Consider the following 57,140-nt stretch of genomic DNA (forward strand, 5'->3'; position numbering starts at 1 on the left):
AACACGTGTCATTCATTACACCGCTAAAATTCCGAATGATACGGTCAGCGTACGTTCCGATATGGATCAAGCGTGGAGAGACAAAATCAGCCAAGCCTTTATAGATATCGCCAAAGACCCTGCGGGCGGCGAAATCATTAAAGAAATATACACGCATGTAGGCTATGAAAAGGGCGACGATAAAAACTTCGATTCTGTACGTGAATATGCCGAAGCCGTCGGCCAAGCGATTAAGTAATAGGAGCAAACACGTAATTGTAATGAAGCAACAGCTACGAAACAGGCATTACGAATGACAGGGCAGCACCGTCCATGTATTCATGGCGGTGTTGTTTTCATTCCACCCCATCGGGGGGAGAAAGTTGGGAGCATATGATCGAATTCCGCAATGTATCGAAAACATACTCAAACGGCACCAAAGGGTTGAACAATATTAATCTGACGATTAAAGAGGGCGAAATGGTCGTCATTGTTGGCTTGTCCGGTGCGGGCAAGTCCACTCTGCTGCGTTCTATTAATCGACTGCATGATATTACCTCCGGCGACATTGTCGTGGGCGGCAGGTCTGTCACGTCTGCCGGAAGCAGCGAGCTGCGCCGCATTCGCCGTGATATCGGCATGATTTTTCAAAGCTTCAATCTGGTTAAGCGGTCCACCGTGCTCCGCAATGTACTTTCCGGCCGCGTCGGCTATCATTCGACGCTTCGGACCATTCTCGGCCTCTTTCCGAAGGAGGATGTTGAGCTGGCACTAACAGCGCTGGGACGCGTGAACATCCGCGAAAAGGCCTACAGCCGGGCCGATGAGCTGTCCGGCGGACAGCAGCAGCGCGTATCCATCGCCCGCGCTCTGGCCCAGGAGGCCAAGATTATTCTGGCGGATGAGCCTGTCGCATCGCTTGATCCGCTGACTACCCGCCAGGTCATGGACGACCTCCAGCGGATCAACCGCGAAATGCAGATTACAACCATCGTCAATCTGCATTTCATTGATCTGGCGCGCGAATATGCGACGCGGATTATTGGGCTACGCGCCGGGGAGGTCGTCTTTGACGGCACGCCGGAGGAAGCTACGGATGACGCCTTTGCGGAAATCTACGGCCGGGCCATCAAGCATGATGAGCTGCTGGGAGTGGGATCATGAAGCCCGACTCCACTGCCCAGCCGCTCTCTTCGACGCCGCCGTCACCTCAAGGCGGACCGCCGCAGCCATCCAAGCCGCCCGCAGGGCCAGCCCTGCCGGGTCGTTACAAGCGTTACGCCACCTGGATAATCTTTATTGTGGTGCTGGTGGCATGCTCCATTCATACGGATGCCACACCTTACCAGTTGATCGTTGGCTTGCCGGAGATGGGCAAATTGCTGGGCGAAATGTTTCCTCCTGACTGGAGCTACCTGCCCACCATCTGGAAGCCGATGCTGGAAACCATCCAGATTGCCATTGTCGGCACGACACTGGGTGCGTTGCTGGCTATTCCTGTCGCGTTACTGTGCGCCTACAATGTCATGCCGCGCAAGCTGATCTCGCTGCCGATGCGCACAATCCTGAACCTCGTGCGGACCGTTCCCGATCTGCTGTTTGCCTCCATCTTTGTAGCGGTGTTCGGCATCGGGCCGTTCGCAGGGATGCTCGCTCTGCTCTTCTTCTCCTTCGGTATCATAGCGAAGCTGACGTTCGAGGCGATTGAAGCGATTGATCCTGGGCCGCTGGAAGCCATGACTGCCGTTGGCGCGAGTCGCATTCAGGTGATTGCCTTCGGAGTCGTACCGCAGGCATTGCCCTATTTTGTGTCCTACTTGCTGTACACCTTTGAGGTCAATGTACGTGCGGCTTCTGTTCTGGGGCTGGTCGGCGCGGGGGGTATCGGCCTGCTGCTCGACCGTTCACTCGGCCTGTTCCGGTATGACCGGGCAAGCATCATTATTCTACTGACCCTCGTCATCGTTCTGGCGATTGATTATGGAAGTAACCTGCTACGGAGGAAATTATTATGAATGATCCTACGCTTCGCAGACCTGTTGGCTCCCGCCTGCGCCTATGGGCGATAGCTATTCTGCTAATCATTATTTATATTTGGGCTTTCCGTGGGATGCAGTTCGAAGGATTACAGGGAACCGCCAAAAACGTTTCTGTCGCTATATTGGACGGCTTCCTTCATCCTGACTGGTCATTCGTTTACATTCCTGAAGGAGAGGACTTGCTGCGCGGGCTGCTGGATACACTGGTTATCTCCGTTCTCGGAACCTTTGTATCCGCATTTGTCTGTCTCCCGTTTGCCTTCTGGGCATCCAGCAACATGACTCGGTTACGCCCCTTGTCGGGCAGCGGTAAATTTGTACTCAGCGTCATTCGGGTTTTTCCTGAAATGATCGTCGCGATCCTGTTCATCAAGGCCGTTGGACCAGGCTCATTCGCGGGTGTGCTTGCCCTCGGTATTCACTCCATCGGCATGCTGGCCAAGCTTTTTTCAGAAACGATCGAAAGCGTCGATCACGGGCCGCAGGAAGCTTTGATCGCCTGTGGCGCCAACCGTTTGCAGGTGATTTTCTTCGCCGTGCTGCCGCAGGTGATTCCACAGTTCCTTTCGTATTCGCTCTACCGTTTTGAAATTAACATTCGTTCCGCTACCACGCTCGGTCTGGTCGGTGCAGGCGGTATCGGTACTCCGCTGCTGTTTGCGCTCCAAATGCGCAACTGGAACCGCGTAGGTGTCATTTTGCTGGGCATTGTGGTCCTGATCATATTAACGGATCTGATCTCCGGCTGGCTGCGCAAGCGGATTGTATAATCTGTATAGGTGCCAGTCATTCAGATAAATCAAAAAGGGTCCCAAAAAACCATATAAAAATGGCTAACGGGACCCCTCTTATTAAAAAGGAAGATCGTCATCTTCTTTACTTTTATAAACATTTGAATAGGCCAAATCACCATCAAGTCTTAAAGTTACCGTATAATCATTAGAGTTCTTCAAATTCTTCAGATCGAAGCTCAGGATATCTTTAGGAGAATACCCTTCTTTTGAAGAATAATAATGCTTTCCAGACTGGTGTTCAAGTATATCTAAATGATACTCAAACACTCCCTTTACACGGTTACCTTTATTCAAATAAAAAATAATCCTCTCTGTAGATAACACTGCCCTATCGATGTAAGTCCAATGGGAATAAAAAAGCTTACCTGATGTATCTACAGATATTAATTTCTCCCATATTTTCGCGGTTGGAGCATCAAGATGATGTAAAAAGGTCTCTTTTTCAGCATGACTACGACACACAATGCCATAAAGATATTCTAGATCACAATCATCCGGTATTATTAGCTCTGCGTGGCGATGATATTTTATGTAATTTTGGGAATGAGGATCATATGAACCTTCGTGATAAATAGATGCAAAAGGCATCTCTTTGAATTTCTCAATTGTATTGTAAGTTTCAGTACCATGACTCGCTAACGAGCCATATGAAAACTGGGAATCTTCTAACGCTATGAGTGGAAGAGAATGAAAAATGAAGAAAATAGGCATAGGACAATGGGCTCCGCCAAGGAGTCGCTCGTTTATTGGACGGAACCCTTCGTTGTTGAATTGCGTCGGAGTTCTGGGTCTAAAGTAAAATCGAACATACTTTTTCCATTTTGAAACGGTGTTATTTATGACTTCAGGACTAGCATTCTCATTTTCCATATCACCTATCAGAGTTATTCTATCTCGTGAAAGTAATTTACCATAAGATAAAATTTTTGCAGCATTTTTGATATCAGTGAAATGAAACAAATAATTTGGCCACCATTTTCGATTTCCAAGCCAAGATTCATTTTTTAATGAGTCAATTACTTGCTTAAATAAATGAGCATCATTTTTCTGCTGCATCAACTATTTCCTCCGTGTAAGATTGTTTATTATAGCCAAAATGAGGCAACAATCGGATGCCATACCTTAGATCACTTTTATTTTCAAGCCTGTGGGCCATCTCGACGGGCTCAACATACCGTAATCGTGAAAGCAAATTAAAAACAACAGCACTAACGTTGTATAAACTTTCTGGAAGGTTAATCATTGAACAGAAGCCAACCGTTCGCAGTTGTCTCCAAAGATCAAAGAGCTGATCTTGTGTTATATTTAAAGTTTTCTGAGAAGAAATAAAATTCAGACTGATATCCGTATCCTCTATAAGAGTAACTCTATATTCACTATCCCCAACAATTAACTTTAGATCGTCCTCAATCAGACTGTTAATATCATCCCATACCTCGTTAAAACTTAAGAGTGAAGGCTCAGACCATAACCATTTTTGAGTCTCTAATATGGTTGTATGTTCTGTTATACTTGTTCTATCCGCTAAGTGAATAAAAACATCAATAGGAAGAGGTTTAAGATAACTTTCCATTAACGGTTTAACTTCTGTTTCCCAATCCAATCCACCATTGCCACAGCCCAATAAAGGGAATGAAATTGAATATATGCCCTTTTCAGCATAAGTCTCCACAAATTTTTGCAATCCCATTTCAATATATTCAATTTTTGAAGGGGACCTCCAATGCTTCTTTGTCGGAAAATTTAAGATCCATTTGTGTCGTGTTTTATAAACCCAAAGCTTTCCAACATCAAGTAATTTACGCTCACAAAAAGTTTGATATTGTTTAAACATTTCAGGATAAATATCTTTAAATTGTTTTGCAATCCCTTTGCCCATAACTCCAACAGTATTAACTGTATTTACAAGCACTTGGGCCGGACTTTCAAAAATATTTGTTTTAACGTAAGTAATCATAGTAGTGACCCCTTAGAGAATTTCACACGTTTTTTTCAAGTGTTAGTATGTCTTCAATTCTAATATCAAGATATACACAAATCTTCGCAAGCAAATCTAGAGGAAGACGCTCAATTTGATTATGGCACAGACTTCGTACTGTTTCGTACCTATAATCAATATTTTTAGATAATTGTCTGATCGTTATGTCTTTTTCATTTAAAATTGTCAGCAAATTCGATCTTATCTCCATTTATCTCACCTTAGTTTAGTGTACATTGACTCGTTAAAAGAGTCAAATCTAGCAATTCATATTCATCGAATGGCCGCCAGCTCATCCATCGTCCGCCGGATTTCCCCTGCCGTATTGTAAAAATGCGGAGCCACACGGAGCACATCCTTCCGCGCCGAAACGATGATATTTTGGCTTCTCAAACGGCTCTCAATCGCTGGTGCATCAGCTACCTCAACAGCCACAAAACCAGGTAAAGCATCCTCCCCGGAAGGCAAGCGAATGCTTAACCCTTTGCGGCGTCCATACTCCATAGAAAATTCCAACAATTCGCTCATATACGCCTGAATATCCGTAACTCCGATTTCCAGCAGCAGTTTTAAGGCTGCATTGGCGGCAAAGATACTTATGAATGAAGGCAATCCCGTCTCGAAGCGTCGGGCTCCCGCCGCCAAAACCGGGTGCGCAATATCAAACCGGGAAGCGGCCTCCTGTCCGAGCCAGCCGGTAAGTCTGGGCTTGAAGCGGTCTATCCAATCGTTGCTCACATAAAGAAAAGCGACTCCCGGAATCCCCAGCATATATTTGCGGGCTCCCGCCACCAGAATATCCACGTCCATCGCTTTTACATCCATAGGTATGATTCCCGCAGACTGATAGGCATCCACAAACAGCAACGCCTGATTTTGGTGAGCCACATTCGCCATGGATTTAAGATCCTGCTGAAATCCATTGATATAGTTTACATGGGACACCATAACGAGCGCTGTATTTTCGGTAATGTGTTCCTTATACTGCTGCAAAGTAACCTTACCATGGGTGGAGGGGATACAACGAATGTGCTCACGGAATCTGTCCTGCGCTTGCCAGATGTGCCCTACCGTGGGAAAGTCACTGTCCGCGTACACGATTCCTTCTTTGCCCGATACATAAGGAAGTGCAGTTGCCACCCCTGCAATCGCCTCAGAGGCTGAGGACAGCACCGCAATCTCGTCAGGCTGCGCCCCGATCAGTTTGGCAAAATGTCCTCTGGCTTCCTCCAGCCGTGCCATAGACAGGTCGCCGTTATGCCCATGTTGCAGCAAACTTCGATGGTATTCCTCAATGGCGGCTGAAACCGGCCTGGATATGGCTCCTTGGGAGCAGCTCCCTAAATGAATATGTGAAGACAGCACCGGAAATAGCTGACGGTAGGACTGAAACGGATGTTTCATAATTCCCTTCGCTCCTCTTCGGCACAGCTATGTGCCTTGATATGTCATTTTATTATCCATATAAGCCAGCTTAGAACAAGGGCCTCCCTTCCCATCTTATCGTCAAACATCGACAATAGACACGAAGAAAGACCCTGTGGGATCAAGCACATTCCTTTATTTTATTAATGAATCCGTTTGCGCCCAAACCAGCTTTTAAGCACCAAGGTAGCGAGAGCCAGCAGCAGCAGCAGCGAGGCCACCGCAAAGGATGCCGAGAATTGATATTCGTTATACAAAATTTCCACATGGAGCGGCAGTGTGTTTGTCTCTCCACGGATATGTCCCGAGACGACGGACACCGCCCCGAATTCACCCATGGCTCTCGCATTACACAAAATAATACCATACAGAAGGCCCCACTTGATGTTCGGCAGCGTCACCTTCCAGAAAATACGCCAGCCACGTGCGCCCAGCATGACAGCGGCTTCTTCTTCCTGCTGTCCCTGATCCTCCATCATTGGAATAAGTTCTCGCGCCACAAAAGGAAAGGTGATGAACAGCGTCGCCAAAATAATGCCCGGCAAGGCAAAAATAATTTTGATATCATGCTCGTCCAGCCACGGGCCAAGCCAGCCCTGTGCGCCAAATACCAGCACATACATCAATCCACCGACGACAGGAGAGATGGCAAAGGGTAAATCAATCAGGGTGACCAGCAAGCCCTTGCCGCGAAATTGAAATTTTGTAATCAGCCAGGCGGCGGCTACGCCAAATACCGTGTTCAGCGGTACCGTGATTGCTGCCACCAGCAGCGTCAGCCGCAACGCCGACATGGCGTCCGGGTCGCGTAACGCTTCAACATATACGCTCCAGCCCTGCTTGAGCGCTTCGGTAAGCACGACGATCAGCGGCAGTACCAGTACCCACAGCAAAGCCAGAAAAGCGGCACCGATCAGCGCCCATTTCACCCAAGGGGCTTCAGTTGTGACCCTATTGGGCGGTGCAGATGAAGGCACAGGTGCATGGGAAAGCCCCTGTCCGGTTATCGCTTGTGACATGATGTTTCTTCCTCCTTAAACTGCGGATGTACCGCTATCGTGTGAACCAAACGCATACTGTCCTGCGTGATAACGTTAGACGGTACGCCGCCGCGACCAACGCTGAATGCTGTTAATCACCAGCAGCAGCAGGAATGAAATAACCAACAGCAGCAAGGCTACCGCCGTAGCTCCTGCATAGTCATTTTGCTCCAGCTTGGACATAATGAGTAGCGGAGCGATCTCGGTCTTCATCGGCATATTACCGGAAATGAAGACGACTGAGCCGTACTCCCCGATGCCACGGGCAAAGGCGAGCGCAAAGCCCGTCAGCAGCGGCGGCACAAGCTCCGGCACAATAACGCTGCGGAAGGTGCGCCATCTGCTGGCGCCCAGCGTAGCAGCGACCTCCTCCTCGTCCTTGTCCAGCTCCTCCAGCACCGGCTGGACCGTCCGCACGACGAACGGGATGCCGATAAACATCAGCGCGAGCGTAATGCCCGTCTGCGAGTATGCCATCTTCCAGCCAAGCGGTTCGAACAACGAACCGATCCAGCCATTTTGCGCATATAGAGCCGTCAAAGCAACACCCGCAACCGCCGTGGGCAAAGCAAAGGGCAGATCAATCACCGCATCAAAAATCCGTTTTCCCGGAAATTCATAACGCACCAGCACCCAGGCGATCAGCAGGCCAAGGAACAGGTCAATCAACGCCGCAGCAGCAGCACACAAAAAACTTACCTTATAAGAAGCCAATACCCTGACGTCAGTCGCCACATCCCAAAACTTCCCCCACGTCAGTCCAGTTGAGTTCAGCAGCAATGCCGATAAAGGCACCAGCACCACCAGACTGAGATACAGCACACTATATCCCATCGTTAAACCGAATCCGGGAAGTACGCGTTTTCGGGTGACCTGCACTTGACTCATGTTCTGTCCATCCCTCTCTGCAACCTATTAACTTCCAGGCACATAAATTTGGTCAAAGATGCCCTTGTCGCTAAAATGCTTTTGCTGCGCCTCCTTCCATGTTCCGAATACATCCTTCAAGGTCACCAGTTCCAGCTTGGGAAATTGATCCTTGAACTTCTCCTTTACGCTATCCAGCGTTGGACGATAATAGTTCTCGGCGGCAATGGTTTGCCCCTCTTCGCTGTACAAATATTTCAAGTACGCATCCGCTATCTCACGTGTACCTTTTTTATCCACGACCTTATCAACCACCGCTACCGGAGGCTCTGCCAAAATGCTAATCGACGGATACACGATGTCGAATTTATCCGTCCCCAACTCCTTCACGGAAAGCAGCGCTTCATTCTCCCAAGCGATCAACACGTCACCAATTCCGCGCTCTCCAAAGGTTGTTGTCGCTCCACGCGCTCCACTGTCCAATACCGGCACATGTTTGTACAGCTCCTGTACAAATTGCTGGGCTTTGGCTTCATCGTTATTGTTTTTCTTGAGCGCATACGCCCATGCCGCAAGGTAATTCCAGCGGGCTCCACCTGATGTCTTGGGGTTCGGCGTAATAACCTGCACATCGCCGCGAATCAGATCATCCCAGTCCTTAATTCCTTTCGGATTGCCCTTACGCACCAGCAGCACAATGGTTGAAGTGTATGGAGAGCTGTTATGCTCATATTTATCCTGCCATCCTTCTTTAATCAGCCCTTTTTCCTGTAATGCATCAATATCGTAGCCCAGAGCCAGGGTAACTACATCCGCATCCAGCCCATCCTGCACCGAACGGCTTTGCTTGCCAGATCCTCCATGAGATTGCTTAATCGTGACCTTCTGCCCTTTCTCCTTCTCCCAGTGGGCGGCAAACGCCTTGTTATACGCCTCATACAGCTCACGGGTCGGATCATATGAAACATTGAGCAGCTTTACATCCTTGGAACCCGAAGCAGAGCTGCCATTCGCCTGTGTTTCACCCTTGCTTGCTCCACAAGCACTTAACGTCAACATCAAAACCAAAGATAGTCCGAGAATAAGTCCACTTTTCCATTTCCCTTTCATCAAGACACCCCTAATTCTATGTAATTTATAGAAACAAATTCATTTGCGCCTGTTATTTACAGACGTATTCAAAAAAAAGAGCGGAGAATTCCCTGATGCAGCCCTGATAGGTCAAACCTGTCGCGTGGACAGTGTCTGCCTGCTGTTCCTAGAGGTTCTCCGCTACAATAGCGAAATCACACTTTAATTCTTTAATTCCTACCTGTTTAATGAGTTATGTAGATATAATACGAGAGTTTACGAGCGTTGTCAAACCTTTTTTTGGCATGGATGATCTGTGCTTCGCTTGCTTGAGGGGATCAGAGGGGGAAATAGTCAGGAACAACAGGATGTTCCCGACTGCTTACAAGCTATTTTCACACGAGGTACTACTTAATTAGCGACCGTTTCGAGATTGACCGAAAAAACTCCAAAAAGCTTCGGATTATCTGTAGCTCTTCTCAACCACAGCTCGCCCGAGCCAACCATAACTCCCTGATAATTGACAAACAAGTCGTCTGTCTTTTGATTCACCAACGCTTCACGAATTGCGTCTGTAAAAATCTGATCGTACTTGGCAATGAACTCTTTCTTATTCGGAATCGTTAGCGCCTTTTCACTGTCATTGACACGCAGAGGGTAGAAAATGTAATTGGCCACCTTTTCCTTGTCATTGTCGGCAACTGCCTTCTGCAACGCTTTGAACGTGTTCAAAAAAGCCTTAGGGTCCTGAATACCTGCTGCCTCAAAAGGATTGTGGGATGGATTGGCGGATTTTGAGGAGGAAGAAACATCCGATGAAGTAGCCGGGGCCGATGGAGTTGACTTTTCCTCGCCATTTCCGTTGTTTTCCGCACTCTTGCTCTCTCTCGCTACTTTTTCATTTGGGGCTGAACCACTACGATCCGCATCATTTCCATGCTCTATCGCACTTGTATTGCTTCCAGTCTCAATGGTTTCAGCATTCTTATCCTGACCGCAGCCAGCGAGAGCCACGAATGTAAATGTAAGTAAAATGGCTATGAGTGACAGCCTCCGTGACATTTTCTGATTACCGTATTCTTGGGTATTGGGCACAACGGGTCATCCTTTCTGCTTCTGCTTTCTGCTCTGACCTATTCTGTTCATTAAGTCTTTAACCGTTCTATTGTAACATAAGTAGGCTAATGACCGCATGTCGTGCCCATATGGAAGGAGCTTACAGCGTGATATAAGTGAAGGTTTTGACTGATCCTTTGGAGCCATCGTCCGTATTTACGTCCAAAATCAGCTCAGTTGTGGAATCCTTCGTTGCTTCATGTTGTTCCTCCGGCTTTATCAACAACAGGTCATGCCGTTCTCCCGGCTGCAACGTTCGACTGGATAATCCATCTGTCTGACCTGACAAGCCTGACGTACCCGCGCTTCTAAGCTTATATCGTATAGGTTGCTTCCCTGTATTCTTGATGCTGAAATACAGCTTCCGTCCCTCTTCAAACGCAAAGGTTGTTCCTCCCTCTCCCTCAAATTGCATGATCTGGTCATGTACAATGCGTTTCTCTGCGCTTCCTTGCTCACTCTGCGTACTTAACGCAGCAGCCGGGTGCGTCACACTCGCCGTTGATGTAGTATGCGTAGTCGTCGATAAGTTGGCAAAAGCAGCATATCCCACAATTGCCCCTGCAACCCCCATCCAAACCCACTTATCTACCATTTCATTTCCTCCTTCATAGAACTATGCCGAATTCTAAACGATACAAGCCATTCTCCATACCATTTAGTCGTCGCCTGCCTATTCGCTCGTGAGCAATGTTGATGATCCAATCCTCTCCTTCGGTATTCTGGAAACACAAATCCTCACCTAGCATAAAAGTGTCCGCTCGTTCCATAGCATAATCAATCAGCCGTTCATAGGCCGTTCCCCCGACATCGCTGCATAATTCGAACAGGTCTCTCCCCCTGCCTTACCATACAAAAAAAACCGAACTCATATCTATTATGAGTCCGGCTGTCATATTTTTCAAACTTGTATTTTACTCCGTCACCGTTCCGTAGATCAGTACAGGAGCTTCGGCGTGATCCGCAATACGGATGTTCGCGTAGATTTTCTCCAGCACTTGGGCTACATCTTCACGGTTCGCATGGATGGTAACCAGTGAATCGCCCACTTTTACAGCATCGCCGACCTTTTTATTCAGCATCAGGCCAACAGCCAGATCAATCTCGGATTCTTTGGTTGCGCGTCCTGCTCCAAGCAGCATCGCAGCGGTACCGATTTCGTCAGCCACGATTTCAGCCACCACACCATCCTGCTTCGCAGGCACTTCGATGAGATACTGTGCTTGTGGCAAGCGTTCCGGATGATCCACAACCGAAGCGTCACCGCCCTGGTTTGCAATAAACTCTTTAAATTTCTCCAGCGCTTTGCCATTGCGAATGACTTCCTGAAGCTTCTCTTCGGCGTCTTCGAGAGAATTGGCTTTGCCAGCCAAAAATACCATCTGACTGCCCAAGGCCATACACAGCTCTTCCAGATCCTTAGGTCCTTGACCGCGCAGTGTATCAATCGCTTCTTTGACTTCCAGCGAGTTACCAATGGCAAGGCCCAGCGGCTGACTCATATCGGAAATGACAGCCATCGTTTTGCGGCCGACATTGTTACCGATGCTTACCATCGCGTGTGCCAGTTCTTTGGCATCATCAACGGTTTTCATGAACGCGCCTGCACCTGTCTTCACATCGAGTACGATGGCATCGGAACCAGCAGCGATTTTCTTACTCATGATTGAGCTGGCAATCAGCGGAATGGAATTTACGGTTGCTGTAACGTCACGCAAGGCATACAGTTTTTTGTCCGCAGGCGTGAGGTTGCCGCTTTGTCCGATGACCGCGATTTTACTGCGATTGACCAGATCTACGAATTCATCCTTGCTGATTTCTACGTGGAAGCCTGCAATAGCCTCCAGCTTATCAATCGTTCCTCCGGTATGTCCGAGGCCGCGACCTGACATTTTCGCTACTGGAATGTCCAAAGCCGCTACGAGCGGAGCCAGCACCAGCGTTGTCGTATCGCCCACACCGCCAGTGGAGTGCTTATCGACCTTCACGCCTTCAATCGCGGACAGGTCAATCGTATCACCTGAATGAACCATCGCCATCGTCAGATCCGCGCGTTCGCGTTCAGTCATATCTTTGAAGAAAATGGACATCGCTAACGCACTTACCTGATAGTCAGGAATTTCCCCCTGCGTGTAGCCTTGGATAATAAAATTTATTTCTTCGGTGGTCAGTTCTTTTCCATCACGCTTTTTCTCGATCAAGTCTACCATTCTCATATGTCATTTCTCCTCACTGTGCGTATGATCGTTACAGGGATATCGCTGTATCCAGGGCAACTTCCATCATTTCTTTAAAGGTCGTTTGCCGTTCTTCCGCTGTCGTTTCCTCACCCGTCAGCAAATGATCACTTACCGTCAGAATCGTCAGCGCGTTCACACCAAACTTGGCCGCCAGCGTATACAAAGCCGAAGTCTCCATTTCGACACCCAGGACGCCGTATTCCATCAGCTTTTGCACAACTGATTTGTCATCACGATAAAAGCTGTCCGAGCTGAACACGTTGCCGACATGCATCTTCAAGCCCTTGGCAACACCGCGATCATAAGCGCCCTTTAATAAAGGGAAACTGGCAATCGGCGAATAGTCGTAGCCGCCAAAGATATGGCGGTTCATGCCGGAATCCGTGCAGGATGCCTGTGCCAAAATAACGTCACGAACATGCACATGCTCCTTCATCCCGCCACAAGTACCTACGCGAAACAAGTTTTTTACACCGTACTCGCTAATCAGCTCATTGACATAAATACTGATAGATGGCAATCCCATGCCGGTTCCCTGTACAGAAAGGCGTTTGCCCTGATACGTTCCCGTAAATCCGAGCATTCCGCGCACCTCGTTGTAGCAGGTCACGTCTTCCAGATACGTTTCAGCAATAAATTTCGCCCGCAACGGGTCTCCTGGCAGCAAAATCGTTTCTGCAATCTCTCCTGGCTTGGCTCCAATGTGTACACTCATGTTTTTATTCCTCCGTCCCATTTGTCCGAGTTTCTAATCTTGTTTGGGTCCTGATTATTGAAGCTCTGCCAAAAAGCTCGTTCCGTGTTCAGGCAGCTTCACACCAAAGTTATCCGCTACTGTCGCGCCGATATCCGCAAACGTCTTACGTACCGCAAGCTCCTTGCCTCCAGCTGTAAAACGTGGGGAATACGCCAACAGAGGCACATATTCACGTGTATGATCCGTTCCCCGATACGTCGGGTCATTCCCATGGTCTGCGGTGATAATCAGCAGATCCTCATCCGTCATTTTAGCGAATACCTCTGGCAAACGGGCATCATAATCGTCCAAAGCCTGACCATATCCCTGCGGATCACGGCGATGACCGTATACAGCATCAAAGTCGACCAGATTCAAGAAGCTTAACCCGGTAAAATCCTCATCCAGCGTAGCCACCAGTTTATCCATGCCATCCATATTGGACACGGTGCGCACTGCTTTCGTCACACCCTCACCGTCATAAATGTCGGAGATTTTACCCAATGCGATCACATCCAGACCTGCATCCTTCAACTCGTTCATCGTGGTACGACCAAACGGCTTGAGCGCATAATCATGGCGATTGGAGGTGCGGGAGAAGTTCCCGGCCTCTCCTACGAACGGACGCGCAATAATCCGGCCCAGCATGTACGGGTCTTCCAGCGTGATTTTACGACAGAACTCGCAAATCTCATAAAGCTCCTTCAAAGGTACAACTTCCTCATGTGTCGCAATTTGCAGCACCGAATCCGCCGATGTATAGATGATGAGCGCTCCTGTTTTCACATGTTCCTCGCCCAGCTCGTCAATGATTTCCGTTCCGCTGGCAGGCTTGTTGCCAATGACTTTGCGGCCCGTATGCTCCTCAATGCGCTGAATCAGCTCATCTGGAAAGCCATTGGGGAATACGCGGAAAGGAACCGCAATATTCAAGCCCATGATTTCCCAATGTCCGGTCATTGTATCCTTGCCGTTGGACGCTTCCTGCATTTTAGTGTAATACGCGAGCGGCTTCTCAGCGGCTTGCACCCCTTCAATAGAACGAATGTTGGACAGACCAAGCTTACCCATATTCGGCATGTTCAGACCGCCACGTTCACGGGCAATATGACCGAGTGTATCTACATCGTAATCATCAAACTGGGCAGCATCCGGCGCTTCGCCGATCCCCACAGAGTCCATAACAACCAAGTGAATCCGTTTGAATTTAGACATGATGAAATTCCTTTCCTAACTCGCTGTTTTTTTTACAAAAACAACCCTGCAATAATTGCCGACAGCACGCTAACCAGCGTCGCGCCGTACAACAGCTTCAGACCAAAGCGGGCCACCACATTCCCCTGCTTCTCATGCAGACCCTTCACAGCCCCGGAAATGATACCGATGGAAGAGAAGTTTGCAAAAGATACAAGGAACACCGATACGATCCCGACCGTGCGCTCCGACAAGCCCGTTTGCTTGGTCAGATCCAGCATTGCTACAAATTCGTTGGACACGAGCTTGGTGGCCATAATGCTGCCTGCCTGAACCGCTTCGCTCCATGGAATGCCCATGACAAAAGCGAAAGGCGCAAACACATAACCAAGCAATGATTGGAAGCTTATTCCAAGGGCCCAAGAGAAAATTCCGTTAACCATGGCAATCAGCGCCACAAAACCGATCAGCATCGCAGCTACCGTAATAGCAACCTTGAAGCCGTCCATAATATACTCCCCGAGCATTTCGAAGAAGGACTGCTTCTCTTCATCCTGAACCTCCAGCAAATCATCTTCCTTCTCAATCTTGTACGGATTAATAATCGAAGAGATAATAAAACCGCCGAACAGGTTCAATACCAAAGCAGTAACCACATATTTGGGGTTCAACATTTGCATGTAGGCTCCCACAATCGACATGGACACCGTAGACATCGCAGACGCACACAGCGTATACAGTCGATGCTTCGGCAGGAGACCAATTTGCTTTTTAACGGAAATAAACACCTCGGATTGACCCAGAATAGCCGAAGCTACAGCGTTGTAGGATTCCAGTTTACCCATTCCGTTTACTTTGCTCAAGACAAGCCCGATATATTTAATAATAAAAGGCAACACTTTGACATATTGCAAAATCCCAATCAGCGCGGATATGAACACGATCGGCAGCAATACACCGATAAAGAACGGCGCCGCCCCTTCATTCGCAATCCCGCCGAATACAAAGTTAATCCCTTCCATAGCGTACCCAATCAGACTGTTAAACCCTTTTGCAAAACCTTTGACCAGAATTTCACCAATCCCTGTATTCAGCAATACAAAAGCAAGTGCCGCCTGCAATACAACCATAACCACCAGCGGACGATACCTGATTTTACGTTTGTCACTGCTGGCAACGTAAGTAAGTGCAAATACAACAAGCAGTCCCACCAGAGCGATTACATATTTCATTTTAATTTCCCCCTTATTACATTAAGCGCTTACATTACCCATAAAAAGAATGCGCCCCGAAAGAGGCATTCTTTTTTTTATTTCCCCAGATCAGCAGGTCGAAAAGCACCCGGCAGTAGTTGGTCCACCGTCCACTCTTCCGTGTTGCCATGAAGGTTGGTCAGATACACTTTGGTATCTGGTTGAGCAAATTCGGAAATCACCTGACGACAGGCTCCGCATGGAGACACAGGCCCTTCCGTATCTGCTACAATCGCAATGGCATCAATTTTACGGCAGCCTTCGGATACCATTTTAAAAATCGCTGTCCGTTCCGCACAATTGCATAAGCCGTAAGAGGCATTTTCCACATTACATCCTCGATAAACCGTGCCATCGCTTCCGAGAACCGCAGCACCGACCTGAAAATTCGAGTACGGAATATATGCCTGTTTACGCGCCTCAAGCGCTTCCTGAATCAATTGATCCTTCATCGCGAATCCCTCCATGACTTTAAAATGAACTTAGTAGGAAGATGTAGACTGCTGGCCCTCGATGATTGTCACACCGGAACTTGCACCGATACGGCTTGCGCCCGCTTCCACCAATTTCTGTACGTCTTCCAGACTGCGTACGCCGCCGGAAGCCTTAACACCAATCTCAGGTCCTACGGTTTTGCGCATCAAAGCCACATCTTCCGCAGTTGCTCCGCCAGTAGAGAAGCCTGTCGACGTTTTCACGAAATTCGCTCCTGCTTTCACGGACAGCTCAGAAGCCAGTACCTTTTCTTCGTCTGTCAGCAAGCATGCTTCGATAATCACTTTTACCAGTGTACCCGCCGCTGCTTCCACAACACCACGGATATCCTGCTCTACCAATTGCAAATTGCGTTCTTTCAAAGCACCTATGTTGATGACCATGTCAATTTCAGTTGCACCGTTGGCAATAGCATCCTTCGTTTCGAACGCTTTCGTTGCCGTCGTATTCGCTCCCAGCGGGAAACCGATAACGGTGCAAATGTTCACGCCTGTACCAGCCAGTTGCTCTGCGGAGTAAGCTACCCAGGTCGGGTTCACACATACGGAAGCAAACTGATATTTCTTCGCTTCAGCGGTCAATTTTGTAATTTCATCCTTCGTCGCGTCTGCACGCAACAATGTATGGTCGATTAATCCTGCAATGTTCATTCTCTAAACGCTCCTTCATTAGAGAGATCGTATGAGGACCGATGTCCTTTACTTCTCTGTGATAAGACCATCATAGCACGGTGTTGAACATATGTAAAATACATTTTGAAATTATGTTCAAACCTGCGCATGAGGCGTTACCTACAGTCCACTTTAGCTTATACAGCCTCACGCTGAGCCATATGTTTACTGTAAAAGTGCCTGTGCCGTAAACTGGTCTGTCACCAAAATATTCGCATACTTACCACGCAGCGACGCCCGGATGGCCTCCACTTTGCGCTGTCCTCCGGCAACGAGAATCGCCTTCTCCTTCTTGCGCAAATCAGGCAAATCAATGCCGACGGTACGACTGTTAATTTCCGGACTGCATATGTTGCCCTCATCATCAAAAAAACGTGAGCAAATATCGCCCTTGCCGATTTTTTGCAGCAGCTTCTGTTCCTCATGGTTAAAATAGCCCAATCTGAACAACAGCGCATCCTCTTTGACCGTCCCCACCGTAAACACAGCAATGTTCGCCTGCTTGCCAAGCTCAATGATACGCTGGATGTGCCGATCCTCCTCAACCATTTTTTTGACAGCATAACTATCAAAAATCACAGGCAGCGGCAAGTATCGTGCAATCGTGTGAAAGGCTTCCGCGAACAAATTCACCGTCTCCACAGCATACGTGTTGACATGCGAATGGCTTACGCCTCCTTTGAGCTGTACGACCTCGACGCCCTTCACCTGCTTTTGCTGGAGATGAAGCGCCACCGCATGCATCGTTGTTCCCCACGTCACTCCAATAATATCTGCATCTTGTACCGTTTCATGCAAATAATCAGCAGCTTTTTTGCTAATATGCTTCTTGATTTCCTGATATTCATTTAACGGCGAATAGCAGACCAGAACAGTATCCAGCCCGTATTTCTTCTTGACCTGCTCTCCGAGCTCATCCATATCCTCCATCGGATCAACAATACTGATTCTCACATATCCCTGTTCCTTGGCAGCTTGAAGCAACCGCGATACCGTGGGACGCGATACCCCGAGTCTGACTGCAATTTCTTGCTGACTATAGTCGTTCAGATAGTATAATCTGGCTGCCTCGATACTTAGACGCTGCTTTTCATGTTCCATTCTACCTCAACCCGCTTATCTTAAAATGTAGTGCCACCGGAAACAACTTCAATCTCCTAAAGCATCTCATATCAGGAGAAACTGAGCGCCATGCCTTGGCCATTTGGAAGATTTAACTGCTATTTTGTGATATTCTGTGAATAGAACCTGGCTACATAGCACCTTCAACTTTATCTTTCCATTTGTTAAAACGCAATAGTTAACCCATTTTAACGTCACTTCACAACCTGTAGCAGTCTTATCTCAAATGTAAGGAGAATTGGCCTATGTCCGAATTTATTGTGTGCAAACTGGCGAGCAAAACGTTCGCTTTAAACTTTGTAGAAGTGGAAGAAGTCATGAATGCCAGGAAAGGAACACCGCTTCCTTTTTCCGAGTCATGGCATGAAGGAATGGTCACCATTCGAGGTGACGTATTTACGATCCTGAATTTGCGCAAAAAGCTGCAGCTCCCCGCTTCAAACGAGTCCTCCGAGGACAAAATGATTTTGCTCAGCCGGGCAAAAATTGCTCTGCTCGTCGATCAGGTGGAGGATACAGCTTCCGCCCTGGACAGCCAGTTGAAAAGCAACGAGGAAGAGTGGCAGCGCGAGCTGTTTCCTGCCGTACTAGAGCATCAGGGCGCACTCGTTCCGGTGATCGATATGGACGCGTTTCTCGCTTCGACCAAGACGAATTAAGCGTATTGATGTAAAATACCACCCAAAGCTTGAGTCGTCTCGCGCTCATCTTTTGGGTGGTATTTTGCGTTAAGGGACGTGAAACCTACCGCTATCCCTCTATACGGTCCCCTGTCCATCCTTCATGTGAACCAGCGTGTTCAACTGTTCCAGCAGCGTATTCCCGCCAGTCAGTGAAATGCTTCCAATCTTCTCGCAGATTTTTTCCAGAAACTCCAGCTCTTTGAGACGGTAGAGGGTGGCATTTTCATCCATCAGCTTAGCGGTATTCAGCAGACTGCGAGTAGATGCTGTCTCTTCGCGCCGTGTAATGAGATTGGCTTGCGCTTTTTTCTCTGCCAGCAGCACCGTGTTCAAAATATCCTTGATATCCCCCGGCAAAATAATATCCTTCACCCCTGCCGACGTAAAAGCAACCCCATACTCGCCGCTTTGCTCATTCAGACGGGTCAAGACATATTCCGCAATTTCCTGCTTCATTTTCAACAAATCATCCAGCTTCATCGTTCCGACATACTCACGCAGCACCAGTTGAAGCATAATGTACATTTGCTCCTCGAATGCCCGAAATTCCAGCGCCCGCAGCGGGTCAACTATGCGGTACTGACAGACGAAGTTCAGGCGCAGTGTAATTTTGTCCTCTGTCATGATTTCCTGCCCCATCAGGTCCATCTGCTGCTGACGCAAATCTATCGTTCTGATCTCCGTGTTCACCGTCGACATCCAGAAATAATATTTCCCCGGCTTCAGCTCGCCTTGCAGCACGTTATCATAATACAGGAAGCCCAGCTCATAGCTTGCCACCTGAAGCGCCTTCCAGTAACCCTGTGTCTTGGCCAAAAAAGCTTGCCCCAACGCCTTGTCAATCGCAGGCTGCCGGGTATCCGCATGAACAAAACGATGCTCCTTGAGCACGTTCCAAAAAGCATATTTACCAGCGGGCAGCAGCTCCACGAACCGATTATCCTCATAATGCAGCACATATTCATAATCCTCTACATCGACGACGGTCAATTGCTCCAGTAGAACGGAATCCGTCAAAAACAAACGAATATCGTGATCCGGTACAAAAAATGGTTCAGCAACATTCAAAATCTCAACCGTTTCCTGCTGAAATGTCTTCAATACATAAGTCCCCGGCAGCAGCAGTTTGTGATAGCTTCCCTTTTTAAACAGCAGCCCGCGCTCATCCGATTTAATCGTTATTTTCTTAAACATCGTATCACTCCTAGTATTTAAAATCCTCAGCTTAAAAGTGTGCATTTTTATGTAAGGCGGCTCCGCGATCCATTTGATCTTCCGATCGCTGTTCGCACAATATAGTCAAAACATACTTTTAAAATGAGGATTCTTCATTTTTATTCGTTGTAACAGGGTTAGTGACCCTGGCAGAGCATCCCTTCGGGGTAGCGGGCGGGGCCAAGCTTGAGGAAAAAGGAAGGTGCCGCTTGTTCCCGTGTTGCGAGGATGGAATTTATCAATCCAACATCGACTGTAAATTCGCACTCCCGAAGCCTCGGGGCCTGTCGGCGCTTGCTCTCTCCGGTATCCGCTGGCCGCATAGCCACCTCCCCGACTCCTGTCATGTGGACCAGAAACGGGATACTCTCATCCGGGTCTTTTCATTGGTTTTTCTCGATTTTTTGAATACTCTACCATGAGTCGCTTGGAAGGCGATTGGGATTCGAACCCTAATTTGGTGGATACATCAGATTTACAGGATACCTCACCCGATCAGAGCAGGCACTGCGGGACCATTTGAAATCCTCACCTCGGTAATATCTTTCTGTATCAGCCTTTAACATTATCACGCACACCCGCACTCACGAACATGGCGAAAGTATTACGACTCCTAAATAAAACAAAAAAAGACACCTGAGAAGCACATTCGCTTCCCTCGTGTCTTTTGTCATATTGCAATATATGTAAACTTCTTCATTCTCTAAACCATTCACACCATTAGGTGTTCACCCTATGAGTTATTCATCCCATTAACCATTCACCCTAATAAACGTTAAGTATACAAAAAAGAATCCTCCAGGCTTTCTAGCCCTTCAGATCCTCAATCTTTAAGTCTCTAAGTCCTTTTGCCCTTCCCCCATTGCCCTACCCCATTTCGGAAAATGAGTTACTTTGTGGCGGGTAGTAGCGGAGCGGAGGGGTTGAATCTGGAAAAGCGTGAGCGTTCGCCTTTGCAGTGGGATTCTTACCTCTACATATTTTATACAATCCGAAGAATCCCGCTGCAACAGCGATCGGAAGATCAACCCCTTCGCGGAGCGCTTTCTCCCACCCACAACCTCACTCATTTGTCCCGCTCAAAATACCCTTCTATTTTCCAGTCCACGCCGACCTGCGTTACGCTCAAATCCTGCAACGCCACCGCATCGCTCATGGCGGACACGCCTTCTCCCCCGAGAAAGCCCGGTGCTCCACGCCCTCCAACCAGCTTCGGCGCAATGTACAGCACAAGCTTGTCAGCCAGTCCTTGCTGCACGAACGAAGCGTTCACCTCGGCCCCGCCCTCCACGAACACCGAAGCTACCTCCGCCGTACCCAAAATATCCAGCATTTGCGGCAGGTTGACCCGTTCACTGCCTTCATCCTGTGTCGGATATACCTTTACACCCAACTGTTCCAGTTGGCTCCGCTTGTCTTCATCATAAGCACGTCCTGTAAATATCCAGGTAGGTGCCTCACCATCTGTAATGACACGGGCATCCAAAGGAATGCGAAGCGTGCTATCCAGAATGATGCGAATCGGATTCCGACCTTCCGGCAGACGAGTCGTCAGCTGCGGATTATCGTGAATGACTGTCTGTACACCGACCAGTATCCCCACATGCTCGTGACGAAGACGATGCACATCCTCCCGTGCCGCATCGGACGTAATCCATTTGCTTTCCGAGGTTCGAGTGGCAATTTTGCCATCCAGCGTCACCGCCGATTTGATCGTGATAAAAGGACGCTTGCTCACGATATATTGGTTAAACACTTCATTCATGCGGACAGATTCCTGCTCACATACCCCAGTGATGACCTCAATACCCGCATCCTTCAAGATTTGTACCCCTCTGCCCGAAACCAGCGGGTTCGGGTCCAGCGCTGCAATAACGACCCGACGGATGCCAGCCTTCACAATCGCTTCCGCACACGGGCCTGTCCGTCCATGGTGAGAGCAAGGCTCCAGCGTTACATAAATTGTCGCTCCCCGGGCATGTTCCCCCGCCATACGCAAAGCATGAATCTCGGCATGTGGCTCACCGGGCTTCAGATGAGCGCCGATCCCGACGATACGGCCGTTGTTCACAATGACCGAGCCGACGAGCGGATTCGGTTCCGTTTGTCCCTTGGCACTTTTGGCATTTTCCAGCGCCAGGCGCATGTATTTCTCGTGAGTGGTCATAGTACCTCCCTGAAATCGAAATCCCGCAAATGGCCGGACCGTTCCACCTTCGTATTCAAATACCGTTCATTATATTGCGACACATCGCCCCACAGCGGCATACGGCCAGCCACGTTCATACCAGATTGCTTCAGAGCTTCCAGCTTCTTAGGATTATTCGTAATCAAGGTTACCGGTTTTTGTCTCAGGTGACGAAGCACACTAATCGCATCCGCATAATTGCGAGTATCATCTTCAAAACCCAATTGGTGGTTGGCTTCAACAGTATCCATACCGTTCTCCTGCAAAATGTAGGCCATCGCTTTGCTGAACAAACCGATCCCACGGCCCTCATGGTTTGCCAGATAAAACAACGCACCCGTTCCGTGCTCCACAATCATTTTCATGGACTGATGGAGCTGAAATCCGCAATCACAACGCTTGCTACCAAAAATATCTCCAGTATGGCAAATGCTATGCATACGAACAAGCGCATTCTCCGATTGTTGAAGATCGCCGTACACCAATACGCTCGATTGTTGTCCTTCTGCCAAATCCAGCGTGGACAAACGCTTCACAATCGTGTCAGCGGTGGCATTCAGCAGGTCCTGACGATCCTCCTCATCCCGTACAGGCAACCAGCAATACCATTGAAAAACAACTGTTTCCCCTTCCAAATTGACCGGCAGCTTAATCGGCCCTACCAAAATCGTCGAGGATTGCTCTCCGCGAATCGTTTGAATTTTATCGTTAAGTAGCGTAGCTACGTCTTTTTGGTTCATCTCTCTGCACCATCCTCTATATAAGCTTACTTCTGTATGATCTGGTTTTCTATGGGTGAAAAATGCTCATGAAACGTGGATTCCATCGTAAGCTGTCGTTCCTGAAGCTCAGTGACAGTCTGCCGACGCCCGTCTTCAAACGCCTTTAGACCCTCTGTGGTATATCCACCCTGCTGACGCAAACGAAGAAGCTCACTCGCCAATACATCGGCATCCTTCAAGGCTGCATTTAGGCCAAAAGCTCCGGTAGGTGTCATGGTATGCGCCGCATCTCCAATAAGGACCAGTCCGTTCTGCGACCACGTATCACTGCGGCTACTGAAAATATCCAACGGTACAAAGTCCTTCCACGAACGAATCTGATCATGTACGCTATGCTCTAAATCCGGGAAAGTCTCAACTAACAAGTGTATGAACGGTTCAAACGACTGCTTAAACAAGGTAGGAAAGCTGCCTTCATCTACGTTCCAGCCCATTTGAATATAGCCCTCAGCCTGCGAAAATAAAGACAACTGCCGCCCGTTGACCAATGCCAGACGTGTGACAGGCTCCCATCCGGCAGGTGCCATAATTTTGGCCCACAGCAGATCATAGCCGTGTCTGATATTCGTCACTGGCATCTGCGCCAGCTTGCGCACGGTCGAATAGCGACCATCTGCCCCGACAATAATAGAGCTGCGAATCGTAACCTCATCGCCGTTCTTATCGCAAGCGATCAAGCCCGTGTATCCCTGCTCGCTATCGCCTTCCAGCGCAGTCACTGTCGTGCCCGCCAAATAACGAAAGGACTCGTACGTTGAAGCCTGCTTGAGCAGAGCCTCCAAAAAACGAGGCTGTGGAATGTGAACCCCCACATTACCTTCCGCTGGCTCAATCGTCTTCACCTGCTGCTGATGCTCCCAATATTCGATTCTCGTCGAAGCGAGGACGTACTCCTCATGAATTTGTTCAAGCAGCTTATGCTTTTGGATCACTTGCAGACCCTCATCATTTAAAATTTCGCCGCGAAAAGCCTTTCCCGCCACGCTCTGCCGCTCAACCAATATCGTCGAAACACCTTGCTCCGCCAGCAAACAGGATAACAAGGCCCCGGCTGGTCCTCCCCCAACTATGCATACTTCGCATTCCAGCTTCATCTGACTTCCCCCTACACCTAAACCATGACCTCAACAATTAGTTCGTACCTGTCAATTTAATTGCATCGTTATAATATCAAATTTTAAGGATTTATATATGAGCATTTTGCATATATATACGTCCGTATCGAATTTACAAGTTACTTTATGTAACAAAGTATATTTATATCATTCAATTTCGTCAAGTTATAAATTTATGTAAAGTAAATTCATTTACTTTTAACAGTTGATCGTTAATAATAGGATCATGAGGTGATCAAATGAACATTCCGCAAATGTGCCCACGGTTTGAAAAAGCTATGGAGCTATTGAGCAAACGTTGGACGGTATTAATCGTGTTTCAACTAACTAGCGGTCCGCAACGATTTGTCGCTATCGAAAATTCAATCCCCAATTTAAGCGGGAAGGTCCTTTCCGATCGCTTGAAGGAGCTTGAAGAAGAAGGAATCATACAACGTATGGTTTATCCTGAAAAGCCGGTTCGGATCGAATACTCCCTTACGGATAAGGGACACGATTTAGCGCCATTGTTTGACCATATCGGGACTTGGGCTACCCGCTGGATTGAAGTTCTGCCAGCAATTGAGCAGCAATAACCTGGTTAAACCAACACGGACACAGACTGCTAACATGCCAAAGAACGCCTTTGCCCCAAGTACAATTCGTACTCATGACGCAAGGCGTTCTATTTTTCATATGACGGATTGCCCTATGATTTACTTATATATCGCCACGTTGCATTTCCTCGCGTATGGACTGCACCCGCTTTTTTCCCCAATCATACATCATCTCTACAATCGGTAAAATCGTCATCCCCAGCGCGGTCATTGAATATTCCACTTTTGGGGGCACCTCGGGATACACTTCCCGGTGTACAATACCATCCTCCATCAATTCTCGCAGTTGATTGGTCAGCACTTTATGAGACAGCTTTGGAAACAGCCTTTGCAAGTCACTGAACCGGTGCGGCCCTTCCACCCCCAGATGCCATAAAATGACGACCTTCCACTTGCCGCTTAACACTGACAGGGTCAGTTCCTTTTCACAGTTATAGTCTCCGTTGACGATTTTCTCCCGTATTTCTTCTCTCAGCGTATCAGACATATATCGGTTAACTCCTTCTATTCCATCATGATCTTGTACCGTACTTGCTTCATAATTGTAACCTGCAGGTAACCTCCGCACTTGAAAGTGCATTCTTCACAGCCGAACGAAACCATCCTACAATAATAGATATCGTTTCACATTCAAGGAGGAATGAAGTATGAGTAAAAAGGCTCTTTTTATTATACCCCCGGAACGCTTTAATGAAGATGAATTGTTTAAACCGAAGGAAGCGCTGGAGCAAGCAGGCGTTACTGTGACGCTGGCCAGTACCCAAACAGGCGAAATTACTGGTGACTACAATGGGAAAGCAACCGCGAATCTGGTTATTACAGACGCGGTCCCTACTGATTATGACGTAGTCGCTGTAATCGGCGGATCAGGCACGAATGATCATCTGTGGAACAACGCGGATCTCCAAGCCCTGCTGAAACAAACGCATGAGCAAAAAATTCTGTTGTCCGGCATCTGCGCAGGCTCTGTAGCCGTGGCCCAAACCGGGCTGCTATCCGGCAGAACGGCTGCATGCTATCCGGTGGATGTGCAAAAGGATCAGCTCCAGACGCATCAAGTCGAATATGTGACTCAGCATGTGGTTGCCCATAGCGACATCATCACTGCTGATGGTCCAGACGGCGCACAAGAATTTGGCGAAGCCCTCGTCCATGCCTTGCAGTAGGTTCGAGCCGAGTCCCAACATTATAGGTAATACGATCAAGCATTTTCAGGTCCTTTTTTTATTGGACTTGGAGATGCTTTCTTTCTAATACTATAACGTCTCATGGCTCCTGGGACTCCCTTGATTTCCAGCATTCCCTCATAAATCAGGGCTCGAAGCCGATATTCGAAAAATTCATCTCCCATCTGCTGATCCAGGTGTCCCATAGCTTCTCCGATCACTCTTGCTGATTTGATAAAATCAGGCTGTGCTTGCTGCTTGTACAACTTATCCACCTTACTCAAAATATAGGTGTCATAGTAGTTTTCTTCTACACTAACGATGCTTCCATCCTTCCATATACGTAGCACCTCAGGCTTCATCGCCAGCTCACACCATTCTTCCGCCATTCGTTCTCTTTCTTCTGGTGTTAAAGAAATACCCTTGTCCTCTTGACTTAGAATAGCTTGTAGTTTGTCAGCAGGTATCTCGCCTGATCGTAAGCCTGTAGCTTCCGGACGTTTAAATACACGTCTGTAAGCATCTGCCGCATTTTTAATCCGAATATCGTTAGACCTATTCCTCAGCAGGTACATGCTTAAACGAAGCCCCACCTGCTCAGGCACATTGCTCCCTGTCCAGATCGTAATGTCCGCCTGCGCTGGAATAGCAGCAAACTGCTTCAGCAACAGAAAATCATCCCTTTCAGCATCCTCATCATGCTCATCATAAATATAATCTCTGAACCATTCCCGCCGTTGCCTACGCCCCATTTCCTGCTGAAGCTGCCCCAATGGGCCAATGGCATAGTTATCCCGAAAAGAAATAACCCGATGTGTATCTTCCCATCCCAGTTGTTTGAGTGCTATTTTCATACTCCCTGCAAAAGAATCGCCAATCACAATATGCACCTGCGTACCACCCTCGTCAGGCTCCCACCATGAGCGTCTATTTTGAGTCTCAAGCAAGTAATCATATAACTCTGACACTTGCTCATACAAATCATCTTTAGAAGCTTCCTTCCGTTTCACAGCTTCTGTCACTTGTAAGATGTCTATCAGCCATAATCTTTGTTCACCCGCAGTCATGCTGCGAATTGCCTCCACAAATCCTTTATTCTCCATGACTTCTTCTCCTTTTACACCTGTTTTTTCGTGCCGCAGTGTCCAATGGAATTGTCGAATCGGAATAGTCGTGCTATGTTAGAGGAATCGACGTTGTAGCATAGGAGGCTTATGCCGTGAATATGAAAGGCAAAATCCATTTACATCAAGTAACGTCCGAATCGTTACGACTGGGCGCCTTACTTTCTTTAGTAGGAGGGTTTCTGGACACATACACGTTTGTCGGAAGAGATGGCGTGTTCGCCAATGCACAGACAGGCAATATCGTGCTGCTGGCTGTCAAAGCCATTCAGGGAAACTGGGGTCAGGCGTTAGCTCATATCCCGCCCCTGATCGCCTTTTCACTGGGTGTTTTTGTAGCCGAGGGAATTAAGAGAAAATCCACCCACCGTCTGACACCGGACTGGGCCCGTGCCATTCTACTGCTGGAAATTTTCATTTTTTTTATCGTGGGTCTGATTCCGCAGTCGGTTCCCAATACGGTGGTGACGGTGATCGTCTCATTCGTTGCTTCTGTACAAATGACTTCCTTCCGCAAGCTCATTGATGCGCCGTACACCTCCACCGTCAGCACGGGGAACCTCAGATCTGCGACAGAGGCGATGTATATCGCCATTACGACCAAGGACACGAATGCTGCCATTCGTGCCATGCGTTACGGTGTCATCCTGACCACCTTTCTGATCGGAGCTTTTCTGGGAGGATTTTTGACGTTGGCTATTGGAGATAAAGCCATCTGGGGCGCTGTAGTGGCACTCATTTTTTCTTTTATTTTATTTACGGAAAAAGAACATAAGTGGAAGCTACCCCTGAGCCACTAATCCTGCATTAGCCCTGAATAAACTGCCGCTGGGCGGTTTCAAAAAAGTTCAAAAGGTCTTCACGTGACGAAAACGCTGCCTGAGCCGATTGGTTGCTGCCGCCACCCTTTCCCTGAAACGCGCCCAGATGCTCTTTAAAATACGCCCCGCAGGCAACATCCTGTGTGCCGTTATGCGTCAGAATGATTTTGTTTTCTGCTGTGGTGGCTAATATTACAAGTAAATCATGTTCAGATGTCAGCTTGACAGCCATTTGCTGTAATTCCTGAAGGGCTTTTTGTTCAAAAATATGAGCCAAAACGTTCCCCTGAACAGCAGAAAGCAACTCTGCTGTCTGATACGAAGTATTTTCTTCTTGCAGGATGTCCACTTGCGCCTTGAGCTGCTTATGCTCCTGCTCCCACTTTTCAAAGCGGGTCAAGATATCCTTGCGCCCGGTATTAAACTTCGAAGACAGCACGTCCAAAATCTGAAGACTTTCGTTAAAATCCTGAAGCGCGCGAACGCCGCATTTAAAATGGATTCTCGCCAGCCCCTTTTGCTTCTCCCATTTCAGACATTTGATCATTCCAATTTCTCCGGTTCGGCCGACATGTGTACCGCCGCAAGCATTGTATTCAATACCTTCAATCTCGACAAAGCGGATATTCTCCGTTACTTTTGGCATTTTCACAAGTGGAATGTCCTTCAATTGCTCATTCGTTACAACATAACTATGGATGCTGCGGTTACTATAGATTTGCCGATTCACTTCCTGCTCGATGGCGGATAACTGCGCAGGTGTCAGCTCAGAACAGTTTACATCAATTGTGGCGTACTCTTGTCCCAGATGAAAGCTTTCCGTCTGCGCTCCCAGCAATTCCCGACAAATCGCCGACAGCAAATGCTGTCCACTATGCTGCTGCATATGATCAAATCTGCGCTCCCAATCCAACGTACAAGCTACCTTTTCATCTTCCGGCAAACGTTCAACCTGATGCCAAATATCGCCCTCCTCCAGAAAAACATCCATCACCGGAATGCCCTGAATCGTTCCCGTATCACATGGCTGACCCCCTCCATGCGGATAAAAAGCCGTTTCCTCCAGCATAACAAAATTTCCGCCGTCTCTTTCCATGCTGCGAGTAATATAAGTCTCCCACTCCGTAAGGGTCGGAGAAGAGTAGTATAGTTTTGTTGTCATTCAAGGTTCCTCACTTTGGATTTCAATTTTTAAAAAACGTCTCCATTTTTTGAATAAAGGCTTTTGCGGCTGGACCTACATATTTATCTACACGATAAAACATTTCCAAATGTCGGGTAGGCGCATGCTTGATCGGAATCGCGCGAATCCCCAGTGACCCGAAGCTTTCAATCAGTTGGCTCGGCTGAATCGTAGCTCCTATGCCTTCTTTCACCAGTTGAAACAGGGACGTTGCTGAGCCTGTTTCCATCAAAGGATGGATTAAAATCCCCTGATCTTCACACCAACGATCCACCAGATCACGCCCGACAAACCCTTTGGGATACATCACTAAAGGCATGTTTGCCAAGTCTTCCGGTACAATTATATCTTTGTCTGCTAAATCATGTTCTGTATTTACATACAAGCTGTGCGTTTCCGTATAAAAAGGGATGCGGTGCAAACGGTGATCCGAATGAAGCCCCAAGCCTACTCCAATATCCACTTTATTATCGAGCACTTCATTGTAAATATCAATCGAGGGAATGACCTGAACCTTCGTATGAGGAAACTCCTTGTGAAAGCTGATCAGTATAGGAGTCAGTCGATAATCCAGATCAGAGGGCAGAACCGCAACACGTAAATGACCGTTATGGAGATGGGTCAGATCAGATATAGCGTTTTTTGCATTTTCCAATTGCTGAATGACTTGTGAAGCGTAGTGCTCCAAAAGCTCGCCTGCTTCCGTCTTTACGGTTTTCTTGCCGATACGGTCGAACAAAGGGACCCCCACCTCATCCTCTAATACCCGTATTTGCTGGCTCAGCGTAGGCTGCGAAATCCCCAGCTTGTAGGCGGCCTCAGAAAAATGCAGCTCTTTGCACAATCGAAGAAAATATTGCAATTGCCGTATTTCCATAGAACCTCGCCTCCGAATCATAGTTTATAACTATTGTTTATATAGAATAAATAGTATTGATCTATTATATAGCGAAATCTACAATGAATTCAATGTTAAAGAAAAGAGGCGATTTGTATGCGTTTGGTGTATCTCATCCTGATTATATTTTTTATCTCCTTAAATTTAAGACCCTCCATTACGTCCGTCGGGCCTTTACTGGATATCATTCAAGCTCATTTGGGATTAAGCGGGGTGAACGCCAGTTTAATCACGGCGCTGCCTATTTTTTGTATGGGCCTCTTCTCTCTGTCATCTATCTGGCTCCAGCGTCGCTTAGGTATTGAAAGGTCTTTGCTTGCAGCTATGTTGTTGATCCTCATAGCCACGTTCCTGCGCATGTTCGTTCATCATACTTCCTTCCTGCTCGCTACCGCTATATTCTCTGGAATAGGTATCGGAATCGCAGGCCCCTTGGTTGCGGGGTTTATCAAAAAATATTTTCCCGAGAAACCAGGGTTAACCGGGCTTTATTCCGTTTCCATGGTAATCGGAGCAGCCGTTGCATCCAGCTTTTCTGTCCCACTTTTCCGGCAAATGGACTCTTGGCAGCACGCTCTAAGCTTCTGGAGCATTTTAGCGGTTCCCGCTGTGCTACTCCTTCTTCCCCTGCTTCAAAAAAGAGAAGCACCTGCAAAAAAACTGCGGATTTCATCTTTCTCGATCAGGAATAAACGGGTACATTTATTTACTTTATTTTTTGGCTGTATGGCGGGTATTTTTTACGCTGTGACTGCTTGGCTGGCCCCCATCGCGCAAGCTGCGGGTTTAGACCATGCTCAATCCGGTATGGTGCTTACCCTATTTACCCTGATTCAAATCCCGGTAAGCTTCTCCATTCCTCTTCTTGCCGGTAAATCAGGAAACAGAACAACATGGCTGCTTCTATGTGGTCTATCTGAATTGATCGGCATTGTCCTGTTGATGACACACTCTTCTCCCTGGGTGGCTGCTATTTTCCTGGGCATCGGCGCTGGTGGACTGTTTCCTTTAGCGCTACTCATTCCAATCGAAGAAGCAGTGCATACAGAAGAAGCCACCTCATGGTCTGCCATGATGCAATTTGGAGGATATTTGCTAGGCTCTCTGGGACCTGCCTTGATCGGGCTGAGCCTCGACCTTTTTCAGACATTTACACCAACCTTGTTCATACTGGCTATGATCATATGTACGATGATGGTGGTGGGCTTAAAAATAGGGAACAAAGCTAAACTTCCGCTTTCCGATAAAATTTTATAAACTCCGTAAACAAAGAATCTCATTAAAATTTAGCTTGTAATTTAAATATTATTGTATTATGATTAGCCCGCTAACAAAATTTTGAATTGTAATAACTTCCAGCAGAAAGGAGAACCCTATGGATTTTGATTTACGGGATTTGCCCACTCGTGAAACACTTCAAGAATTTTCCAAGCGTATTCCCGAGATTGATATCAAAGCCACAGAAGCCATGCTATTCTTTATGCGCGTATCCTCCAGTGCTTTTAAAGTTAGCTTTGAGGGCTTTGAACAATTCGGTATATCTCATGGAAAATTTTCAATATTAATTCTCTTGTACCGAAACATGAACATAGGACTGATGGCTACAGAGCTTGCGGAGAAAGTGGGAATAAGCAAACCTACTGTTACCGGACTCATTGACCGCTTAGAGCGCGATGGTCTTGTCCTTAGACAAAGTCACCCTTCTGACCGTCGTATGAGCATCGTTAAACTGACTGATCAAGGGACAGAACTGATGGAGCGGCTTCTGCCTGTACATTTTACAAGCACCTCCAGGCTGATGAGCCACCTATCCACCAATGAAAAAGAGTTATTGCTGATGTTACTGCAAAAAATAGAACTCGGCATTCCCCAAGCACAAGAACTATATAAAAAAGTGAAACCTTAATAACTCTAAAATCTACGCTTTAGTTAGCCGGGTTACTTTTTAATTTTAAAATAAATAATATCTACATACCCTATTATTTATTCTATCTTCATGCCTAATCCAATTGATTAACTTAAAGGAGCGTATTTACTCAATGAATCGCACACAAGTCACCAGTCTCATTATTCCTCTAATTTCTATTGCCTGTCTGATTGGCGGAGGTTTTCTGCTTCAAACCAACGGACAAGACCAAGTCAACGCTTCACGATCTGTTAAAGGTACAACCCTGAATTCCGACAGCATTCATGTATCCTTTGAACAAGTAGGCGGAAAAGTCCTCAGCATTCCAGTAAAAGAGGAAACTCCCGTAAAAAAGGGGGCTATCCTTATGACGCTGGACGCCAAAGATGTAGATTTGCAAATTGAGCAACTACGAACACAAATTGCCCAGTTCAATACACAGATCAGCCAACAGCAAAAATCAATTGACTTAGGTTATGCACGAGCTGCAACTCAGGAAAAGCAGGCACAGCTCGATATTGCACAATCCCAAGTAACTCAAAGCAAGAGTCAAGCAGCATTGCAGCGGGCAGAAGCCGCTGAGCGTCAAGCCACAGCAGCGGAAAAGCATGTCAATGATGGTGCTCGACATGAGGACATTCAGCAACAGCGAATTGCAGTAGCCTCCGCAACCAAAAGCGTTCAGACGGCCCAAATTAACTATAATCGTAACAAAGCACTATATGATGCAGGCAGTGTATCCAAAGCTGCATTGGATGATGCCGAGTCATCATTGACTTTAGCTAAAAATCAGTTGAGTCAGCAACAAGAGTCTCTGCAAAAGCTGCTCAATGGCGCAACCACAGAAGAACGAATGCAAGCCAAAGAGCAAACGACACAAGCATCTGTTGCTGTAAAACAAGCAGCGGAAGAAATTCGTGGTGCCCAATTGTCCGTGGATCGTTCCAAAACACAACTGGAAACCATTCAGCAAAGTCGTCAACAGCTAGCAGATCAGAAGCTGGCCGTTGATCTTCTACAGCAACAAAAGGAAACACAGGAAGTCCAGCTTAAAACGCTATTACTCAAAAAAGAACGTCTGGTGTTGAAAGCACCGCAGGATGGCAAGATCACTGCTATCAGTACCAAAGTGGGCGAAAATGTGGGACAAGGGTCTCCCGTTATTACTTTAGAAACCAACGAGTTATATTACGATCTCTATGTGAGCGAAGATCAAGTGGGGAAATTTAAAGCCAATAAAGAAGTTAAAACCCACATCTCGGCTCTAAATAAGGATTTGCAAGGTGTTGTACGCTATGTTACATCTGCACCACAATTCGCTAATGTAAAAATGTCTCGTGAAAAAGGTGAGGCGGATACCGCTACATTCCAAGTACGTGTATATGTACCAAAAGAATCTACTTTGCTACCGGGTATGACAGTTGAGGTGAATACTGATGAAATCTCTTCGTGATGAATGGACGCACCTGGTTCATTCCAAGTACCCGATCATAGCTATCATTTTTCCGCTGATTGCAGTGCTGGGATATTCACTGCTACTCCCAAGCAGCCAAATTAACGAAGCTAACGTAGTCGTGGTGGATCAGGATAACACAGCCTATAGCCGTGAGTTCATCCAGAAAATAGATGCCTCCCCTAACATGAACGTGGCTGAGGTTGTTTCATACACTGACAACCCTGAACAATATTTTTATCACGAGAAATTTTTGGCTGTTATTTCTCTGCCGAAGGGGTTAGAGGCCAATCACAATCGCTCCCTTTCCAGTCGTGTGGGGCTGATTCTGGATAATACCAATGCGCAATCTATTACTTTGATTCGCACGGCCATGCAGGAAATTAGCGTATCCGAGAATATGGGACTGTCCGTTCCAGCTATTATGAAAACAGGAATGAACGCGGAACAGGCCCAGGGAGCCCTGAATGGTATTGCTCTGGAAGTACGTTCTCTCTTTAATCCAACCAATGATTATCAGAATACATCAGTGCTTGCATTTACCTGTATGTTCTCCTTTATGATGTTAAACATTAACAGCTTGCCTCTGATCGCCAGACTAAGGGTTTCCCGAAGGCTGGCTGCAGAACTTCAAAATCCGTTCAATATATTGCTGCGTATTCTTCCTTACACGCTGTTTTCGACGGCAGGTTTAATCTTCTCTCTCGGAGTACTTAAAATGTTTGGGGGCAGCCGTTTCGAGGCCAATCCGGTTCTCTTTATCATTCCGGTTGTTCTGTACGTATTCGGTACAGTTTGTCTCAATATTCTGGTAGCATGGGGAGCCGCACATCCGGGAGTAGCCATCGGCAGAATGGTTATTGTACTCATGCCTGCTTTTGTGCTCTCGGGAGCCGTTCTTTCAAGATCGTTATTTCCGTCTTTAGCAATCCAAATCGGTGATTTCTTTCCATTTGCATGGCTGTACAAATTTGTGCGCTCGATGGGACTGCGTGGTGCACCTTTACAAGAAATGCTTCCCGAGCTTGGATCCATGTTACTATATGTCGGTGTACTCTCCATGCTGGTCATAGCCAGAGCGCTGTGGGAAAAACAAAAGCTGGCCAAAAATGCTACAGGCGATGCTCCTGGAATGGGAGCGGCTCATTCCGCTGCTCCCAGTATGCCTGGCAGCGGAATCTCTGCACAAGGAGGTGCGTCCGCGCCTATACACAAGCCAATAAAAGGGTAGCTATCCCCACTTCATACTTAAAATAAAAAGCACCTTTGAAATCACTATAACAGTGGTTTTGAAGGTGCTTTGGGATAGCTACCTCAGGTTTACTTATATGCTCGGCCTAATTGATAAGCGTGCTCCAGCAGACCTTCAATGTAGTCCTTCGATTCGGACAGAGTATCATAGAAGAACTCCACCTTGGACTCTCTTACTCTTGCGTAACCAGCAATGGCTTTGTTCAGATAATGAGTAATCATATCGTGGTATTCATACTTGATCAGATGTTCTTTCGTCCCTCCCGCCAAGCACATCCACAAAACCTGCTTTGTCGTAAACTCCTGAAGCAAACCTATGTTCCACACTTTATCCAGATATCCCTTTAGCATGGAAGGGACGCTATACCACCATAGAGGAAACACAAAGACCAGAGCATCCGCAGCCGCAACTCTATCCATCTCTCTCCGTGTTTCAGGAGCATATTGTTTATGAGGTGAATTCCAATCCAATTCATCTGCTGCGCTGTACACCGGATTATACCCGTCCCGATCCAAGTCCAAAATATCTACCTCGTGCTTATTCTCTTTCAATCCCTCTACAAAACGATTCATGACTGCAAGGGTAAGTGAATCCTCTCTGGGATGCGTAACGACCAATAGAACTTTCATGATTTCGTAACCTTCTTTCTCCTCGTGATTGGTGTACCCTGTCTACAGATGCTATTATGGTTGATATATATGAAGGTGTGAAGTACGCACTTCAATGTACCGTAGGTACTTTAAGGTTCCTTAGTGCTTTTTTTGCACTACAGATCCGAGAGGAGAAAAGCAAATGAAAGATAATACCAAAACATATATGCTCGGGACTGAAGCGACCTTTGAGGTCATCGGCGGGAAATGGAAAGCCATTATCCTGTATCATTTAACCAGCGGCAGAAAACGTACATATGAGCTCCGTCAACTCATTCCGAAAATCACCCAAAAAGTGCTTACCCAACAGCTTAGAGAGCTGGAAAAGGACGAAATCATCCACCGAATTATCTATAACCAGGTCCCACCCAAAGTAGAGTATGAGCTTAGTGAATACGGATGGGATTTTAAAGATTTGCTCGATCGTTTTTGCTTATGGGGAGAAGAACACTTAGACAGGGTTTATGGCGATAAAGCAACGGTGCTGGAGGAATATTCTATGGAAGAGCCTTGTAGAGAAAAAAATAAAGCAGACTGAACGGCCTTTTCGCCATCGCTTCATCAGCTGTCCGCAAAAATACAAAACAGTCCTAATGAAGATTTCCTTCAACGGGACTGTTTGTATGACTTGCATGTCGTCATTCTACAAGAATCGAAATTGCACTATATACTAATAACAAAGCCATTATTATATTAAACTGACTTCTATATTTGGATAAGAACTTTTGAAAAACGGAGCCAAACACACTCCAACAGAATGTACTCATAAAACCAACAAAAGCTAGAAATAACGAATACAATATCAAGCTGAAATTGGAATGGTGATATGGAAGGATGAAGGTTGATATAGCAGTGATACCATATAAAATTCCTTTCGGATTGATAAATTGTAAAAGCATACCTGTTAGAAAACTGTTATTCTTGCCCCCATCATTATCATTACCATTCTCTTTACTCATCATTATTTTTACAGCCAGATATAGCATATAGGCTGCACCCAGGATCGTCATCACAAATTGAATTTTGGGAATGAAATTTTCAAGCAACAAATTAAAATAACTACTCAATAACATGATTACAAAGAAACCTGCACCTACTCCTGAACAAAATCGAATTGTCTTTTTAAGCCCGAATTTATTAGCAAAGAGCATGGCCATAATGTTATTGGGGCCTGGCGTAAAACTGGTAACAAAAACATATAACAAAAATGATAATAAAGGCACTTGGGAACCCCCTCTTCGATGTATGCTATAATGTACAAAAAGAACAATATAACGTTTTACGTTTTATTGTACAATACAGACGTTATATTGTACACAGGTGCAGGAGGTATTTATGGAAACCATCAATCTGATCATTGCCAAAAACTTAAAAGCCTTTAGAGAACATAAGAAATTAAGTCTTGAAAGGGTCGCAGAACTCACTGGAGTAAGCAAAACGATGATCGGTCAAATTGAAAGAGGCGAATCCAGCCCTACAATTACAACGATTTGGAAAATAGCCAACGGATTAAAAATTTCCTTTTCCTCACTCATAAATAATCCCCAGCCAGACACAAAAGTGGTTTTAGGAAGTGAGATTCAAACATTAACTGAAGATAACGGAAAATATCGAGTCTATCCCCACTTCCCCTTCGAAGATGATAGACGCTTTGAAGTTTATTCAATCGAGATCGAACAAGATGGCTTCCTAAGTGCTGATTCGCACGGAGAGGGAACAGAGGAGTTCTTGACTGTTTTTGATGGAGAATTAACGGTCCGTGTAAATGACATCGAATATACAGTCAGAAGGGGTGATTCCATCCGATTCAAAGCTGACAGACCCCATACCTATCATAATTCAGGGGAAACATTAACTCGGTTAAGTTTGGTCTTAAACTATCCCATTTAAATAAGTCCAAAATAATATTTTAAATAATGTAAATATACAAATTATGCTAAAATCATATATAGTTTAGATAGGATAGACAGTTACTATTCTTCTTCTAAATGTGAAGGGGTGTAAAAATGAAATGCTAAAGCGTATTAAAAATCTGTTCGTTATCCCTAACTACCCGCTATTTATGACCTGTATGCTATTGCAAGGTATGGCCATATCGATCAGCGCACCTTTTTTGGCTGTATATTTTACAACTACACTTGGCGTATCTGTTGGAACCTTTGGTGTTTTTACGGCTGTGACCTTGATTTGTGGTATATGGATAAGCTCTCTGATTGCCAAGCGTTCTGATACTGGATTAGATCGTAAACAAATTTTGGTTATTTGTACGTTATTTAATGCGATAGCATTTGCAGGGTATCTTTTCATTCAAAATTTTTATGTACTTTTTATATATATGACTGTCTTCACGGCAATGGGAGCACCTGGAATGCCACAGTTATTTGCCAGTGCACGTGAAGCGGTAAATCGCAGTAAATCAGCTGATCATGCCTTTGCCAATTCAACACTTCGTTCTATGTTTTCTCTTGGGTTTATCACTGGACCGCTCTTTGGGTCTTTCCTGATTGCACATACCGGCTTTAAAGGTATTTTTGTAGGGACAACTTCTATTTTTGTATTTATCGCTGTTCTACTATTCTGTTTTATTAAGCAATCCCCTGTTCAGCTCAAAAATAAGGATCAGACTTCACCTCATCACATTACATTACATAAAAATATTGAGATTCTGATACCGTTCTCAGTTCTCACTTTGCTCTATGTGGCACACTGGATGAACAGTTTAAATATTTCCTTATTTATCATTCATAATTTAAAAGGGGACACGAATGACGTTGCTCTAGTATCCAGTATTTGCGCGGTAATAGAAATACCTTTAATGATCATGTTAGGCGTACTTGCTGCTAAATACTCCAACCGTCTGCTTATATTTTGGGGAGCTTTAACAGGGATTGTCTATTATCTCCTCGTCCTTATGTCTACGGAGATATGGCAGTTATTAGTGGGGCAGCTTCTTCTGGCCTTCTTTGTTGCAGTGATTTCGGCCATTGGCATCAGCTACATGCAGGATTTGTTGCCTTCTCTTCCTGGTTATGCCTCGACGCTGTATTCCAATGCGACAACCATCGGAAGACTGGCGGGGAGCTTAATGGGCGGATTGACCGCTCAATGGATGGGCTATCGAAACTCTTATTGGGTATGTTTGGCCCTGATCCTCTGCTCCCTTGGTCTTCTAGCGATCTCCAAAAAATTAGAGTTTGAAAAATCGGCTGCTCTACAAGAAAGGAATCACAGTCTGTAGTCTGACACCTTATTTTTCTATTGTGGAGAAATGATTCATAATGATATCTGCCGCATATCTGTACCCGCCAGCCTGACGTAATGATTCGCCAATCACATGGGCCTGCTGTTTATACGTTGAATTACTCAAGACCTCTAGTAAGGCAGCTCTCAAAATAGCGGGTGTAAGCTCATTTTTATCCACAACTATACCCGCTCCCAGCTCCTGCACCCGATTGGCCACGATAGGCTGATCGGATGTTAAAGGGATCATGACCTGCGGCACATTGTAATACAAGGCTTCGCTTGTGCTGTTCATCCCCGCATGTGTAACAAAAGCGTCTACATGCTGCAGCATGTCCAATTGCGGAATATAAGGCTTGATAATAAAATTGTCAGGAATAGATTCCGACAATGGCTCCATATCTGTATAATTGCCTGAAGACAGCACAAACTGCACAGGTAAATCGTGAAATGCTGCAAAGCAAAGCTTATAAAACTCCAGGTCTTTATTCAAAATGGTTCCCATTGAGATGTAAACTGCCTGTGGATGGAGAACACGAAGTTGCTCGAACGGGAAAGAGGGCGCATCTTTACGTGGTACAATAGAAGGACCTGTAAAAATATAGCTGTTATCCAGCTTTTCAGCTTGCGGTTGAAAATAACGGCTTGTATAAACAATTTTCAAGCACCCAGCATGTGGAGCGATCTCATCCATAGCCGGGACGGCAACCTGAAGCTCATTAGCTAATTGCTGCGTTACTTTCATCGTGGCCGTATGCAGCCTTTTTACCTCTGGATCATTTTCATCCATGCCTTGGCCAGACCCCAGAGGTTCTACGAAAGCAAAAGAAGCAATAGAGCATATTGCAGGTATTCCCAGCTTCTCTGCTATAATCGTACCTCCCCAGCCCATCAAAGAGTCATAGATTAAATAATCATAGGTCCTGTTCTCTATAACTCTCAAAACCTCTGGAATAATCGGCAGGATCATACCTTTAACCATCATGTACACAAATTGATAATGATGTTTGTACTCCGCTGGCTTTAAATCGGCGTCTTTGGAAAAAGCATCATCAACAAAAGGATAGGTTATCAGTTTTGCTCCCGTTGGCTGAATTCTCGTACGAAATTCCTCCGTACATACATAATCCACTTCCTCACCACTGTCGACCAGTTGCTTAACTAATCCTAATGACGGATTAACATGGCCTTCAGCAGGCGTGATCACTACCAACACACGTGCCATCCCTACACCTCCAACATAATAAATTTATACAAACAACATAAAAGATCTAGCTTTTTTTCTAGCAAAAAATACATCTCACACTTAATATATCGAATATTTCCCATCAAAACAAATATATTCAATTTTTAAGCTGCGTATTTTCCGAATTCAACATTGCTTGCAGACCACACCAATAGGCGAGGTAAACGCTTGGGATTAAGTAAAATACAAAAAAAAAACCATACTTCGCTGCAATACATGCAACAAAGTATGGCCTATTACATAGTCATTCTACATCTTTAAGATTCTATGAACTGATTTCCCCATTAAATTTACTGTAATGCTTGGATATCCTGAATCAGCATTTCAACATTGTCTTTCTTCGTAGCCCAGCTGGTACAAAATCGAACGGCACTACGTGTAGCATCAACTTTTTCCCAAAAGGAAAAGGTATATTTTTCGCTCAGTGCTTTTAATGTACGATCTGGAAAAATCGGGAACTGCTGATTGGTTGTAGAATGATATAGAAATTGAACTCCTTGTTTCGTTAGCGAAGTTTGAATCAACATGGCCATATCTATAGCGTGCTTGGAAATCTCATAGTATAAACCATCTTCAAATAAAGTTTCAAACTGTATACCCAACATTCGTCCCTTCGCCAGCAGTCCTCCTTTTTGCTTGATCATGTATCGAAAATCTTTTTTCAAAGCATCATTGATAATGACTACCGCTTCTCCCATCAATGCTCCAATTTTTGTACCGCCGATATAAAATACATCACACAGCTTCGCTATATCTGCTAAAGATGCATCGTTGTCCACTGCAACCAGGCCATACCCCAAGCGGGCACCGTCGATAAACAAGGGTAAGCCACATTCCCGGCAGATTTGACTTAACGCTTCCAGCTCGGATTTAGTATAGAGCGTACCATTCTCGGTAGGCTGGGAAATATAAACCATACCAGGCTGTACCATATGCTCAAAAGTGCCATCATTCCAGTGAGCGTCATACAGCTCTTTTACCTGTTCGGCCCGGATCTTCCCATCATCACTTGGCAAAGGAAGTACTTTATGTCCAGTAGCTTCAATCGCGCCGGTCTCATGTACAGCAATATGCCCAGAATTTGCAGCAATAACACCTTGATGCGGACGCAAAATAGAAGAGATCACCGTTGTATTGGTCTGTGTACCTCCAACTAAAAAGTGTACGTCCGCATTTTCGGAGTCACATGCTTTTTTAATATAAGCTCTGGCTTTCTCACAGTGCTCGTCCACACCATAGCCTGGGGTTTGTTCATCATTCGTCTCCAATAGTCGCTTTAATATGCGCTCATGGGCACCTTCGGTATAGTCGCATTCAAATCTAATCATTTTGTATTCTCTCCAATTTCTCTAGTTTGTTCTGAATGAACACCATAGAAGTATGTAATTCTTTAATCTCTTCCTCGGATAGACCTTGAACTAATTTTATGACTTGTTCGTCAGATCTTTCATCCAGTTGGTGATAAAACGCTTTTCCTTTAGGCGTCAATCGAATCAGATTTGTTCTATTATCCACCGAAGAATTTTCCTTAACAAGGAAGCCCTCTTTGCAAAGTTTAGCAATGATTCTACTCATATAACTACGATCAATTTTAAGAGAATCGACTAACGTATTGGCTATACATGGTTCGATCATACCGATCTCTACAATGACCCGTGCCTCGGTAAAGGAATACCCGCTATCCAGCACATGTCTATCTAATAAACCAAGTATATTGGTATAAAATCGATTGAAATGTCTCATATCTGCGATGATCTTAGCATCTATATTGATTTATAACTCCCCCTATTTAGTGGACTTATGCAACAATTATATTAATGATTTTTGTGGACTCTGTCAACGAAATATGATGCAATTCAGTTTATTAATTAGCCCATAAAATAAAAAACAGTCCCGATCAAAAATGCTCATCAGGACTGTTGGGCGTAGCTATGGTAACTGATCTTCCCTTTAAAAGCTATCATCATTTCGATATAAAAGCTTAATACTTACGATTCTCTGCACGCTGCCTACTTCTTCATTGTCCTCCTCAATCACCTGCCACTGTCTGCCAATCAGCCCCTGCAAGGTATCGATTTCACTAGGATCAAGGTGCAGATTCTTCAACATGATTCCATCCTGCTCATAATCCTGATCTATGATTCGATCAAAACGAAAATAAAGCAGCCTTTTCAATCCATTGATGTGTAAAAACTTAAATTCATTAACCGCTGCGGATCGCTTCTTCCCACTCGTCCCCTATGTCTTCTGCCGTTTGACAGCGTTCTTTGAAGTCCATTGTTTTTTCTTTAACCTTGTCGAGTAAAGGAGAAAAATCCTGCTTCTTTATGCACTCAATGATGACTTCGTTCTGCTCACCACTTGTACGCAAGTTCTCGATCAGAAAGGCAACCGGAATCGACAATTGTACTTTACTCACCGAAGTCAGCTCCTTTACTCAAGTAGGAATTAAACCAGGACACTACTTGCTCAAATTGATCTACACGTAGAGACGGTTTACCGCTCTTCAGCAAAGAATGATTGGACCCGGGATAGCGAATGAGGCGTGTTGTTTTGCCCAGCCGCTTCAGGGCTGTATATAACTCATCCCCTTGTCCAACCGGGCAACGCAGGTCTTCCTCGCCGTGTAAAATCAGCAGCGGAGTTTCGATGTTATTTACATGCGCCAGTGGGGATTTGGACCAGAGCAGCTCAGGATCTTCCCACGGATTAGCCCCGACGATACCCTCCGTGTAGGAAATACCGATATCACTCAAGCCATAGAAGGATAGCCAGTTGGAGATGCAACGCTGCGTAACGGCGGCACGGAATCGGTTCGTGTGGGAAATGATCCAGTTGGTCATTAAGCCTCCATAGCTGCCTCCAGCCACGCCGAGCCTGGTTTCATCTATATAATCATACTGGTTCAGCGCAAAGTCCAAGGCGTCCAGTACATCGTGATAATCTCCTCCTCCAAAGTCTCCCCGACAGGCTTGTGCAAAATCCTGTCCATAACCGAAGCTGCCGCGTGGATTGGTCATCAGCACGGCATACCCCTGTGCAAGGAGCGTCTGCATCTCATGGCTATACGTGCTGGTATACATCGCATGGGGTCCCCCATGAATTTGTAAAATCAAAGGAACCCGTTCTCCAGGGCCGAGTCCAGACGGTTTGAAAATCCACCCCTGTACCTTGAATCCATCCGCAGCCTCGAACCAAAAAGACTCTGGTACACTCACCTGCAAGGAGGCCATATAATCGTCGTTATGGCGTGTGAGCTGCTTCTCTTCCCCTGTCTCCAGGTTCATTTGATACAGCTCTCCAGGCCGATTCACATCAAGTGCTGCAAAAACCAGATAGTTACCATCAGAAGATAATGTGTACTGATAGATATCTCTATCACTTCCGGCAGTTACTGCTTGAACACTGCCGTCCATTGTGAATCGGTATATGTGAACAGCACCCTGCACCGTCCCGAGCACATACATTTCTGGCTTCATCCTCGCAGGAGCATATACCGGAGATGGAGACGGACCAAAGGATTTCATATCACTTAAGGCGAAGTTGCCCATTTGCATATCCAATTCAGGAAACAATAGCTGCGAGGCTCCCCCCGTAACAGGCACCGTATACAGGCGGTTCTGACTACCACTGCCATAGATGCGATCGCTGGCGATCAGAGTCAATGCTTTGCCGTCCGGTGCATACGAAAATTGGCTGATCGCCAATCTGGAATCCGTAACCTTCACCAGATAACTGCCGTCGCAATCGACCGTATACACATCCGAAAACGAAAGCAGGTCTGCATCCAGCTTGTCGTCTTCTACACGTTTGGACAAAAACGAAATCCGCTTGCTGTCCATGGACCATACGGGATAAGCAGCATTCCAAGGTCCCGAGGTGATTGGGGTGACCCGGCCGTTTTCAAGCTCCAGAACAAATAGATGACTAAATAGACCGTTCCACCAGCCCAATCCTTCAGCTTTGGGAGTGGTGCGATCCACGATGCGCCCCCGGTCACCAGACTGCTTGCTGTATTCCTCAAGCTCCATGGCTTCCCGCTCGGCGTTTATACTAACCATACTTGTAAATACAATATACTTCCCGTCCGGCGACCAGACGAATGCACCCACTCCACGCTTCACCTCGGTCAGTCGCTGTCCCTCTCCACCTTCAGCCGGAACCGTCCATAGCTGCTTGCTTCCATTCACCACACGTAAAAAAGCAAGCTTCGATCCATCAGGTGACCAGGCAGGAGCTGAATCCTTATTGCCATCGGTCAACGGCTTATCGTCAGCCCCAAGAAGCGATACGACACGGATGTGCGTATGGTAGTCATTCTTTGAACGATCTATGCTTTTGTGGACGTAGGCAATCGTTCCATCGGAACTTACTGCCGGATCACTGATCCACTGATATCCGTATAAATCCTCCGGTACAATTGATCGTTTATTCATGAGTAGCCTCCTTTTTCGGTTAACTCCTACTTCCAAAGGTTATCTATTCGTGAGCCATCTGCTTATGCAGGGGAAAATGGCAGGCCACAATATGCCCTGGAGTATGCTCTTCGAGCAGTGGTCCCTGTTGACGGCATATTTCTTGTGCATATGGGCAGCGCGTGTGAAAAGTACAGCCCGAGGGCGGATTGGTCGGATTGGGGATTTCACCTGTCAAGGTTATTCGCTCTTTGCGCAGCCTCGGGTCTGGGACGGGTACTGCATCAAGCAATGCTTTTGTATATGGATGCTGTGGCCTTGCAAACAACTCATCACGATCTGCAAGCTCCACGATTTTGCCCAAGTACATCACTGCAATACGGTCGCTAATATGCTTGACGGAGGGCAGACCGTGAGCGATGAAAATGTAGGTAAGTTGGAACTGCTGCTGAAGCTCTTTTAACAAATTCAAAATCTGAGCCTGAATCGACACATCCAGCGCAGATACAGGTTCATCGCAAACAATGAGCTTCGGTTTCATGGCAAGCGCTCTCGCTATGCCGATCCGCTGCCGCTGTCCACCACTGAATTCATGGGGATGCCGATCTGCTAAATGAGCACCTAATCCTACCGTCTGCAACAGTCGAAAAACTTCAGCTTTAAGCTCTTTCCCTTTAGCAATCCCGTGTACCCGAAGCGGTTCGGCGACGATATCAAAGACCTTCATTCTCGGATTCAAAGAAGAGTACGGATCTTGAAATACAAACTGTAAATCTCGTCTGACTTTGCGTACTTCTTCGTCCGTTAAATCAGACAGGCTTTGCCCTTGAAAACGAATTTCGCCTGCCGTGGGCTCCAGCAGTTGTGTAATCATTTGTCCCGTTGTTGATTTGCCGCAACCTGATTCACCTACAATACCTAAGGTTTCGCCGGGCATCACCTTAAAACTCAATCCATCAACCGCCCGTACATAACCGCTTTTTTGGGAAAACCAGCCCTTTTTCACAGGATAATATTTTTTAAGCCCATTCACTTCGAGAAGCGGTGTTCCCTGTGCTGTCTCATTCATACTGACACCTCCTCCATCCGCAGACATCTGACATAGTGTCCTTGATCCTTGGCTTGTATTTCAGGATGAATCCTGGTGCACTGTTCCTGGGCATAAGGACAGCGGGGATGAAAGGGACAGCCGCTCGGCATCTGCATCATATTAGGAACAGTACCGGGAATGGAATCCAGCCATTCTCTCTGTTCCGTAAGCTTGGGGAGTGATCCTAGCAAACCAATCGTATAAGGATGCCCCGGCTTTTCAAACAAATCAAATACGTCCGCTTCCTCGACCACTTCCCCGGCATACATCACGACCACCCGGTCCGCCATTTCCGCGACAACACCTAAATCGTGAGTAATAAGAATGATACCTGTATTCTCTTCCTTGCTCAGCTTGTGGATTAAATTCAAAATTTGAGCCTGAATCGTAACGTCCAGTGCCGTCGTTGGCTCATCAGCGATCAGCAGTTTAGGCTGACAGGCCAAGGCCATTGCGATCATGACCCGCTGACGCATTCCTCCAGATAACTGATGCGGAAAATAACTCACCACTTTCCACGCACCGGGTATGCCTACCCTCTCCAGCATCTCAATACTTTTCTGCCGTGCCTCCGATTTGCTCAGCTTCTGGTGCTGCCGGATGACCTCACTGATTTGGTTACCAATCGTAAATACCGGATTCAGCGAACTCATCGGCTCCTGAAAAATCATGGATACCTCGTTCCCCCGATATTTTCGCATTTCCCCCTTGGACAGTTTGAGTAAGTCTCGGCCTTCAAGCAGAATCTCCCCACCCACGACTTTACCCGGCGCAGCCACTAGACCCATAATAGACAAGGAGGTTACACTTTTACCGGAACCGGACTCGCCAACAATAGCTACCGTTTCGCCTGGATTCACAGTGAAGCTGACACCGTTGACCGAAGGAACGATGCCATCCTCCGTTTTAAAGTAGGTTTTCAAATGGTTCACTTCAAGCAATTTCGTGGTCATCTTTTCCGATCCCCCGCTTTCTGTTATTCTTTCGCTTTCATATGGGGATCTAACACGTCTCGAAGCCAGTCACCGAGGAAAATGACGCCCAGGACCGTGATGGTAATCGCCAGACCGGGAAACGTTGCCACCCACCAGCTCGTGGCTACATACTGTCTCCCATCGCTCAGCATGCCACCCCAGGACACTGCTGGCGGTGTGATCCCTAATCCGAGAAAACTAAGAGAAGCTTCCATAATAATCGTTGTCGCCACACTCATACCAGAAATTACAATGAATGAAGACAAGACGTTGGGTAAAATGTGCTTCAACAGAATCCTGCTATTTTTTGAACCAATCGCTTTGGCTGCTTTAACGAAGTCCCGTTCCTTGATACTCAATACCTCGCCCCGGACCACCCTTGTATAAGAAACCCAATTCGTAACGCCAATAACAAAAATAAGTGTAGTCATGCCAGGCCCTACCACGGCCAGGACGACCAGCATCAGCAGAATAGCCGGAATGGCCAAAAAGGCATCGGCAACTCTCATAATGATGGCATCCACCCATTTACCATAAAAACCGGCGAGGAGTCCGAGAATCGCGCCAATAGTGCCTGAGACCAGAACTGCACCGACACCGACGATAAGCGAAACTCTCGCCCCGTATACGATACGACTCCACATATCCCGTCCCAGGTTATCTGTACCCAGCCAATGCTCCGGCAATCCACCCGCCAGCCACATGGGCGGCTTCAGACGATTAAGCGGGTCAATATCCGCAGGATTGTGACTGGCCAGCAGAGGGGCACATAGTGCCGTTAAGCAAACGAGCAGTATGATTATTGCACCGACCGTTCCAGTTTTACTTCGTAACAGTTGCTTCCATACGCGCCCGATACCGGACGGATGTGTTTTCTTTTGGTCATCCAGGTCTAGGTCTGGGCCAAGGGCTTGTACATCATGAATACCTGCCACACTTCCTCCTCCCCTCTCTAGCTGTATTTAATTCTTGGATCAAACAGTCGGTAAACGACATCGGTTAAAATATTGCTGATAACCACAATAAAGGCAATCACAAATACAGCGGCCTGAACGATAGCCATGTCGTGTGTATTCACAGCGACAACAAGCAGTTGTCCCAAACCCGGCCATGCGAATACCGTCTCGGTAATCAGTGTGCCACCGATCAAGCTCGTAAATTGCAAGCTCATAATTGTAACGACCGGAATCAATCCATTGCGAAAAGCATGTTTTCCGATCACCACAATTTCGAGAATCCCTTTACTTCGGGCTGTTCGAATATAGTCCTGATTCAAAATGTCCAGCATACTGGAGCGAATGAGTCGGGTCATCTGTGCAGAAAGACCGACACCCAGTGTAAAGGCTGGAAGTATTAAATGCTCCATCCCGCCCCGACCGGACACCGGAAGCATCCCCAGCATGACGGAGAATAACAATATGAGCATAATCCCCATCCAAAAGTTAGGCATGGCCTTTCCGACTACGGATAAACTGGAAATGATTAAATCGGTAAAGGTGTTACGTTTGACTGCTGAGATGACGCCCAACGGCACTGCGATGATGATCGCAAAAATCATGGCGGCTACTGCCAATTCAAAACTGGCAGGCAGCCGTTCCAGCACTAATGGCAAAGCCGATTCACCATAGCGAAACGAGGTGCCAAAATCGCCTTGTAAGGCACTGCCAATAAATTTAATGTATTGTGCATATAATGGCTGATCCAGCCCAAGCGCTTGCGTTAATACTGCACGATCCTCGGCTGTAGCGGTCTCAGGCAGCATCAGGGCTACAGGGTCCCCGGTTACCCTCACCAGGATGAATACAATCAGAGAGACAATCAGCAGTACAGGAATCACCTGCAACAGCGATTTGGCGATATAAGTTTTCAATCCGTCACCTCCATAACCAGCAGGCTTAATTTTAAAAGGACGGGCAGGAACCTGCATCGAGGTCCCCGCCCGTACACTTCTCTGATTTATTTTGCAGGTGCAATATCCTCTGCATAGAACATCTCATCGCTTCTCGGTTGGAAATCCACACCGTTGCTGGTGCCATAAATCCCTTCCATTTGGAAAAGATAGACGGCCGGACGATCTTCAGCCAATATCTGCTGCACTTGCTGATACTCTTTTTCACGCGAGGCTGTATCCAGATTCGTCAGGGCATGCTGCAACAGCTTTTCTACCTTCGGATTGTTATAATCCGTTTCGCCTTTAGCTTCTTCCAACAGGTAGCGATTATAGTTGTTGGAAGCATCAAACAGGGAATTACCAATCCCGATCATAAACATTTCCTTGAAGGATTTGGAGCTGTAACGCTCACTGAAAGCGCTTGGCTCCAGCACGTCCAATTTAATGTTGAAGCCTTCTTTATTTAACATGGCGGCTACGACTTCAGCATACTCTTTGTATATTGAGGATACTGAAAGAGTTAATGCTGGACCTTCACCAGTGTATCCGGCCTGCTTCAACAGTTCTTTGGCTTTAGTCGGATCATATAATGTTTTCTCATACAGGGAAGGATCAGCACCAAAGTTGCCTGGTGTAACGGAAGTACGGGTTACAATCCCGGCACCGCCTGCGATGCTATCCACGATTCCCTTTTTATCAATCGCGAGATCTATCGCTTCTCTCACTTTGGAGTCAGCCGTAACACTGCCTTGGCTTTGACGTAAAATCAATTGCAAGACTCGCTGTATCGGAGCCTTGACGATTTTTTTGCCCTCTTCGCCTTGAATACGTTCTATATCGGTGGATGGGATTCCAGAGGCAATGTCAATCGAGCCAGCGAGCAGTTCAGATACACGCGTTGAGGCTTCTGGTATGGAACGAAAAACAACCTGATCCCATTTGGGCTGACCTTCATAGTACTTATCGTTTTTAACCAGTACTACACGATCATCCTTCATCCATTGACTAAACTTATAAGGGCCTGTACCGATTGGATTTTTAAGGAATGCCTCTATCCCATTTTTCTCAATATACTTGGAAGGTACGATCCCAGCTCCCATTTTGGATAAACGATTCAGCAGCAGCGGATCTGGCCCGTCGGTTATGATATCTGCTGTATGTTCATCCACTACCTTCACTTCTTTAATATTTTTAAAGTAGGAGTTTTGTTTGAGCGTGTTATCCTTTGCCACTCTTTCTATCGTATACTTCACATCTTCCGCCGTGAATGGATCACCGTTATGGAAGGTTACCCCTTCGCGCAGGTGAAAACGCCAAGTCGTATCATTTACCTTTTCCCAGGTAGTTGCAAGTCCAGGGACTTTCTTCTGCTGACTATCATTTTTCAACAAGTAGTCAAATACGTTAACCAGAACGGCTTCACTCGCAGTGTTGTTATTGTTATGAGGATCAAAGCTCTCAATATCCGTAGCACTTGCGATCGTTAGTACTTTACTGCCGGTCGATGTCGATGCTGCGGTGTCTTTACTACCGCCTGTGGATGGGGCACCGCAGGCTGCCAGGATCATCACAGCAATCAGTAACGTAATCCCGCTTGTAAACCACTTATGTCTATACATCTTGTCCACTCCAGTCCATTGAGGTTGTATATTGCCACACAGCTGCTTCTGAGCCTCTCAAACCCGATTTTTATTTTGTCTTCAAAAAATTCAGCGCTATGGCCGACATCATCGCTACTCCATAAGGCAGTACCGATTCATCCAAATCAAACTTGGGATGATGCAATGGATAGCTTGTATCTTCATCTCCTCTCCCCGAGCCCAACCGGAAGAAAACACCGGGTACCTGCTCACAATAAAAAGCGAAATCTTCCCCGCCTGTTGATGGTTTGATGTAGTTCCACTCCTTGGAGCCAAACAGTTGCTCACTCGTTTCGGTCATCAAATCGACCATATCCGAATCGTTCTGCACAACCGGGTAGCCATGCTGATAATTTAATTCATACCCGGCCCCGAATGACTCACATACCCCACGAACCACCTGTTCAATTAGCTCAGGCATTCGACTGCGCAGTTCCGCAGATAAAGTTCGAACGGTACCGATCATCTCTACTTCAGGTGCAATGGCAGCTCCCATATAACCGCCACTAATTTTACCAATCGTAATGACAATGGGCTCAAGTGGATCAACCAGACGGCTTGGAATATTTTGCAGAGCAGAAATAACCTGCGCGGACACGGCAATTGCGTCTATCCCCTCATGTGGACGAGCAGCATGGCCACCTTTGCCTATAATTTTAATCGTTAAGCCATCTGCGGATGCAAAAGCCACCCCTTTGCTGACCCCAAGTGTTCCTGTCTTCAAACCCGGGAACATATGTAGTCCTGCCATCGCATCTACTTTTGGATTTTCCAACACACCATCATCAATCATAGCCTTGGCCCCGGCCAAACCTTCTTCAGCCGGTTGAAAGACAAATTTGATATTTCCTCTTTCAGGCCGCCCCAGCTTCGTAAGTAACTGCGCGGCTCCCATCAGTATTGCTGTATGGGCATCATGCCCACATAAATGTGCCTTTCCCGGAATCTGTGACTGATAGGGAGCCGTTTTTTCATCCTGAATCGGTAAAGCATCCATATCTGCCCTTAGACCGATGGTAGGCCCCGGGCTTTTTCCTCGTAACAGACCTACAACCCCGGTTTTACCTACATTTGTTATCACTTCCAGCCCAAGTTCACGTAAGTGTTCAGCCACAATTCCCGATGTACGAACCTCTTCATAGCCCGTTTCAGGATGGCGATGAAAGTCTCTGCGCCAAGCAACCAGCTGATCTTGAAGCGGTCTGGATAATGCTAAAAGTTCATTTATATTCATTATTATCATCCCCGCTCGAATCATCTTATTTTTTCTGTTTAGTACCGACTAGCCTTTTGCAACCAATCTTGCATAAATGGCGTCTGCGGAATGTCCGATATGGTGCTTCATCACTTCCCGCGACTTCTCAGCATCCCGTGCACGAAGTGCACTCAGAATTTCCGTATGGACGTCGTAGTTCACCGTCCGAATCTGATCGTCATAGGGCATGAGATCTAGCGATGGGTTAATTTTGGTCCGAATCTGCCTAACTGCGGCTTCACAAAATGGGTTGCCCGATGCCTTAGCAATGGCTAAATGAAACTTGACATCCAAGGCCCGAAACCATTCTCGGGTACAGTCCGCTTCAATGCTCTGATCCAGATAGTGCTGAAGCAAGTCCAGTTCATCTGTGGTGATCCGCGCAGCCGCTAAAAAAGCACCCTCAGGCTCCACAATCATCCGATATTCAAAGACCTTCAGCATATGCTCCCAATCTTTTGCGATTTCTGCCCGGGTACGTTTATGAGAGTTTGCTGTCACGGGAAGAACAAAGGTCCCTCCCTTGGCACCTACTCTCTTCTCAATGAGCCCCTTGGACTCCAATTGGGATAGCGCCTCACGGACTGTAATTCTGCTGGCATTAAATATCTCTGCGAGTTCCCGCTCTGTTGGTAGCTGCTCCTCGCTAAGCAACTCTTTTAGAATAATAGCCTCTTCCAACTGCTCTCTAATAAAATCACTCACCTTTTTAGCTGATACTTTTTCAAAGTGCAGAGGAGATGGGATTAACATATCAACACTCCGATCCATAAATCTCTAAGGTCTAAACCTTATACCTTTTTCGAGAACAAAAAAATAATCTGTAGTAATCATAATACCTAGTAAACCTATATGCAATACTTTTTTTCTAGAAAATAAGGTATTCTATTAAATTCATTCCTTCGTAACAATCTTCCACATATATAGCCACTCGGAGGTGGGTGTTTATCCCTCATCGGTATTGTCGTTATCCAGTTTCAACTTACGGTTGTAAGGTTTGCTCTTATGCACCTGGCCCTTCTAGGAGGTGCATTCGGATTGTTGGTAGGCACCAAATCCATGTTGGGAGCCATGCTGGCCATACTTGTCGGCTCCTTTTTATTCGGTCCGTTATCTACCAGGATTAAATTAGAGCCTGCCATTACAGGTGCTTTCTTAATGACGGGCTCATTGGCTGCGGCGTTAATGCTCATATTGGTGGAATACCTGCTATGGAAGTCTTCGGCCTGTTTGCTGGGAGTATTCTCATCCTGACTACATTCGATATTTGGGTGCACGCTTTCCTTATCATTTAACTTACCAACAGATGCATCCATAACGATGATTAGCGTAATCATTTTAAGCTTTTGCTTTATTTTCTCCCGAAAATAATTATTAATGGAGGTTTTCATTTATGAAAATCGCAGAAGTACATTTAAACTGGCTTTCCCCCTGCTAGCTTTTGTAATGGGAGCGGTTATTTTTTTATTGCCTAATTAACGTGCCAACCAACAACTTATTTCTTCCACTTTACATTTTGATTACATAAAACTATCTCTCCCCTCATATACGAATACTAATATTATCTATGTGTTAGCCGATTATCATCGGTAATCTACGAACAAATAATAGGGGGTACTTTATGTTAGGCCATTTTTTCAAAAAAATATTACCTATCGTTATGGTGTCATCAATCACAATGACTGGCATTGTGTCAGGAGGAGCTTCTACACAAGCAGCTTCAGACACAAAAAAAATTAAAAATGTAATTTTTTTAATTGGTGATGGCATGGGTCCATCATATATTTCTGCCTATCGGTATATGAAAGATAACCCGGCAACCCCTCTGATGGAAAAAACAGAGTTTGATCAGTATCTTGTAGGTGCTCAAACGACGTATCCGGAAGATGAGTCTCAAAATATAACAGACTCCGCTTCAGCTGCCACAGCAATGTCTGCCGGTGTTAAAACATATAATGCTGCCATTGCCGTAGATAACGATAAAACTGATGTCAAAACGGTATTAGAGCAAGCGAAGGAAAACGGGAAATCTACCGGCTTAGTTGCAACATCTGAGATCACCCATGCTACTCCTGCAGCATTTGGTGCACATGATGTTAGCCGCAAAAACATGAACGCCATTGCTGATGATTACTTTGATGAAAAAATTAATGGAAAGCACAAGGTGGATGTCATGCTTGGTGGTGGACTAAGCAATTTTATACGTAAAGACCGAAACTTAACTGAAGAGTTCAAGAAAGCCGGTTACGGTTATGTCACTGATCGGGAAGGATTGCTGAACAATAAAAACGATCAAATTCTCGGTCTGTTTGCCCAAGGTGGACTAGATAAAGCCATCGATCGTGCCAAAGAAACACCTTCTTTAGAAGATATGACTAATGCTGCAATCAGCCGATTAAATAAAAATGATAATGGTTTCTTCCTGATGATTGAAGGAAGCCAAATCGACTGGGCAGGCCATGACAACGACGTGGTTGCTTCCATGAGTGAAATGGCGGATTTTGAAAAAGCATTTAAAGCAGCAATCGACTTTGCCAAGAAAGACGGCAATACATTAGTAGTTGCAACTGCTGATCATTCTACCGGCGGATTTTCGGTCGGTGCAAATGGAGAATACAACTTTAATGTAGCACCAATTAAAGCAGCAACGCGCACACCAGATTTTATGGCTAAAGAAATTGTTGCTGGCGCAAGTGTTGAAGATACACTTAAGAAATATATCTCCTTAGATCTTACAGAAAGTGAAGTTCAATCGGTCAAAACTGCTTCTGCTACAAAGGACGAAGTTAAAATCGATAATGCCATTGAAGCCATCTTCAACACTCGTTCATTTGCTGGTTGGACAACAGGTGGTCATACTGGAGAAGATGTGCCGGTCTATGCTTACGGGCCAGGGAAAGAATTGTTTACGGGACTTATCGACAATACAGATAATGCAAAGATCATTTTTGATATTCTGAAAAAAAATAAATAACAAAAGATCCTAGCTATAAGCTGCTTCCGGTACTCGACCGGAGGCAGCTTATTAATCTTCGTTGCGGTCGATGCAATTCTGCCTCTGCGTTCGCCATTAATCATGCCACATATCAACGAGACAAAAATCTCGGTGTCTGTAACTTCAGCATTTATCACCTTAAGGATGTTCTCAATAACCTCAGAAGCTTTCTTGTTTAACATTAGCTCAAGATTTTTTCTTGTTCCGCAAAAGCGGTGCAATGTTGCCTTACTTATGCCTGAGGCTTCCGCTAATTCTTTGATTGTGCTTCTTGGGCTGTCAATTATGGCAACGGCAAGGAGTTTTAGTAAATTGTTTTCATTGTAACTTAATCCCATTTGGGCTTCTCCTTTGTTTTTTATTACGAAATTTGAATCCACATACGTTCAAATGATCCATTTTTATATCACATGAATTAAAAAACATATAATATTATATGAGTCAATATCGTCTCATTTTTTGTAAGTATCATATGGTTCAAAACAGAAATCATTGGTGCAGTCAGATACGGTAACTGGTTCACCAATGGTCGTATTGACATTCACCATGTCCTTTAAATGATCTTTCGCCGTTCTGACAAAAGATTGCAATGGATGCCATGTCATTCCATTCACCTCTCTACAATAGTCCTATTATGCCACTGTAGTCAGGATTGAAAAAGAATAAACTGCGTATCCTTGCATCAATTGTCTTTGCCCGCATAAAAAACTAAAAAAGCCATCTCTCCACTACATCAGTGGAGGGACGGCTTCAATTAGCAGTACGCTCACTTATCCAAAAAAAGTATTGCAAGCAATCAAAATAATGATAACGCCGCTTAAGGCCGTACTGAACTGACCTAATGTGAAAGAGCCGATACGAATCGCCGACAATTTTTGTCCAAGGATCACACCAAGCCAAACCGTGATATAACTGCCGATTGCCGCTGTCAGAGAGATCGCAATGGGTGACAGTCCTATCAGACCTGCACCGATCCCATTCGTAACGGCATTAGCAGCAAGTGCAACCCCCAGCACCGCTGCCTCAAGGTATCCAATAGTGCCTGATTTGTCTTTATCCACGATTTCTGGATTTTGTAGAATTCCTTCGAGTGATCGGCCTGACACTTCCTCCCCGGCTTCTTCACTGTCCTGTCTGGATTCCTGCTTCTTACGCGGTACTGCCAGCAGAATGATGCGGGTACCGACAATGAACAGCAACAATGCTCCAATTAGGACGGGTAATATACCCGGAAGAACCCTCGCCAGCCACTGACCGGATATGATCCCTGTCATGCTAAGGATGAAACAGATGACCGCAATGATTAAATTTGATAAATAGTTAATACGTATACCCCGAATCCCATAAGATATTCCAACACCCAAATTATCCAGACTGGATGATAAAGCAAAGCCAAAAATTAAAAGCCACGCAACCATGGGGTCCTCACTCCTTGTTGTCAGTTTACAGTCATACTATTGAGCATATTGCAAAAAGGTGCTCATCATCTCTAAAAATGTTGAGATCCCCTCAACATTTGGTTCAACACCAACACAAGGTGAGGTGAACTGCAAATGTCCGATGCGAAGAGAAACGCCACACTAGGTGAGACACTGCTCACCTTGCTGAAAGAACGTTCTTTATCAATGCGCAAGCTAAGCGCTGCTACCGGCATTGATACGGCCACCATATCGCGAATCGTTAACGGGAAGCAAAGAGCCAAGCCTGAACATCTGGAAGCTTTTGCTTTTCATCTTGACGTTCCCTCTGCTCCACTCTTCCAAGCTGCTGGTTATGTCGCCTCCACTCCCCCTACTCATCAGAACCACCCAAACGATATCTACTCCTCCATCAACAGCATTAAAGAAATTCTTCAAGCCTCCAACCTCATTGACCAACAGTTTACTGCCGAGCAGGTTCAAAAAGAACTGAGCAAATACGAACCCTATGTCCTAACCGAAGAAGGAGCTCAGATTATCCACAATGACTTTCCCGGTAAAGTAAAAAGCGTCAACGGCGCGGGACCTTTCATTGAGGAGCTCAAGAGAATGTATCGGCTCTACAGTAGCGATAATATCACCCTGGAGGAGCGCTCGATCCTCGGCAGCGGCTTGTTGTACTTCGTCTCCGCCACAGATATTATCCCCGATTATGTATTTCCTTTAGGTTATCTGGACGATGCGATTGCCGTGCAAATTGTATTGGGTCGTCTCCAGAATACGAGGAGCAGCAAGCCCCAATCGTGACCTCGGATTGTCATACTGACAGGGCAAGAACCTATGCATGGATCGTCAAAAAAAGAGGCTGTCTCCCTTTGCAGAAACAACTCTGCACAGGGGACAGCCTCAACTTCAACTCTAACTCGTTATATTCCCAAGAATCCCTAATCACGGATGTAGGGGTACCCATTCCATAAATCACTTGCTGCTTGAAAGACCCTATCGAAAAAGATAGACCGGCCTATATAACTGGTTTCCCAAAGGAAAACAGCAACAGATTCAAACTCATAGCAAGCATGAAGGAGCCAAGTTGTTTGGTGCGATCCACTACGAGACGGGGCAAGTCCATCACTATGAAGTCGAACAAGCGAATGTGACCGCCTGGATTCGTTTTCTGGCGATGCTGCTGGAATCTTACCCAACCGGAAAAATAGTCCTTATTTTGGATAATAGTCGCATCCATCATGCCCGGGCGCTTCAATCCTTTTTACAAAAACACCGTTGTTTGGAGCTTGTATTCTTGCCGCCCTACAGCCCCGATCTCAATCTCATGGAGGGCGTCTGGAAGTGGCTCAAGAGTGATATCATTAACAACGTATTTTTCAAAAAATTTTACCAGATTCGTCTCCACGTCACGAAATTTATGACTCCCGACTTGACGTTCTATTATTCGCCAGTTACCGCAAATTGTTTAATGCGTTCTCCCACCTGATCACGAACCCGCTGGAAGACGGCCCACTTTTCTTCTTCCGTTCCCTCTGCTTTGGCCGGATCGTCAAATCCCCAATGTTCACGGCGAACTTGTGGAGGTGTGATGGGACATTTATCGGCAGCATCCCCGCACAAGGTCACAACCAAATCGGCGCTGTTCAGCAAGACAGGATCAATGATATCCGAAGTTTGACCAGAAATATCAATCCCTACTTCATTCATCGCTTGTACCGCTTTAGGATTAAGACCGTGCGCTTCAATGCCTGCACTGTACACATTCCAACGATCTCCCAAGTATTTCTTGGCCCAGCCTTCTGCCATTTGACTCCGACAAGAATTACCGGTGCACAAAAAGTAAATTGTCTTTTTTTCCATCATAAACGTCTCCTTTAATGTTCAATTATGAAATAACTAACCACAGATATAAGCCCAG

Annotated in this window: 62 protein-coding genes (2 of these 62 only partly in view); 19 read left to right on the forward strand and 43 right to left on the reverse strand. The window is 46.2% G+C overall.

Annotated elements, in window-relative coordinates:
- The 4 genes from NST83_RS21385 to phnE (NST83_RS21400) form a co-directional block, all read left to right on the forward strand.
- On the forward strand, positions 1–238 hold the end of the coding sequence (locus NST83_RS21385) for a phosphate/phosphite/phosphonate ABC transporter substrate-binding protein (protein ID WP_342415604.1). 731 nt of this gene lie to the left of the window's left edge; the window shows 238 of its 969 coding nt (coding positions 732–969); the start codon falls outside the window, past its left edge; its stop codon occupies positions 236–238.
- 134 nt (positions 239–372) lie between these two features.
- Positions 373–1,143 (forward strand): phosphonate ABC transporter ATP-binding protein, encoded by a 771-nt coding sequence (phnC, locus tag NST83_RS21390; protein WP_342415605.1) that lies wholly within the window; start codon positions 373–375, stop codon positions 1,141–1,143.
- Positions 1,140–1,994 (forward strand): phosphonate ABC transporter, permease protein PhnE, encoded by an 855-nt coding sequence (phnE, locus tag NST83_RS21395; protein ID WP_342415606.1) that lies wholly within the window; start codon positions 1,140–1,142, stop codon positions 1,992–1,994. Before phnC ends, phnE (NST83_RS21395) begins: the two co-directional genes overlap by 4 nt.
- On the forward strand, positions 1,991–2,788 hold the full coding sequence (gene phnE, locus NST83_RS21400) for a phosphonate ABC transporter, permease protein PhnE (protein ID WP_137060362.1): 798 nt from the start codon (positions 1,991–1,993) through the stop codon (positions 2,786–2,788). The genes phnE (NST83_RS21395) and phnE (NST83_RS21400) overlap by 4 nt, the downstream gene beginning before the upstream one ends.
- 81 nt (positions 2,789–2,869) lie before the next feature.
- Here the strand turns inward: phnE (NST83_RS21400) and NST83_RS21405 are convergent, their stop codons facing one another.
- The 16 genes from NST83_RS21405 to NST83_RS21480 all read right to left on the reverse strand — a co-directional run bounded on the left by NST83_RS21405 (position 2,870) and on the right by NST83_RS21480 (position 17,999).
- Positions 2,870–3,868, reverse strand: coding sequence for a DarT ssDNA thymidine ADP-ribosyltransferase family protein (locus NST83_RS21405; protein WP_342415607.1), 999 nt, complete (start codon positions 3,866–3,868; stop codon positions 2,870–2,872).
- On the reverse strand, positions 3,852–4,769 hold the full coding sequence (locus tag NST83_RS21410; RefSeq protein ID WP_342415608.1) for a macro domain-containing protein: 918 nt from the start codon (positions 4,767–4,769) through the stop codon (positions 3,852–3,854). Before NST83_RS21410 ends, NST83_RS21405 begins: the two co-directional genes overlap by 17 nt.
- Before the next feature lie 22 nt (positions 4,770–4,791).
- On the reverse strand, positions 4,792–5,001 hold the full coding sequence (locus tag NST83_RS21415; protein WP_342415609.1) for a helix-turn-helix transcriptional regulator: 210 nt from the start codon (positions 4,999–5,001) through the stop codon (positions 4,792–4,794).
- Positions 5,002–5,063: 62 nt separating this feature from the next.
- Complete coding sequence (locus NST83_RS21420) at positions 5,064–6,194, reverse strand: aminotransferase class V-fold PLP-dependent enzyme (protein WP_342415610.1); 1,131 nt, start codon at positions 6,192–6,194, stop codon at positions 5,064–5,066.
- A 164-nt stretch (positions 6,195–6,358) separates the two neighbouring features.
- A complete protein-coding gene (gene cysW / locus NST83_RS21425; RefSeq protein ID WP_342415611.1) occupies positions 6,359–7,234 on the reverse strand; it encodes a sulfate ABC transporter permease subunit CysW in 876 nt (291 codons plus the stop codon).
- A 75-nt stretch (positions 7,235–7,309) separates the two neighbouring features.
- Positions 7,310–8,143 carry a sulfate ABC transporter permease subunit CysT gene (gene cysT / locus NST83_RS21430; protein ID WP_137060365.1) on the reverse strand — a complete coding sequence of 278 codons (834 nt, stop codon included), beginning with the start codon at positions 8,141–8,143 and terminating at the stop codon, positions 7,310–7,312.
- A 27-nt stretch (positions 8,144–8,170) separates the two neighbouring features.
- Complete coding sequence (locus tag NST83_RS21435; RefSeq protein ID WP_342415612.1) at positions 8,171–9,232, reverse strand: sulfate ABC transporter substrate-binding protein; 1,062 nt, start codon at positions 9,230–9,232, stop codon at positions 8,171–8,173.
- Between the two features lie 372 nt (positions 9,233–9,604).
- The gene (locus tag NST83_RS21440) at positions 9,605–10,288 is read right to left on the reverse strand and encodes a hypothetical protein (protein ID WP_342415613.1); all 684 of its coding nucleotides are present in this window, start codon (positions 10,286–10,288) and stop codon (positions 9,605–9,607) included.
- A gap of 121 nt (positions 10,289–10,409) precedes the next feature.
- Complete coding sequence (locus NST83_RS21445; protein WP_342415614.1) at positions 10,410–10,904, reverse strand: hypothetical protein; 495 nt, start codon at positions 10,902–10,904, stop codon at positions 10,410–10,412.
- A 319-nt stretch (positions 10,905–11,223) separates the two neighbouring features.
- The gene (locus NST83_RS21450) at positions 11,224–12,525 is read right to left on the reverse strand and encodes a pyrimidine-nucleoside phosphorylase (protein ID WP_137060369.1); all 1,302 of its coding nucleotides are present in this window, start codon (positions 12,523–12,525) and stop codon (positions 11,224–11,226) included.
- Between the two features lie 31 nt (positions 12,526–12,556).
- Positions 12,557–13,264, reverse strand: coding sequence for a purine-nucleoside phosphorylase (gene deoD, locus NST83_RS21455; RefSeq protein ID WP_342415615.1), 708 nt, complete (start codon positions 13,262–13,264; stop codon positions 12,557–12,559).
- Between the two features lie 54 nt (positions 13,265–13,318).
- A complete protein-coding gene (gene deoB, locus NST83_RS21460) occupies positions 13,319–14,500 on the reverse strand; it encodes a phosphopentomutase (RefSeq protein ID WP_342415616.1) in 1,182 nt (393 codons plus the stop codon).
- A 32-nt stretch (positions 14,501–14,532) separates the two neighbouring features.
- Entirely contained in the window at positions 14,533–15,711 is a 1,179-nt protein-coding gene (locus NST83_RS21465) for a NupC/NupG family nucleoside CNT transporter (RefSeq protein ID WP_342415617.1), read from the reverse strand.
- A 77-nt stretch (positions 15,712–15,788) separates the two neighbouring features.
- On the reverse strand, positions 15,789–16,184 hold the full coding sequence (locus NST83_RS21470; RefSeq protein WP_342415618.1) for a cytidine deaminase: 396 nt from the start codon (positions 16,182–16,184) through the stop codon (positions 15,789–15,791).
- 30 nt (positions 16,185–16,214) lie between these two features.
- Positions 16,215–16,877, reverse strand: coding sequence for a deoxyribose-phosphate aldolase (deoC, locus tag NST83_RS21475; RefSeq protein WP_342415619.1), 663 nt, complete (start codon positions 16,875–16,877; stop codon positions 16,215–16,217).
- A gap of 186 nt (positions 16,878–17,063) precedes the next feature.
- Positions 17,064–17,999, reverse strand: coding sequence for a sugar-binding transcriptional regulator (locus tag NST83_RS21480; protein WP_342415620.1), 936 nt, complete (start codon positions 17,997–17,999; stop codon positions 17,064–17,066).
- A 266-nt stretch (positions 18,000–18,265) separates the two neighbouring features.
- On the opposite strand from NST83_RS21480, the gene NST83_RS21485 reads away from it, so the two are divergent.
- Positions 18,266–18,679: a chemotaxis protein CheW gene (locus NST83_RS21485; RefSeq protein WP_137060374.1), complete on the forward strand. Its 414-nt coding sequence runs from the start codon at positions 18,266–18,268 to the stop codon at positions 18,677–18,679.
- Between the two features lie 99 nt (positions 18,680–18,778).
- Here NST83_RS21485 and NST83_RS21490 read toward each other — a convergent pair whose 3' ends face one another.
- The 5 genes from NST83_RS21490 to NST83_RS21510 all read right to left on the reverse strand — a co-directional run bounded on the left by NST83_RS21490 (position 18,779) and on the right by NST83_RS21510 (position 23,982).
- Positions 18,779–19,897 (reverse strand): slipin family protein, encoded by a 1,119-nt coding sequence (locus tag NST83_RS21490; RefSeq protein WP_342415621.1) that lies wholly within the window; start codon positions 19,895–19,897, stop codon positions 18,779–18,781.
- Between the two features lie 158 nt (positions 19,898–20,055).
- On the reverse strand, positions 20,056–20,247 hold the full coding sequence (locus tag NST83_RS21495) for a hypothetical protein (RefSeq protein ID WP_342415622.1): 192 nt from the start codon (positions 20,245–20,247) through the stop codon (positions 20,056–20,058).
- A 737-nt stretch (positions 20,248–20,984) separates the two neighbouring features.
- A complete protein-coding gene (gene ribD, locus NST83_RS21500) occupies positions 20,985–22,085 on the reverse strand; it encodes a bifunctional diaminohydroxyphosphoribosylaminopyrimidine deaminase/5-amino-6-(5-phosphoribosylamino)uracil reductase RibD (protein WP_342415623.1) in 1,101 nt (366 codons plus the stop codon).
- Positions 22,082–22,846, reverse strand: a complete 765-nt coding sequence (locus tag NST83_RS21505) for a GTP cyclohydrolase II (RefSeq protein ID WP_137060377.1) — start codon at positions 22,844–22,846, stop codon at positions 22,082–22,084. The genes ribD and NST83_RS21505 overlap by 4 nt, the downstream gene beginning before the upstream one ends.
- A 26-nt stretch (positions 22,847–22,872) precedes the next feature.
- A complete protein-coding gene (locus NST83_RS21510) occupies positions 22,873–23,982 on the reverse strand; it encodes an FAD-dependent monooxygenase (protein WP_342415624.1) in 1,110 nt (369 codons plus the stop codon).
- Between the two features lie 260 nt (positions 23,983–24,242).
- Here NST83_RS21510 and NST83_RS21515 point away from each other — a divergent pair, with 260 nt between their 5' ends.
- Positions 24,243–24,578: a helix-turn-helix domain-containing protein gene (locus tag NST83_RS21515; protein ID WP_342415625.1), complete on the forward strand. Its 336-nt coding sequence runs from the start codon at positions 24,243–24,245 to the stop codon at positions 24,576–24,578.
- Positions 24,579–24,702: 124 nt separating this feature from the next.
- Here NST83_RS21515 and NST83_RS21520 read toward each other — a convergent pair whose 3' ends face one another.
- Positions 24,703–25,086, reverse strand: a complete 384-nt coding sequence (locus tag NST83_RS21520; RefSeq protein WP_137060379.1) for a helix-turn-helix domain-containing protein — start codon at positions 25,084–25,086, stop codon at positions 24,703–24,705.
- 160 nt (positions 25,087–25,246) lie between these two features.
- On the opposite strand from NST83_RS21520, the gene NST83_RS21525 reads away from it, so the two are divergent.
- Positions 25,247–25,765 carry a DJ-1/PfpI family protein gene (locus NST83_RS21525; RefSeq protein WP_342415626.1) on the forward strand — a complete coding sequence of 173 codons (519 nt, stop codon included), beginning with the start codon at positions 25,247–25,249 and terminating at the stop codon, positions 25,763–25,765.
- Between the two features lie 35 nt (positions 25,766–25,800).
- Here the strand turns inward: NST83_RS21525 and NST83_RS21530 are convergent, their stop codons facing one another.
- Complete coding sequence (locus NST83_RS21530; protein WP_342415627.1) at positions 25,801–26,868, reverse strand: DUF1835 domain-containing protein; 1,068 nt, start codon at positions 26,866–26,868, stop codon at positions 25,801–25,803.
- Between the two features lie 116 nt (positions 26,869–26,984).
- Here NST83_RS21530 and NST83_RS21535 point away from each other — a divergent pair, with 116 nt between their 5' ends.
- Positions 26,985–27,689, forward strand: coding sequence for a YoaK family protein (locus NST83_RS21535; protein ID WP_137060382.1), 705 nt, complete (start codon positions 26,985–26,987; stop codon positions 27,687–27,689).
- A 7-nt stretch (positions 27,690–27,696) separates the two neighbouring features.
- Here NST83_RS21535 and NST83_RS21540 read toward each other — a convergent pair whose 3' ends face one another.
- Both NST83_RS21540 and NST83_RS21545 read right to left on the reverse strand, forming a co-directional pair.
- Positions 27,697–28,872 carry an alanyl-tRNA editing protein gene (locus NST83_RS21540; RefSeq protein ID WP_342415628.1) on the reverse strand — a complete coding sequence of 392 codons (1,176 nt, stop codon included), beginning with the start codon at positions 28,870–28,872 and terminating at the stop codon, positions 27,697–27,699.
- A 22-nt stretch (positions 28,873–28,894) separates the two neighbouring features.
- Complete coding sequence (locus NST83_RS21545) at positions 28,895–29,770, reverse strand: LysR substrate-binding domain-containing protein (RefSeq protein WP_342415629.1); 876 nt, start codon at positions 29,768–29,770, stop codon at positions 28,895–28,897.
- Between the two features lie 117 nt (positions 29,771–29,887).
- Between NST83_RS21545 and NST83_RS21550 the strand changes: the two genes are divergently transcribed.
- From NST83_RS21550 to NST83_RS21565, 4 genes are all read left to right on the forward strand, one after another.
- Complete coding sequence (locus tag NST83_RS21550) at positions 29,888–31,048, forward strand: MFS transporter (protein ID WP_342415630.1); 1,161 nt, start codon at positions 29,888–29,890, stop codon at positions 31,046–31,048.
- A 118-nt stretch (positions 31,049–31,166) separates the two neighbouring features.
- On the forward strand, positions 31,167–31,697 hold the full coding sequence (locus NST83_RS21555) for a MarR family transcriptional regulator (RefSeq protein WP_342415631.1): 531 nt from the start codon (positions 31,167–31,169) through the stop codon (positions 31,695–31,697).
- 133 nt (positions 31,698–31,830) lie between these two features.
- Positions 31,831–33,150, forward strand: a complete 1,320-nt coding sequence (locus NST83_RS21560) for an HlyD family efflux transporter periplasmic adaptor subunit (protein ID WP_342415632.1) — start codon at positions 31,831–31,833, stop codon at positions 33,148–33,150.
- Positions 33,134–34,381 carry an ABC transporter permease gene (locus NST83_RS21565; RefSeq protein WP_342415633.1) on the forward strand — a complete coding sequence of 416 codons (1,248 nt, stop codon included), beginning with the start codon at positions 33,134–33,136 and terminating at the stop codon, positions 34,379–34,381. The genes NST83_RS21560 and NST83_RS21565 overlap by 17 nt, the downstream gene beginning before the upstream one ends.
- A gap of 89 nt (positions 34,382–34,470) precedes the next feature.
- Here NST83_RS21565 and NST83_RS21570 read toward each other — a convergent pair whose 3' ends face one another.
- Positions 34,471–35,031: an NAD(P)H oxidoreductase gene (locus NST83_RS21570; protein WP_342415634.1), complete on the reverse strand. Its 561-nt coding sequence runs from the start codon at positions 35,029–35,031 to the stop codon at positions 34,471–34,473.
- 163 nt (positions 35,032–35,194) lie between these two features.
- Here NST83_RS21570 and NST83_RS21575 point away from each other — a divergent pair, with 163 nt between their 5' ends.
- The gene (locus NST83_RS21575; RefSeq protein ID WP_137060390.1) at positions 35,195–35,590 is read left to right on the forward strand and encodes a helix-turn-helix domain-containing protein; all 396 of its coding nucleotides are present in this window, start codon (positions 35,195–35,197) and stop codon (positions 35,588–35,590) included.
- Positions 35,591–35,690: 100 nt separating this feature from the next.
- Here the strand turns inward: NST83_RS21575 and NST83_RS21580 are convergent, their stop codons facing one another.
- Positions 35,691–36,275, reverse strand: a complete 585-nt coding sequence (locus NST83_RS21580) for a LysE family transporter (protein ID WP_137060391.1) — start codon at positions 36,273–36,275, stop codon at positions 35,691–35,693.
- Between the two features lie 112 nt (positions 36,276–36,387).
- Between NST83_RS21580 and NST83_RS21585 the strand changes: the two genes are divergently transcribed.
- Positions 36,388–36,942, forward strand: coding sequence for an XRE family transcriptional regulator (locus NST83_RS21585; RefSeq protein WP_342415635.1), 555 nt, complete (start codon positions 36,388–36,390; stop codon positions 36,940–36,942).
- Between the two features lie 121 nt (positions 36,943–37,063).
- Positions 37,064–38,290 carry a sugar efflux transporter gene (locus tag NST83_RS21590; protein WP_342415636.1) on the forward strand — a complete coding sequence of 409 codons (1,227 nt, stop codon included), beginning with the start codon at positions 37,064–37,066 and terminating at the stop codon, positions 38,288–38,290.
- A 9-nt stretch (positions 38,291–38,299) separates the two neighbouring features.
- Here NST83_RS21590 and NST83_RS21595 read toward each other — a convergent pair whose 3' ends face one another.
- From NST83_RS21595 to NST83_RS21655, 13 genes are all read right to left on the reverse strand, one after another.
- Positions 38,300–39,517 (reverse strand): macrolide family glycosyltransferase, encoded by a 1,218-nt coding sequence (locus tag NST83_RS21595; RefSeq protein WP_342415637.1) that lies wholly within the window; start codon positions 39,515–39,517, stop codon positions 38,300–38,302.
- 311 nt (positions 39,518–39,828) lie between these two features.
- Positions 39,829–40,866 (reverse strand): low specificity L-threonine aldolase, encoded by a 1,038-nt coding sequence (locus NST83_RS21600; RefSeq protein ID WP_342415638.1) that lies wholly within the window; start codon positions 40,864–40,866, stop codon positions 39,829–39,831.
- Positions 40,859–41,281, reverse strand: a complete 423-nt coding sequence (locus tag NST83_RS21605; RefSeq protein ID WP_044644586.1) for a MarR family winged helix-turn-helix transcriptional regulator — start codon at positions 41,279–41,281, stop codon at positions 40,859–40,861. Before NST83_RS21605 ends, NST83_RS21600 begins: the two co-directional genes overlap by 8 nt.
- Positions 41,282–41,488: 207 nt before the next feature.
- Positions 41,489–41,647: a hypothetical protein gene (locus NST83_RS21610; RefSeq protein WP_342415639.1), complete on the reverse strand. Its 159-nt coding sequence runs from the start codon at positions 41,645–41,647 to the stop codon at positions 41,489–41,491.
- 94 nt (positions 41,648–41,741) lie between these two features.
- Positions 41,742–41,957 carry a hypothetical protein gene (locus NST83_RS21615; protein WP_342415640.1) on the reverse strand — a complete coding sequence of 72 codons (216 nt, stop codon included), beginning with the start codon at positions 41,955–41,957 and terminating at the stop codon, positions 41,742–41,744.
- Positions 41,950–43,974 (reverse strand): S9 family peptidase, encoded by a 2,025-nt coding sequence (locus tag NST83_RS21620; protein WP_342415641.1) that lies wholly within the window; start codon positions 43,972–43,974, stop codon positions 41,950–41,952. Before NST83_RS21620 ends, NST83_RS21615 begins: the two co-directional genes overlap by 8 nt.
- A 43-nt stretch (positions 43,975–44,017) precedes the next feature.
- Positions 44,018–45,022, reverse strand: coding sequence for a dipeptide ABC transporter ATP-binding protein (locus NST83_RS21625; RefSeq protein ID WP_342415642.1), 1,005 nt, complete (start codon positions 45,020–45,022; stop codon positions 44,018–44,020).
- Complete coding sequence (locus tag NST83_RS21630; RefSeq protein ID WP_342415643.1) at positions 45,019–45,996, reverse strand: ABC transporter ATP-binding protein; 978 nt, start codon at positions 45,994–45,996, stop codon at positions 45,019–45,021. The genes NST83_RS21625 and NST83_RS21630 overlap by 4 nt, the downstream gene beginning before the upstream one ends.
- Before the next feature lie 23 nt (positions 45,997–46,019).
- Positions 46,020–46,952, reverse strand: coding sequence for an ABC transporter permease (locus tag NST83_RS21635; protein WP_342415644.1), 933 nt, complete (start codon positions 46,950–46,952; stop codon positions 46,020–46,022).
- A 17-nt stretch (positions 46,953–46,969) separates the two neighbouring features.
- Positions 46,970–47,887, reverse strand: coding sequence for an ABC transporter permease (locus NST83_RS21640; protein WP_342415645.1), 918 nt, complete (start codon positions 47,885–47,887; stop codon positions 46,970–46,972).
- An 86-nt stretch (positions 47,888–47,973) separates the two neighbouring features.
- Complete coding sequence (locus NST83_RS21645) at positions 47,974–49,527, reverse strand: ABC transporter substrate-binding protein (protein ID WP_342415646.1); 1,554 nt, start codon at positions 49,525–49,527, stop codon at positions 47,974–47,976.
- Positions 49,528–49,597: 70 nt separating this feature from the next.
- The gene (locus tag NST83_RS21650; protein ID WP_342415647.1) at positions 49,598–50,782 is read right to left on the reverse strand and encodes a M20 family metallopeptidase; all 1,185 of its coding nucleotides are present in this window, start codon (positions 50,780–50,782) and stop codon (positions 49,598–49,600) included.
- Between the two features lie 48 nt (positions 50,783–50,830).
- Positions 50,831–51,556 (reverse strand): FCD domain-containing protein, encoded by a 726-nt coding sequence (locus NST83_RS21655; RefSeq protein ID WP_342415648.1) that lies wholly within the window; start codon positions 51,554–51,556, stop codon positions 50,831–50,833.
- A 285-nt stretch (positions 51,557–51,841) separates the two neighbouring features.
- Here NST83_RS21655 and NST83_RS21660 point away from each other — a divergent pair, with 285 nt between their 5' ends.
- Positions 51,842–52,057, forward strand: a complete 216-nt coding sequence (locus tag NST83_RS21660; RefSeq protein WP_342415649.1) for a hypothetical protein — start codon at positions 51,842–51,844, stop codon at positions 52,055–52,057.
- Positions 52,058–52,481: 424 nt separating this feature from the next.
- Complete coding sequence (locus NST83_RS21665) at positions 52,482–53,777, forward strand: alkaline phosphatase (RefSeq protein ID WP_342418016.1); 1,296 nt, start codon at positions 52,482–52,484, stop codon at positions 53,775–53,777.
- Between the two features lie 791 nt (positions 53,778–54,568).
- Here NST83_RS21665 and ytaF read toward each other — a convergent pair.
- Complete coding sequence (ytaF, locus tag NST83_RS21670; protein WP_342415650.1) at positions 54,569–55,216, reverse strand: sporulation membrane protein YtaF; 648 nt, start codon at positions 55,214–55,216, stop codon at positions 54,569–54,571.
- A 135-nt stretch (positions 55,217–55,351) separates the two neighbouring features.
- Here ytaF and NST83_RS21675 point away from each other — a divergent pair, with 135 nt between their 5' ends.
- The gene (locus tag NST83_RS21675; protein ID WP_342415651.1) at positions 55,352–56,023 is read left to right on the forward strand and encodes a DUF1232 domain-containing protein; all 672 of its coding nucleotides are present in this window, start codon (positions 55,352–55,354) and stop codon (positions 56,021–56,023) included.
- Between the two features lie 250 nt (positions 56,024–56,273).
- Positions 56,274–56,708: an IS630 family transposase gene (locus tag NST83_RS21680; protein WP_342418017.1), complete on the forward strand. Its 435-nt coding sequence runs from the start codon at positions 56,274–56,276 to the stop codon at positions 56,706–56,708.
- Here the strand turns inward: NST83_RS21680 and arsC are convergent.
- Both arsC and NST83_RS21690 read right to left on the reverse strand, forming a co-directional pair.
- Positions 56,663–57,082 (reverse strand): arsenate reductase (thioredoxin), encoded by a 420-nt coding sequence (gene arsC, locus NST83_RS21685; protein ID WP_342418018.1) that lies wholly within the window; start codon positions 57,080–57,082, stop codon positions 56,663–56,665. The two genes, NST83_RS21680 and arsC, sit on opposite strands and share 46 nt — an antisense overlap.
- 25 nt (positions 57,083–57,107) lie before the next feature.
- Positions 57,108–57,140, reverse strand: partial view of an arsenic transporter gene (locus tag NST83_RS21690; protein ID WP_342415652.1) — the end only. It continues 1,257 nt past the right edge of the window; the window shows 33 of its 1,290 coding nt (coding positions 1,258–1,290); its start codon lies off the right edge, out of view; it ends in the stop codon at positions 57,108–57,110.

It is taken from the genome of Paenibacillus sp. FSL R10-2782 (assembly GCF_038592985.1).
In the GTDB taxonomy this organism is placed as follows: Bacteria; Bacillota; Bacilli; order Paenibacillales; family Paenibacillaceae; genus Paenibacillus; species Paenibacillus terrae_C.

What these genes read in the sequence shown, in the direction of transcription:
- phnC (WP_342415605.1), top strand. Translation starts at nt 373, where the DNA reads ATGATCGAATTCCGCAATGTATCGAAAACATACTCAAACGGCACCAAA.
- phnE (WP_342415606.1), top strand. Translation starts at nt 1,140, where the DNA reads ATGAAGCCCGACTCCACTGCCCAGCCGCTCTCTTCGACGCCGCCGTCA.
- phnE (WP_137060362.1), top strand. Translation starts at nt 1,991, where the DNA reads ATGAATGATCCTACGCTTCGCAGACCTGTTGGCTCCCGCCTGCGCCTA.
- NST83_RS21405 (WP_342415607.1), bottom strand. Translation starts at nt 3,868, where the DNA reads ATGCAGCAGAAAAATGATGCTCATTTATTTAAGCAAGTAATTGACTCA.
- NST83_RS21410 (WP_342415608.1), bottom strand. Translation starts at nt 4,769, where the DNA reads ATGATTACTTACGTTAAAACAAATATTTTTGAAAGTCCGGCCCAAGTG.
- NST83_RS21415 (WP_342415609.1), bottom strand. Translation starts at nt 5,001, where the DNA reads ATGGAGATAAGATCGAATTTGCTGACAATTTTAAATGAAAAAGACATA.
- NST83_RS21420 (WP_342415610.1), bottom strand. Translation starts at nt 6,194, where the DNA reads ATGAAACATCCGTTTCAGTCCTACCGTCAGCTATTTCCGGTGCTGTCT.
- cysW (WP_342415611.1), bottom strand. Translation starts at nt 7,234, where the DNA reads ATGTCACAAGCGATAACCGGACAGGGGCTTTCCCATGCACCTGTGCCT.
- cysT (WP_137060365.1), bottom strand. Translation starts at nt 8,143, where the DNA reads ATGAGTCAAGTGCAGGTCACCCGAAAACGCGTACTTCCCGGATTCGGT.
- NST83_RS21435 (WP_342415612.1), bottom strand. Translation starts at nt 9,232, where the DNA reads ATGAAAGGGAAATGGAAAAGTGGACTTATTCTCGGACTATCTTTGGTT.
- NST83_RS21445 (WP_342415614.1), bottom strand. Translation starts at nt 10,904, where the DNA reads ATGGTAGATAAGTGGGTTTGGATGGGGGTTGCAGGGGCAATTGTGGGA.
- NST83_RS21450 (WP_137060369.1), bottom strand. Translation starts at nt 12,525, where the DNA reads ATGAGAATGGTAGACTTGATCGAGAAAAAGCGTGATGGAAAAGAACTG.
- deoD (WP_342415615.1), bottom strand. Translation starts at nt 13,264, where the DNA reads ATGAGTGTACACATTGGAGCCAAGCCAGGAGAGATTGCAGAAACGATT.
- deoB (WP_342415616.1), bottom strand. Translation starts at nt 14,500, where the DNA reads ATGTCTAAATTCAAACGGATTCACTTGGTTGTTATGGACTCTGTGGGG.
- NST83_RS21465 (WP_342415617.1), bottom strand. Translation starts at nt 15,711, where the DNA reads ATGAAATATGTAATCGCTCTGGTGGGACTGCTTGTTGTATTTGCACTT.
- NST83_RS21470 (WP_342415618.1), bottom strand. Translation starts at nt 16,184, where the DNA reads ATGAAGGATCAATTGATTCAGGAAGCGCTTGAGGCGCGTAAACAGGCA.
- deoC (WP_342415619.1), bottom strand. Translation starts at nt 16,877, where the DNA reads ATGAACATTGCAGGATTAATCGACCATACATTGTTGCGTGCAGACGCG.
- NST83_RS21480 (WP_342415620.1), bottom strand. Translation starts at nt 17,999, where the DNA reads ATGGAACATGAAAAGCAGCGTCTAAGTATCGAGGCAGCCAGATTATAC.
- NST83_RS21485 (WP_137060374.1), top strand. Translation starts at nt 18,266, where the DNA reads ATGTCCGAATTTATTGTGTGCAAACTGGCGAGCAAAACGTTCGCTTTA.
- NST83_RS21490 (WP_342415621.1), bottom strand. Translation starts at nt 19,897, where the DNA reads ATGTTTAAGAAAATAACGATTAAATCGGATGAGCGCGGGCTGCTGTTT.
- ribD (WP_342415623.1), bottom strand. Translation starts at nt 22,085, where the DNA reads ATGACCACTCACGAGAAATACATGCGCCTGGCGCTGGAAAATGCCAAA.
- NST83_RS21505 (WP_137060377.1), bottom strand. Translation starts at nt 22,846, where the DNA reads ATGAACCAAAAAGACGTAGCTACGCTACTTAACGATAAAATTCAAACG.
- NST83_RS21510 (WP_342415624.1), bottom strand. Translation starts at nt 23,982, where the DNA reads ATGAAGCTGGAATGCGAAGTATGCATAGTTGGGGGAGGACCAGCCGGG.
- NST83_RS21515 (WP_342415625.1), top strand. Translation starts at nt 24,243, where the DNA reads ATGAACATTCCGCAAATGTGCCCACGGTTTGAAAAAGCTATGGAGCTA.
- NST83_RS21520 (WP_137060379.1), bottom strand. Translation starts at nt 25,086, where the DNA reads ATGTCTGATACGCTGAGAGAAGAAATACGGGAGAAAATCGTCAACGGA.
- NST83_RS21525 (WP_342415626.1), top strand. Translation starts at nt 25,247, where the DNA reads ATGAGTAAAAAGGCTCTTTTTATTATACCCCCGGAACGCTTTAATGAA.
- NST83_RS21530 (WP_342415627.1), bottom strand. Translation starts at nt 26,868, where the DNA reads ATGGAGAATAAAGGATTTGTGGAGGCAATTCGCAGCATGACTGCGGGT.
- NST83_RS21540 (WP_342415628.1), bottom strand. Translation starts at nt 28,872, where the DNA reads ATGACAACAAAACTATACTACTCTTCTCCGACCCTTACGGAGTGGGAG.
- NST83_RS21545 (WP_342415629.1), bottom strand. Translation starts at nt 29,770, where the DNA reads ATGGAAATACGGCAATTGCAATATTTTCTTCGATTGTGCAAAGAGCTG.
- NST83_RS21550 (WP_342415630.1), top strand. Translation starts at nt 29,888, where the DNA reads ATGCGTTTGGTGTATCTCATCCTGATTATATTTTTTATCTCCTTAAAT.
- NST83_RS21555 (WP_342415631.1), top strand. Translation starts at nt 31,167, where the DNA reads ATGGATTTTGATTTACGGGATTTGCCCACTCGTGAAACACTTCAAGAA.
- NST83_RS21560 (WP_342415632.1), top strand. Translation starts at nt 31,831, where the DNA reads ATGAATCGCACACAAGTCACCAGTCTCATTATTCCTCTAATTTCTATT.
- NST83_RS21565 (WP_342415633.1), top strand. Translation starts at nt 33,134, where the DNA reads ATGAAATCTCTTCGTGATGAATGGACGCACCTGGTTCATTCCAAGTAC.
- NST83_RS21570 (WP_342415634.1), bottom strand. Translation starts at nt 35,031, where the DNA reads ATGAAAGTTCTATTGGTCGTTACGCATCCCAGAGAGGATTCACTTACC.
- NST83_RS21575 (WP_137060390.1), top strand. Translation starts at nt 35,195, where the DNA reads ATGAAAGATAATACCAAAACATATATGCTCGGGACTGAAGCGACCTTT.
- NST83_RS21585 (WP_342415635.1), top strand. Translation starts at nt 36,388, where the DNA reads ATGGAAACCATCAATCTGATCATTGCCAAAAACTTAAAAGCCTTTAGA.
- NST83_RS21590 (WP_342415636.1), top strand. Translation starts at nt 37,064, where the DNA reads ATGCTAAAGCGTATTAAAAATCTGTTCGTTATCCCTAACTACCCGCTA.
- NST83_RS21595 (WP_342415637.1), bottom strand. Translation starts at nt 39,517, where the DNA reads ATGGCACGTGTGTTGGTAGTGATCACGCCTGCTGAAGGCCATGTTAAT.
- NST83_RS21600 (WP_342415638.1), bottom strand. Translation starts at nt 40,866, where the DNA reads ATGATTAGATTTGAATGCGACTATACCGAAGGTGCCCATGAGCGCATA.
- NST83_RS21605 (WP_044644586.1), bottom strand. Translation starts at nt 41,281, where the DNA reads ATGAGACATTTCAATCGATTTTATACCAATATACTTGGTTTATTAGAT.
- NST83_RS21610 (WP_342415639.1), bottom strand. Translation starts at nt 41,647, where the DNA reads ATGTTGAAGAATCTGCACCTTGATCCTAGTGAAATCGATACCTTGCAG.
- NST83_RS21620 (WP_342415641.1), bottom strand. Translation starts at nt 43,974, where the DNA reads ATGAATAAACGATCAATTGTACCGGAGGATTTATACGGATATCAGTGG.
- NST83_RS21625 (WP_342415642.1), bottom strand. Translation starts at nt 45,022, where the DNA reads ATGAATGAGACAGCACAGGGAACACCGCTTCTCGAAGTGAATGGGCTT.
- NST83_RS21630 (WP_342415643.1), bottom strand. Translation starts at nt 45,996, where the DNA reads ATGACCACGAAATTGCTTGAAGTGAACCATTTGAAAACCTACTTTAAA.
- NST83_RS21645 (WP_342415646.1), bottom strand. Translation starts at nt 49,527, where the DNA reads ATGTATAGACATAAGTGGTTTACAAGCGGGATTACGTTACTGATTGCT.
- NST83_RS21650 (WP_342415647.1), bottom strand. Translation starts at nt 50,782, where the DNA reads ATGAATATAAATGAACTTTTAGCATTATCCAGACCGCTTCAAGATCAG.
- NST83_RS21655 (WP_342415648.1), bottom strand. Translation starts at nt 51,556, where the DNA reads ATGTTAATCCCATCTCCTCTGCACTTTGAAAAAGTATCAGCTAAAAAG.
- NST83_RS21665 (WP_342418016.1), top strand. Translation starts at nt 52,482, where the DNA reads ATGACTGGCATTGTGTCAGGAGGAGCTTCTACACAAGCAGCTTCAGAC.
- ytaF (WP_342415650.1), bottom strand. Translation starts at nt 55,216, where the DNA reads ATGGTTGCGTGGCTTTTAATTTTTGGCTTTGCTTTATCATCCAGTCTG.
- NST83_RS21675 (WP_342415651.1), top strand. Translation starts at nt 55,352, where the DNA reads ATGTCCGATGCGAAGAGAAACGCCACACTAGGTGAGACACTGCTCACC.
- arsC (WP_342418018.1), bottom strand. Translation starts at nt 57,082, where the DNA reads ATGGAAAAAAAGACAATTTACTTTTTGTGCACCGGTAATTCTTGTCGG.